The following is a 56391-nucleotide window of genomic DNA, read 5'->3' as shown; positions in this document are numbered from 1 at the left end:
AACGCGTCCGGCGGCGAACTGACCGCGCTGCGCGGCACCGCGCGGCAGCCCTACCGCCCGGACGGCTCGCTGCGCCTGTACGGCCTGTTCTCCGAGCCGGTGCTCACCGCGAGCGGCTACGCGGGCGCGGTGACCTGGACCGCCGACGCGGCGGGCCGGCTGTACCAGGTGTCCGACGTGACCCCGGGCGGCGCCGGGCGTGCGGTGGGCGCGGCCGACCGTGCCGTGCGCGTCGGCGACACGGCGCTGACCCATCGTGAGCTGGCCCGTGCCGGACTCGCGGTGTCGGGCGCCACCGTCTCCCCGACGGGCCGCCTCGGTGCGGGCGCGGGGGTACGGGCCGTACGGGCGCCCGGCGCCGGCTGGCACGAGGAGCCGGTGGCCCGGCTCTGGGCGGAGCCGGTGCCCGACCAGATCGCCCGCGCCCTGACCGGCGGCCATGACCTGCTGTTCCTGGACATCACCCTCACCGGCACCGCGGCGGAGGCGGCGGGCGACTGCCTCCTCGCCGACTGCGCCGGCGTACCCCTGCGGCTGACGGCGGCGTACGACGACCCCGCGCTCCCCCACCGCGACAACCTGCGCCTGCTGTCCGCCGCCCGTGGCACCCGGCTCCGGGTCGTGGCCCGGCTCACCCCGGCCCCGCACCCCCGGGCCCACCTGCTCGCCACCGAGCATCCGACGCGGGCCGACACCCGTCTCGACCTCGGCCTGGACCGGCTCCAGGGCGCCGACCTGCCCACCACCGCAACCGCCCCGTCCGCAGCCGCACTCGTACCCGTACCCGTATCCGCCTGCGACGAGGCGCCGATCCACCTGCTGCGCCGCCGCGTCCACCAGACCGTCTCGGGCGGCCGCCCGGTCCTCGCCCTTCCCGGCGACACCGGCGCCGACGCCCGGCGGCTGCGCCGGTGCGGGCTCGCCACGGCGGCCGAACTCCTCACGGACCTGCGCTCCGCCGCCGCGGACCGCGCCCATGACGTCTTCGGCCGCCTGCGCCCCACCGACCCCGACCGCTTCGCCCGCGCCTGGCTGGCCGCGGCCCACTACACGACCGAACTTGACCGTGCCCTGTGCCTGGCCGCGTGGACGTCCTGACCACGCCACGCGGCCGGCCCGAGCCTCAGGGCCTCAGGGCCTCAGGGCCTCAGGGCCTCAGGGCCTCAGGGCCTCAGGGCCTCAACTGCACTGGAGCAGGCCCGCGTTGTGCTTGGCGTCGAGTATCCGGCGCACACTGTCGTCGATCTTCGCCCGGTAGGAGGCGTCCTGCCCCATCCGGGTCTGGATGGCCTGCGCCATCGCGGGTATGACGTCCGGCCGCACCGTGAGGATCATGTCCCCGCCCGCCGAGGTGAAGTTCAGCGCCCGCTGGGCGGGGGTGAAGGACCGTACGGCGACCGCGTTCCCGATGTCGTCGGAGATGACCACACCCTTGAAGCCCATCTGGCCGCGCAGCAGTTGGCCGATGACCGTCGGTGAGAAGGCCGCGATGTGCTTGGCGTCGATCTTGTTGTAGGTAGCCGACGAGACCATCACGAACGGCGATCCGGCCTGGATCCCGGACTTGAACGGGTCGAGGCTGGCACTGGTGCTGGTCGTCACCGAGTCCACGACGTCGGCGGTGGTGTCGGTGTTGCCGATCACCTGACCCAGCCCGGGGAAGTGCTTGAGCGTGGTCATCACGCCCGACTGCCTGAAGCCCGCGGCGAAGGCACCGGTGTGGGAAATCACGGGGCCCGGGGTGTTGCCGTACTCGCGCTGGAAGGAGCCGATGGGGACGTTGCGGGTGCCCAGCGAGGCGGGGACCACGTCGGCGACCGGCGCCAGGTTCAGGTCGACCCCGGCGCGCTTGAGCTGCTGGGCCCACATGGCGGCCTCGGTGCGCAGCATCACGGTCGACTTCTGGCCCTGGGTCACTCCGTTGGGCATGGCCGAGAAGCCGGGGCCGTTGAGCACCTGTACCTTGCCGCCCTCCTGGTCCGTCGCCACCAGCAGGCCGACCTGCTTGCCGCCGACCCGGTCCGCCTGGCCCCGGAACCCGTCGACGATCTTCCGGGTCGCCGCCGTACCGGCGGAGCTGCGGCCGGTCAGCATGACGGAGCCCACGTGGTTGTCCCGCAGGATGCGCAGCTGGGCCTGGTCCGGGCCGGCCGCGTTGAGGCCGCCCATGAAGAGCTGTCCGACTCGCTGAGCCGTGGTCATACCGGCCAGGGTCTGGTCCGTGCAGGAGGCGGTCGCCGTCGGGGCGGTGTGCGCGGTGCCGGTGGCCGTGGCGGTGCCGGTGTCGGTGTCGGTGGGGCTCGGCGTCGGGCTCGTGGCGCCCGGAGTCGGTGTGCCCCGGGTGGCGGCGGTGTCCCGCAGGGAGGTCGTGGTCGTCCCGGGCGTGACCGATGCGCCGCAACCGGCGACGGCGAGCGCCAGAGTGGTCAGCGGAACCCCGGCACGCAGGGCTGTGCGGCGGCTCCTGGGCCGCTGCCGGACGCGTATTCTCATGCTTCCTCTCCCGGCCTGGACGGACCGGGGCTGCCGCGTACTGCGCAACCACATCTGTCGCGGCGAGCCCGGCTTGCTGCGTCCACCACACCGTACGTGATTGAGCATTTGTTCGCCCTGCGGCGGAATCGGCGACGGAATCACCCGAGGAAGGACAGCCGCACCTGCCGGTCGGGGTTGTCCTTGTTCGTGTCCACCAGGCACACCGACTGCCAGGTGCCGAGTTCCAGGTGGCCGGCGATCACCGGCAGGGTCGCGTGCGGTGGGACCAGCGCCGGGAGGACATGGTCGCGGCCGTGGCCGGGGCTGCCGTGGCGGTGCTGCCAGCGGTCGTCGGCGGGGAGCAGGGTGTGCAGGAGGGCGAGGAGGTCGTCGTCGCTGCCGGCTCCGGTCTCGATGACGGCGATCCCGGCGGTGGCGTGCGGGACGAAGATGTTCAGCAGGCCGTCGCGACCGCCCGCCGCCTCGCGCAGGAAGTCCTCGCAGTCCCCGGTGAGGTCGACCACGCGCTCCCGGGTACCGGTGGACACGTTCAGCATTCGGGTGGTGAAGGCATCTGACATGGCTCCCATCCTGACGCATGGGTACGACAGCGGGCGGGAAGAGCCGCGCACGGCACGCTGTTGGTAGAAGCGTGAACGAATTGCGTGAGGTCGAGGTGGTCGTCGTCGGCGCCGGTCAGGCAGGACTGTCCGGCGCCTATCACCTGCGCCGCGCCGGATTCGAGCCGGACCGCGACTTCGTGGTCCTCGACCACTCCCCCGCACCGGGCGGCGCCTGGCAGTTCCGCTGGCCCTCGCTGACGTACGGCAAGGTGCACGGGATGCACGCGCTGCCCGGCATGGAGTTGGCCGACGCCGACCCCGGGCGCCCCTCGGCCGAGGTGATCGGCGCGTACTTCGACCGGTACGAACGCGCCTTCGACCTGCGGGTACGGCGCCCGGTGGAGGTGCGGGCGGTGCGCGAGGGGGACGCCGGGCGGCTGCTCGTGGAGACCTCCGACGGCACCTGGTCGACCCGCGCGCTGATCAACGCGACCGGCACCTGGGAGCATCCGTTCTGGCCGCGTTATCCGGGCCAGGAGACCTTCCGCGGGCGGCAGTTGCACACCGCGCGGTACGCCGGGCCCGAGGAGTTCACCGGGAAGCGGGTGGTGGTCGTGGGCGGTGGCGCCTCCGGCACCCAGCATCTGCTGGAACTCGCCCCGTACGCCGCCGCGACCACCTGGGTCACCCGGCGGCCACCGGTCTTCCGCGAGGGCCCGTTCGACGCGGACGCCGGCCGGGCCGCCGTCGCGCTGGTGGAAGAACGGGTGCGCGAGGGACTGCCGCCGCACAGCGTGGTCTCGGTCACCGGGCTGCCCCTGAACGACGCGATCCGCCGCGGACTCGCGGACGGGGTCCTGGACCGGCGGCCGATGTTCGACCGGATCACCCCCGACGGCGTGGAATGGCGGGACCGCAACCGTGTGGACGCCGATGTGATCCTGTGGGCGACCGGGTTCCGGGCGGCGCTCGGGCATCTCGCCCCGCTGCGGCTGCGCGCGCCGGGCGGCGGGATCCGGCTGGAGGGGACGCGCGCGGTGGCCGACCCCCGGATCCACCTCGTCGGCTACGGTCCCTCGGCCAGCACCATCGGCGCCAACCGGGCCGGCCGCGCGGCCGTACGGGGCATCAGGCGACTGCTCGCGGAGGACCGGTCGGCCGCCGCGTGACGAACCGCCGCGCCGCCGCGCCCCGTTGAACCGGTCCGCTTTGAATCGGTCGGCCTGAATCGGTCGGCCTTGTATCGGTCGGTCGCGCATCGGTCGCCCCTGCCTCGGCCGGCCTTGAACCGGCCGATCTCTCAGCCGGTCTTGCCGGACCGTGTCGCGGACGGGGAGGCGGACCGGCTCGGGGACGGACTCTGGCCCTGGCTCTGCCCCGTCTGCTGTTCGACCCTCTGCTGCTCGGCCTTCTGCTGCTCGGAGTTGAAGTCCGCCACATTGCGCATGTGTGTGTCGTAGTCGGCGGTGAAGCGGGTGTCCCCGGGCTTGACCGTCACGAAGTACAGCCAGTCGCCCGGCGTCGGATTGATGGCGGCGCGCATCGCGTCCTCGCCGGGATTGCCGATCGGCGTCGGCGGCAGGCCCATGCGCTGATAGGTGTTGTAGGGGCTGTCGCTCCTGGTGTCCGCCTCGGTGGTGCGCGCGCGGCCCAGCGCGTAGCTGAGGGTGGAGTCCAGTTGCAGCGGCATCCCGCGCTCCAGCCGGTTGAGGATGACCCGGGCGACCTTGCCCATGTCCTCCTTCTTCACCGCTTGGGCCTGGACGATGCTGGCGATGGTGAGCGCCTGGTAGACGTTCGTCGAGTTGCGCTGCGCTCCGGCGGCGACCGGTGCGCCGTCGAACTTCTCGTGCGCGGTGTCCACCATGGAGCGCAGTACGGACTCCGGGGTCGCGCCCTTGCGCAGGGGGTAGGCGGCCGGGAAGAGATAGCCCTCCGGGTTGCCCCCGGCGTCCTTGGGCAGCGTCAGCCGGGCCTTGCCGAGCGAGGTGCGGGTGCTGCCCGAGGGCAGGGCGAGCGCCTTGTCGATCGCGTCGTAGACCTGGCTCGCACGCCAGCCCTCAGGGACGACGAGCGCGGCGGGCCTCGGCTCCTCATGGTGGTCGGCCACTGTCAGCAGCGGCACCGTCACGGCGGTACCGGCCACGACGGCGCCGGCCGCGACGAGGGCGAGTCTGCCCCGGCGTGTCAGTCGGGTCCTTCTCCGTGGCGGAATGTGCGTCAGCATGCGGGAACCGTAATACGCGAATCACCGCAACCCCGACATATATTCAGCTTGTCGGCCCAATTACCCGCCCCCGACAGTGGCTCCGGTGGCCGGTCCGAGCCCCTTGACCCCCGGTCACCGCTTTCACCCGGCCGGCTCCAGTTGCGCGTCCCTGCGCACCAGGGCCGCGTACCGCCCGTCGCGCTCCAGCAGTTCCTCGTGCGTGCCGCGCTCGGCGACCTGCCCGGAGTCCAGCACCACGATCTGGTCGGCGCCCCGGACGGTGGACAGCCGGTGGGCGATGGTGATCGTCGTACGGTTCGCCGAGAGGGCGTCGATGGCCTCCTGCACGGCGGCCTCGGTCCGGGTGTCCAGGGCGCTGGTCGCCTCGTCCAGAATGAGGACCGGGGGGTCGCGCAGGATGGTGCGGGCGATGGCGAGGCGCTGCTTCTCGCCGCCGGAGAAGCGGTGGCCGCGCTCGCCCACGACCGTGTCGTAGCCGTCGGGCAGCGCCGCTATGTGCTCGTGGATCTGCGCCGCCCGGGCCGCCGCGTGCAGTTCCTCGTCGGTGGCGTCCGGCTTGGCGAAGCGCAGGTTCTCGGCGACGGAGGCGTGGAAGAGGTACGTCTCCTGCGAGACCACGCCGACCGCGCGGGCGAGGGTGTCGAAGTCCAGGTCGCGGACGTCGACCCCGTCGAGGGTGACCCGGCCGCCGGTGACGTCGTAGAGCCGCGGCACCAGGTAGCCCAGGGTGGACTTGCCCGCGCCGGTGGGTCCGACGACCGCGAGGCTGTTGCCGGCGGGGACGGTGACGTCGATGCCGTCGAGGACGGGGCCGCCCTTGTCGTCGTAGCGGAACTCGACCTCCTCGAAGCGGACTTCGCCCTTGACCCGGTCGAGGTGGACCGGCCGGGGGCGCTCGGTGATGTCGATCGGCAGGTCCAGGTACTCGAATATGCGCTGGAAGAGCGCGAGGGAGGTCTGGATCTGGACGCCGGTGGCCAGCAGGCTCACGGCCGGGCGGAACAGGCCCTGCTGGAGCGAGACGAAGGCGACGATGGTGCCGAGCGAGACCTGGGGGCCGCCGAACCGGAGGGCCAGCCCTGCCGTCCAGTAGATGACGGCGGGCATCGCGGCCATCACGATGGTGATCACGGCCATCCGCCAGCGCCCGGCCATGTTCGAGCGGACCTCCAGGTCGACCAGCCGCTCGGACTCCTCGGCGAAGGAGCCGGTGAGCGAGCCGGTGCGGCCCATGGTGCGGCCGAGCAGGATGCCGCTGACCGAGAGGGACTCGGTGACCGTGGCGGCCATGGCGGCCATCTGCTTCTGGCGCTCGGTGGTGATCCGCTTGCGCTCATTGCCGACGCGGCGGCTGATCCAGACGAAGGCCGGCAGCAGGAGCAGCGAGACGATGGTGAGCCGCCAGTCGAGGGCGACCATCGCGACGATGGTGGCGACCACGCTGGTGGCGTTGGAGACCAGGGAGGTGGCGGTGGAGGTGACCGTCGCCTGCATGCCGCCGATGTCGTTGGCTATGCGGGACTGCACCTCGCCGGTGCGAGTGCGGGTGAAGAAGGCCAGCGACATGCGCTGGAGCCGGCCGTAGACGGCGGTGCGCAGGTCGTGCATGACGCGCTGGCCGACGGTGGTCGAGATCAGCGTCTGGAGCACGCCGAAGACGCTGGAGAGGACCGCGCTGAGGATCATGCCGAGCGCGAGCAGGCTCAGCAGGCCGGTGCGGCCGCGCGGGATGGCGACGTCGAGGATCTCCTTGAGCAGGAACGGTGTGGCCACCGAGACCAGCGAGGAGGCGCCGACCAGCAGGCCGACGACGGCGAGCCGCCCGCGGTAGGGACGGAACAGCTTGAGGATCCGCCGCCACTGCCGGGGCCTGTCCTCGGCGTCGGCGGGCGGGGTCCAGGAGGACTCACGGTCGGGGTGCATGGGCTCCTACGGAGGTGGGCGGTCGCCGGCCGGGGTCGGCCGGCGATGACGGAACGGATCGTAGCTCATTGTTACCTATACTCACAATGAACTGCATCCTGATATTGTTCCCGCATGACCACCCCCGATCCCGAGGGACTGCTCGCCGAGCAGTTGCTGCGGCTCACCCGCCGGGTGCACCGCATCCAGAAGCGCCATCTGGAACAGCGTGAGCTGGGCATCACCCCCGCCCAGTCCCGGTTGCTGCGCACGCTCGCGCACTACCCCTCCCCGCCGCGCATGGCCGACCTCGCCGAGCGCCTGGAGGTGGTGCCGCGCGCGGTGACGACGCTGGTCGACGGGCTGGAGGCGAGTGGCAAGGTGCGCCGGGCGGCGGATCCGGCGAACCGGCGCGTGACCCGGATCGAGCTGACCGACGAGGGGCGCGCGACCCTGCGCGAACTGCGCGGCGCGCGCCGCTCGGCGGCCGAGGAGATACTCGCCCCGCTCACCGAGAAGGAGCGCGAGGTCCTCGGCGTACTGCTGGACACCCTGGTCGACGGGGACGCCGTCAAGCCCTGCTGACCCCCGGCGCGGCGGGCGGACCCGCCGCACCGAAGGGCTCCTGCCGGGGCTAGCAGCCCCTGCGGTCCATGGTCAGCGCACCCTGGGCGGTGGCCAGCGTGTGGTCGTAGCAGCCGCCCGAGCCGTACGACCGGTAGCGCTCGGACGAGGTGCCGACCGCGTGCCGCTGCTCGCGCGGGGCGTCGAGGGTGTACGAGGCGTCACCGCGGTAGGTGTCGTCCAGCCGCGACCACGCGGTGCGCCGGCCGCCGCGCAGATCGGTCACCGAGGCGCGGTCGCCGAGCGTCAGCACGGTGCGCAGCCGGTTGTCGGAGCCGATGGTGGTGACGCCGTCGAGGGCGTACGTCCGCAGCGTGTGCGCCGACCGGGCGGGGCCGGTTCCGGCGGTGGTGACGGACTGGTCGTCGGTCCAGGTCGCGTCCAGCCCGTCGGTGTTCTCGTCGTCGGTCCAGCGGTGGACGGAGGTGTCGGCGAGGGTCCGGGTGACGGTGGTGGTCACTCGTCCGTGGGAGGTGTCGAGGTATCCGCTGACGGTGAGCCGGTGGCCGGCCTTCGTGTCCACCCGCTTCTCCGAACCCGGTGTGTACGTCGAGGAGTTGACCAGGTCGGTCGCCGTGTCCTGGGTGACCGCCCCGGTGAGGTGGTCGCGGTGCGCGTCCTGCCAGACCAGCACGTTCACCGGAGTGCTCCAGCCGGCCTGGCCCGCCGGCACGCCCACGACGGAGACCTCGACGCGGTGCGGACGGCCGTCGTCCAGCAGCCCGGCGAAGGGTGTGAGGTCGTAGTCGATGGGCCGGACGTCGAAGGCGCCCGGGGCCGGAACGACGTACCAGAGGAACGGATCGGACCAGCCGCCGGTCCATACGTTCGGATAGGGCGCGGCGATGCCCGCCGTCCGGCCGTCGACCTTGATCTGCACCTCGCGGTAGGGGCCGTGATCGGCCTTGCAGGAGTACGACGCCGGGTCGGCCACGGTCAGGTACCAGAACTCCTCGCAGCCGCCGCCGGATCCGGTCGCGTAGACCTCGGCGACGATCCGTTCGCTGTTGCGCGGCGTGGTGAGCGTCGTGCCGTCGGGCGTGTCGGCGAGGGTGAGCACGCGGTCGGGAGTCCGTTCGGCGGGGCTGCCCGCGTAGAACGTCAGGGTGACGTGGACGTCGATGACGCCGGTGTAGGTGTCGTCGACCACGTTGCCGATCAGCATCTCGACGTCCCGCGGGCTCCGGAAGGTGTCGCTGTAGCGGGTGACGTCCTTCTCGACGTGCCAGGCGATGCCGTCCGGCGAGGGCTCGGGGGTGGAGGTGCGCAGGATCTCGACCCCGCCGACGTGCAGATAGCCGAGCCGGTCGTACTGACGGCCCTTCACGGTGCCGTCCAGGCGGAGTACGACCTTGCTCCAGTGGTCGCCGCAGCCCTCGGGCGGCACGTACGCGCCCCGGTAGGGCGTGAAGTCGCGGAACTGCGTGTCGGCCAGAGTGACCTGGCAGGACTTGGTGTGCGGCCGGGCGACGGGCGGGGCGGCCGTCACCGGGTCGTGCCAGTCGGTGCCGAACTCCGCGGGGACGTCGGCGGCGCGTGCGGTCGCGGTCCCGGCGCCGAGGAGCGCGCCGACCAGGAGCACCGCGGTCGCAAGCATGGACATGACTATCCGTTGTCTCATGGGCGGTGTTCTACGGGGAGTTGGGGCCGGCCGCAATGAGGCGTCGAGGAGGGGAGCCCGCCACACGGTGCGCATCTGGCGCATCGTCACCCTGACGAGCATTTAGTGCTATAAGCGGATCATGCTGGCATAGTGCGTTCATGGAGATCATGTCCGCAGGCAGCCCGGCGGGATCCCCGAGTCAGGGGCCGGGGAAGGCGCGCGGCACGAGACGCCCCCGCCGCACGGCTCTCGCCCTCACCGGCGCCCTCACCCTCACCGGCGCCGTTCTCTGCTACGACCTGCTCCCGCGCGGGGGCCACGGCCCGGCCGCGCCCGGCCCGGCAGCCGCACCGGGGCGCACCGCCGCCTCGGGCCCGGCGGGAGGCGCACCCCCGTCCCCCGGTGCCCCCGGCATCGGCGACCCCCTGATGCCGCTGGCCGGAAACGGCGGCTACACGGTCCGCCGTTACACGCTGGACTTCGACTGGCGAGCGCCCCGGACGCCGTTCGAGGCGGGCGCCACCATCAGCGCCGCCGCCACCCAGGCCCTGTCCCGCTTCGACCTCGACTTCGCGGGCAACGCACTGCACCGGGTCACGGTCGACGGCGTCCCGGCCGGGTTCGTCCGCGACGGCGACGAACTCGTCGTCACCCCGGTTCGGCCGATCCCGCGCGGCCGTGCCTTCACCGTCCAGGTCGCCTACACCGCCGACCCCACCCAGCAGCGCCACCGCGACGACGCGATCCGGGACTACGGCTGGGTGCCCACACCCGACGGCACCGTGGTCTGCGCCCAGCCCGACGGCGCCAAGATGATCTTCCCGGCGGACGACCATCCGAGCCTGCGCGCACCGGTCACCTTTCATGTCACCACCCCCGCGGACATCGGCGCGGTGGCCAACGGACGCCTCGTCAGCACGACGGCGCGGCCCGGCGGCCGTGTCGAACGGACCTACGACTCCGAGCAGCCGATCGCGGCGCAGCTGGTCCAGCTGGCGATCGGCAGGTTCCGCGTCGTCAACAGCAGCGGGCCGCGCGGGCTGCCGGTGCGCGACGTGGTCCCGGACGACCTGGTCGGCGACACCGAGGAGTACCGCTCGCTCACCCCGGAGCATCTGGCCTGGCTCGAACAGCGGCTCGGACCGTATCCGTTCCGCCGCTACGGCGTGCTGGTCGGGGACACCGAGCTGCCGGTGGCACTGGAGACCCAGTCGCTGTCCGTCGTACCGAAGGACGATCTGCTCGGCGACCGGGTCGACGCCGAACGTAATCTCGTGCACGAGCTGACACACCATTGGACCGGCGACAGCGTCGCCATCAGGCGCTGGTCCGACCTGTGGCTGAGCGAGGGTCACGCCCGTTTCTACGAGCGGCTGTACTCCGACTCGCACGGCGGCGTCAGCCTGGACGACGCGATGCGCGACGCCTACGCGCAGCACGACCAGTGGCGCCACGACGACGGCGCGCCAGCAGAACCCGGCGCCGACACGCTGTTCAAGGTGATGCGCTACGACGGCTCCGCCCTGGTGCTGTACGCCCTGCGGGAGAAGGTCGGCGCCACGGTCTTCGAGCGGATCGAGAAGTCCTGGGTGAGCACCTACCGGGGCCGCGCGGCCGGCACCCGGGACTTCATCGACCTCGCCTCCCTGGTCGCGGAACAGGACCTGAGACCCTTTCTGACCGCCTGGCTCTACGGGCCGCACACCCCGCCCATGCCGGGCCACCCCGACTGGCGGGTCGACCCGGTCGAGGACTGACCCCGGATGCCCTGCGTCACCGTCCCGTACGGGCGGCCGCGCTGACGGGCCGTCGGAGCACAGCCGCTGCCGCCGACCGGGTGGCCTCTGCCGGGCCGCTGGTCCACCCCGGTGACGGTTGGCGCGACGGGACACGCGGGGCACGGAAACGTACAAGGGGTGGTTGTCAGGGGCAACTCCTTTGTCCTGGCTGCGAAGAGCGCGATGAACATGTTTGGAGACCCGTGCCATGAAAAGACCCACCGCCCCACGTGTCCCCAACGGCCGCGTGTGCCGCCGGACCGCTTGCGCCATCGGAGCGGCGGCCCTGCTGGCGCCCCTGCTGCTCACCCCGCTGACCGACGACGACGCGCCCGAACAGCGCCTCCAGGTCGCCTTCACCGATGCCGCCCACGACTTCCATGTGCCGCGCAGTGTGCTGATGAGCGTCTCCTATGTACAGACCCGCTGGGACGCCCACCCGGGCTCCCCGAGCGTCGCGGGCGGCTACGGTCCGATGCATCTGGTGGACACCAGCCGGTTCCCGGCCGCCTCGCCCACCCCGGGCGTCCAGGGCGGTGGCGCGCTCCAGCCCAGCGCGGGCGCGGCGGGGGCGCCCGCCGCGCGGCCGGACGGTGTCCTGGCCGGCCGGTCCGTGAAGCCGGCGGACCTCCAGCGGGCCGCCCGCTTGACCGACGCCCCGGCCGGGCGGCTGCGCACGGACGCCACCGCCAATGTGCGCGGTGGCGCCGCCCTGCTGGCGGCCACCCAGCAGCAGCTGGGCAAGCCCTTGAGCAACGATCCCGCGGACTGGTGGGAGACGGTGGAACGTTTCCCCGGCACTCCTGACGTCACCTCGGCCGCGACCTACGCGAACGACGTCTTCTCGGTGATCCGCAAGGGCGCCCACCGCACCACCGCCGAGGGCCAGGAGGTCTCCCTGCCCGCAAGCCCCTCCGTACGCCCCCACACCGTCCGCACGGAGAAGCCCCAGCACGCCAAGGGGACGGAGTGCCCGGCCGAGGTGTCCTGCGACTGGCTCGCGGCGCCGTACGTGGAGATCGACGACGACGGCGACTACGGCAACCACGACCTCGCCGACCGGCCCCGCGACCAGAAGATCGAGTACATCGTCATCCACGACACCGAGGCCAAGCTGTCGAGCATGTTCCAGACGGTCCAGGACCCCACCGAGGCGTCCTGGCACTACTCGATCCGCTCCAGCGACGGCCACGTCACCCAGCACGTCCAGACCAAGGACGAGGCGTGGCACTCCGGCAACCAGTACGTCAACGCCCGCTCCATCGGCATCGAGCACGAGGGCTTCCTCCGGCAGCCCGGCACCTGGTTCACCGAACAGATGTACAGGACCTCGGCCCGCCTGGTGCGCTACCTGGCCAAGAAGTACGACATCCCGCTCGACCGGCAGCACATCTTCGGCCATGACAACGTGCCCTCACCGACCGGCGACTCCATCCCCGACATGCACGACGACCCGGGCCCCTTCTGGGACTGGCGCCACTACTTCGACCTCCTCGGCGCGCCCCTGAAGGCCACCGCCGGGCCGAACAGCGACATGGTGACGATCCTGCCGGACTACGCCACCCACTCGCCCAGGTTCACGGGCTGCCTCAAGCCCGGGGCGCCGTGCCCGAAGCACGGCTCCAGCGCCGTCCGCATGTACACCCGTCCGGACGAGAAGGCGCCGCTGATCCAGGACCCGGGCCGCCACCCGGACGGCGGGGACTCCACGCTGGACGTCGACGACCTGGGGGCGCGCGCCTCGGCCGGGCAGACCTTCGCCGTCGCGGAGCGCCGGGGCGACTGGACGGCGGTCTGGTACCAGGGCCGCAAGGCCTGGTTCAAGAACCCGAAGCTGCAGGCGACGGCGGTCGGCGCGGCCGGCAGGATGGTGACGCCCAAGGAGGGTCTGGAGGAGATCCCGGTCTTCGGCCGCGCCCTGCCCGAGGAGGACGCCTACCCGGAGGGCATGGAGGGGGAGCCCGAGGCGCCGCTCCCCTACCACTTCCGCGCGGGCCAGCGGTACGTCACCGAGGGCACCATCGACAGTTCCTTCGTGCCGCGCTCGGCCTTCGTCGACAGCCCCGAGCCGGTGGTCAGGGGCGACGAGACCTACTACCAGATCCAGTTCGACCACCGGATCGCCTACGTCCGCTCCAGCGATGTGGACGTGATCGGCTCGGCCGTCACGGCGGGGCCGTCGTCGGCGCCCCAGGGCGGCCCGACGGGCAACTGACCTTCCGGCGGCCGTCAGGCGCCGAGATCCGCCCGGTCCCCCATCACCACGACGGGGTGCCGGGCCGGGTCGAGCGTGCGCAGCAGCGTCTCCATGGCGCTCTTCGGCATGCTCACACAGGCCGAGGTGCCGCTCCCGTGGTCCAGGTGCAGCCAGATCCCGCCGCCCTTGGCCGCGCCCAAGGGGCGTGCGGTATCGCGGGGCGGGGTGCCCGGTACGCGGTTGTAGTCGATGGCGATGACGTAACCGAAGTCGTGCTGGTACGCCTTGGGCCACTCTTTCGGGGACGCGTAGGCGTAGGTGTTGTGGTCGTACGGCAGCTTGGTCCCCGGGTCGGCGAACGTACCGCCCGCGGCGGACAGCGTGAACACACCCACCGGGCTGCGCTTGTCGTCCTCGTGGTGGTCGAGGGTCCAGCCGCGCCGCCCGTTGTGCGCCGCCCAGCTGCCCTCCCGGTGCCAGCCGCCGCCCCGCCGCGCATAGAGCACCACTTCGGACTCGGCGGAGTTGCGGCCCTTGCCGTAGACGGCCACGATCTGGCGGGACTGTGCGGGTATCCGTGCGTACAGACGTCTGCCGACGCCCGGGACGCGGGCCGGGTCGGGGGCGGGCGCGGAGCCGGAGGCGGTCGACGCGGCCGGGCCGTGGTGGCCGGGCGCGGTGCCGGACGAGGCGGTGCCGCAGGCCGAAAGGGTCGTCAGGAGCAGGGTGGCGAGGGCTGCCGCCCAGCGCGTCGAGCGCCGCACACTGTCTATATGCACCCGGCCATGCTGACACGACGCCCGATCGACGCGAAAACCGTTTGAAATTCCCGAGTCCGCGAAGCGACCCTTTCACGGCTTGTCCCGGGCCGCCGCCACCCCAGGCAGCCGCCGTTCCCTGACACGCTGTCACGAGCCATCTGGACATCATGCAGATTCACGACCTTCCCTATCCCGACCCCGGCGTGCCCGACGCGCGCTCGGGGCCCCGATTCCTGTGGTGGCTCTGGCGCAACCAGCTGGGTGGCCAGCTCAAGGCGCTGGCCTGGGGCCTGCTCCACTTCGTCGCCGTGTCCGCGCTGCCCTTCTGCGTCGGCTTCGCCGTACAGGCCGTCGTGGACCGGTCCGGCACCCGGCTGACCCTGACGGGCGCTCTGATTCTGCTGTGCGGCACGGCCATGGCGGTGGGCGACACCTTTCTGCACCGCGCCGCCGTCACCAACTGGATCACCGCCGCCGCCCGTGTCCAGCAGCTCCTCGCCCGCAAGGCCGCCGAACTCGGCTCGGCGCTCACCCGGCGGGTGGCGGCCGGCGAGGTGGTCGCCGTGTCCACGGGAGACGTGGAGAAGATCGGCTGGTTCGTGGAGGCGGTGTCCCGCTTCACCGCCGCCGCGGTGACGGTGGTCGTCGTCTGTGCCGGCCTCCTCGTCTACCAGCCCGCGCTCGGCACGGTCGTCGCCGCCGGTCTCCCCGTCGTGGCCCTCGCCGTGCTGCCGCTGCTGCCGCGCGCCACCCGCCGCGCCGACGTACAGCGCGAGAAGGCGGGCCGCGCCACCGAGCTGGCCTCGGACACCGTCGCCGGACTGCGGGTGCTGCGCGGCATCGGCGGCGAGGAACTCTTCCTCGACCGCTACCGCCACGCCTCCCAGGAGGTGCGGCACGCGGCCGTGCGCAGCGCCCGTATGTGGTCGCTGATCTCGGCCGTACAGGTGCTGCTGCCGGGCCTGCTGCTGATCGCGGTCGTCTGGTACGGCGTCCATCTGGTCCGCGAGGGCCGTATCGCCGTCGGTGAACTGGTCACCGTCTACAGCTCGGTGATGGTCCTCAGCTACCCCCTGCAGCACTTCGAAGAGATCGCGATGTCCTACTCCTTCTCCCGCCCGTCGGCCAAGCGCGCCGCGCGGGTGCTGTCGTTGCAACGGTCGGCTGCGGACGAACCCGCGCGCGACACGGCGGGCGGCGACCGGGCGGAGGTGCCCCGGGGCGATCTGTACGACCCCGCCACCGGGCTGACCGCTGCGTCCGGGCGGCTCACCGCGGTGGTGTGCGGCGACCCGGACGCGGCCGGGCGGCTCGCGGAACGGCTCGGCGGCCACCCCACGAAACCGGGCCGCTCGGTGCTGCTCGGCGGGACACCCCTGGACGAACTCCCCCTGGACCTCGCCCGGACCGCCGTCCTCGTCCAGGACAAGGACCCGGTGCTGCTCTCCGGCACCCTGCGCGAACTCCTCGACGTGCCCGCGTCCGGCGCCGTCACGGCCGCCGACGCGCTCGCGGCCGCGCGATGCGAGGACGTCCTGGACGCCCTGGTGCAGGGCTCCCTGGACGCCACCGACCCGATGGACGCCCGGATCACCGAGCGCGGACGGTCCCTGTCCGGCGGCCAGCGCCAACGGCTCGCCCTGGCCCGGTCGCTGGTCACCGACCCGGAGGTGCTGGTGCTGGACGAGCCGACCTCCGCGGTCGACTCGCACACCGAGGCCCGCGTCGCGGACGGCCTGCGCCGGCTGCGCTCGGGGCGCACGACGGTGGTGTTCACCTCCTCGCCGCTGCTCCTGGACCGCGCCGACAGGGTGGTGCTGGTCCACGCGGACGAGGTCATGGCGACCGGCACACACCGGGAGCTGTTCGAGGGCGAGCCCCGGTACCGGGCCGTGGTGACACGGGAGACGGACGACGAACCGGCCGGCGCCGCCGAGGGCGCTCTGCTGGACGCCCTCGGGGAGCTGGCAGAGATCGAGGAGAGCGCATGATCGGCGTCGCACCACCGGCCGACGACCCGGCGGCCCCGACGACCGCCACCACCCTGCCCGTCGGCACCGCCGCGACCGTACGGGCCTACGTCGCCGAGCTGTTTCGCCGGCACCGCACCGCCTTCCTGCTGCTGATCACCGTGAACACAGTGGCCGTGATCGCCTCCATGGCCGGTCCGTACCTGCTCGGCGACCTGGTCCAGCGGCTGTCGGACGGCGAACGGGAGCTTCATCTCGGCCTCACCACCGGCCTGTTCCTGCTGGCGCTCGCCGTACAGGCGGTGTTCGTCCGGCAGGTGCGGCTGCGCGGCGCCATGCTCGGCGAACGGATGCTCGCCGACCTGCGCGAGGACTTCCTCGTCCGCTCGGTCGGGCTGCCGCCCGGCGTGCTGGAACGGGCGGGCACCGGCGACCTGCTCTCCCGTATCACCACCGACATCGACCGGCTGGCCAACGCCATGCGCGAGGCCGTACCGCAGCTCGCGATCGGTGTCGTATGGGCCCTGCTGCTGCTCGGCGGGCTGGTGGTGACGGCCCCGCCGCTCGCGGCCGCCGTGCTGCTCGCCGTGCCGGTGCTGGTGGCCGGGTGCCGCTGGTACTTCAAGCGGGCACCCGCCGGCTACCGCTCGGAGGCCGCCGGGTACGCGGCCGTCGCCGCCGCGCTCGCCGAGACCGTGGACGCGGGCCACACCATCGAGGCGCACCGTCTGGGCGCCCGCCGCGTCGCCCTGTCCGAGCAGCGGATCAGATCCTGGACCGCGTGGGAGAGGTACACCCTCTGGCTGCGGTCCGTGCTGTTCCCGACTGTCAACGCCACCCATGTCATCGTGCTCGCCTCGGTCCTGATGGTGGGCGGCACGCTCGTCCTGCACGGCTGGCTCGGGGTGGGCCGGCTGATCACGGGCGCGCTCGTGGCCCAGATGCTCGTCGACCCGGTGAACCTGATCCTGCGCTGGTACGACGAGGTGCAGGTGGCCCAGGTGTCGCTCGCCCGCCTCGTCGGGGTCCGGGAGATCGAACCGGGCGCCGGGGACGCGTCGGTGGCGCCCGAGGGGCGGGATGTGCACGCCGACGGGGTGCGCTTCGGCTACCGGGAGGGCGTCGACGTGCTGCGCGAGGTGTCCCTCAAGGTCGCGCCGGGCACCCGGCTCGCCCTGGTCGGCCCCTCGGGTGCTGGCAAGTCCACCCTGGGCCGGCTGATCGCCGGGATCTACACGCCCCGGGGCGGCCGGGTCACCCTCGGCGGGGCCGAGCTGTCCCGGATGCCCGCGGAACGCGTCCGCTCGCACGTCGCCCTGGTCAACCAGGAGCATCACGTCTTCGTCGGCTCCCTGAGGGACAACCTCCTGCTGGCCCGCGTCGGTGCCGACGACGCGGAGCTGTGGGCGGCCCTGGGTGCCGTGGACGCCGACGGCTGGGCCCGGGCGCTGGACGAGGGCCTGGACACCGAGGTCGGATCCGGCGGGCTGACGCTGACCCCGGCGCAGGCCCAGCAGATCGCGCTGGCCCGGCTGGTGCTGGCCGATCCGCACACGCTGGTCCTGGACGAGGCGACCTCGCTCCTGGACCCGCGCGCGGCCCGTCATCTGGAGCGGTCCCTGGCCCGGGTCCTGGACGGCCGCACGGTCGTCGCCATCGCCCACCGGCTGCACACCGCCCACGACGCCGATGTGATCGCCGTGGTGGAGAGCGGCCGGATCAGCGAGCTGGGCAGTCATGACGACCTGGTCGCTGCGGGCGGCGCGTACGCGGCCCTGTGGCGGTCCTGGCACGGCTGAGCGTCCGCCCCGGGCGGCTCCCTCGGGGGCTGCCCGGGCGCCGTGCCGTTGCGCGGTGCCGAGCAGCAGTGGAAGGCTGGAGAACGGCACCGGCTCGGGTTTCGCCCGGGAACCTCCCGGTCCGCGCCGTGCGACATCCGTGCCGCGTGTGCCGACGGCCCGCCGCCCGCTTGGGCGGTATCCGGCCGTCCTCACCACCTGGAGGTAGTCGTGGACAGCGCCGACAGCTGGGGGGACGACGTCTACCAGCCCGATCCCGATCCCTCGGAGGTCCGGGAGGACTCGGGGGTGCTCGACGTCGAGGACACTCTGGACTTCGACGGTGTCGACGATCCCCTCGACCGCGGCTGGTCCCCTCCGGAGCGCCCCTGGGCGGTGGAACACGACGGCGTGACCGCGGCGGAGCGCGCGGCGGGCGAGACCCTCGATCAGCGCCTCGCCGAGGAGATGCCCGACCGGGAGGTCCCCGACGGCGACGGCATCGGTGATTGCGAGGGCACCGACGGGGAACTCCTCGACAACGAGGTCGGCGATCTGCGCTCCGGCCGCCTGGTGGCACCCGACGAGGGGGCGCACGAGGACGAGGAGGCCGCACTTGTGGCCAGCGACGTCGGCATCGACGGCGCCGCCGCCTCCGCCGAGGAGGCCGCGATGCACATCGTGGACGAGGACTCCGTCTCCGGTTGACTCCCGGGCCCCGGCCGTCCCGTCCGCGCCCTGCCCGACCGCCCCGCACAAGGAGCCGCCATGCAGCAGGACAAGCACCCCGACTACCACGCCGTGGTCTTCCGCGACCGCGCCGCCGGCTACGCGTTCCTGACCCGGTCCACCGCGCGGAGCGAGCAGACCATCGACTGGGACGACGGTGAGTCCTACCCGGTGATCGACGTGGAGATCTCCTCGGAGAGCCACCCCTTCTACACGGGCAAGGCCCGTCAGGTCGACACGGAGGGTCGCATCGCCCGTTTCGAGCGCCGCTACGGCGAGGCGGGCGGCGACGCCACCTGATCCGGCGGGCGGCCTCAGATCACGTTGAGGGCCGCCGCACAGCCCACGCCGCCGAGCACCATGAACAGGGGCATGAGCACCTTCAGCTCGACCCAGCTGCCCGCCCGGAACCGGATCGCCTTCGGCGGGCCCACCGGGTACCAGCGCTTGCGGCCCAGCGGGATCGGCCACAGGATCGGGCAGCCCGAGACGGTCAGCGCGTCCCCGATGTCGTGCACCAGCGCGCCCAGCACGATCGGCAGCCCCAGCCACAGGTACTGCTGACCGGGCTCGGTGAACAGCCAGTCCGAGCCGTTGCCGGGCTTGTCGAGTATGCCCGCCAGGATCCACGCCGAGGCCGCCGCCAGCAGCCAGACCAGTATGTCGCTGCTGGAGCCCCGGGCCGCCCGCCACAGCAGGCCCTCGATCGCCAGCACCATGTGCACGAACAGGATCGCCAGCACCGCCCAGCGGCCCCCGGTGATCGCCGCCGCCGAGGCGCCCGCGCCGATCAGGACCGCCCACACCCAGGTGTGCGTCAGCGTGCGGTGGCCGCCGGAGCGGCGCGGGTCGCCCTTCATCCTGGTCGCCTTGTAGACGGCGTAGGACAGCTTGTCCACGATCTCGCAGAGCCAGCGCGATATCGGCCCGAAGGCGTGCGAGATGGTGGCGGCCTTGTGGTCGAGGTCGGGTGCGAGCGCGGCGCCCGCGCAGATCAGGGCGCCGACCAGCAGGACCGGCCAGGGCATCGGGTGCCCGGCCGCGGCGGCGGCCGCCCCGACGCCGAGCCAGGCCGCGGCCCCCGACAGTGAGTGTGCTGGTCCCATCATGGCCGCTTCCCGCCCCATTCCTCATATACCGCTGTCCAGTTGACACGGTGCGTTGACGCTCCGTCGGCGACACAGCGTAGCTGCCATGATCTTCCCGGCCCCAGCCGATTCCCCGATCGGGGAGGAGGGCAGGCAAGATGGGAGGGTGACCCTCATCGATCAGCTGCCGCCGACCGCCGACCCCGACGCCCTGTACGAAGCCTTCGAGTCGTGGGCCCAGGAGCGCGGCCTCACCCTCTACCCCCACCAGGAAGAGGCGCTGATCGAAGCGGTGTCCGGGGCGAACGTGATCGTCTCCACGCCCACCGGCTCCGGCAAGAGCATGATCGCCGCGGGCGCGCACTTCGCGGCGCTGGCCCGGGACGAGGTCACCTTCTACACGGCGCCGATCAAGGCCCTGGTGTCGGAGAAGTTCTTCGAGCTGTGCAAGCTGTTCGGCACCGAGAACGTCGGCATGCTCACCGGCGACGCCTCCGTGAACGCCGACGCCCCCGTGATCTGCTGCACCGCCGAGGTGCTGGCCTCGATCGCGTTGCGTGACGGCAAGGACGCGGACGTGGGCCAGGTCGTCATGGACGAGTTCCACTTCTACGCGGAGGGCGACCGCGGCTGGGCCTGGCAGATTCCGCTGCTCGAACTGCCCCAGGCGCAGTTCATCCTGATGTCGGCCACTTTGGGCGATGTGTCGTTCTTCGAGAAGGACCTCGCCCGCCGCACCGGCCGCCCGACCGCGGTGGTCCGCTCGGCGACCCGTCCGGTGCCGCTCTCCTACGAGTACAAGCTGACCCCGCTCACCGAGACGCTCACCGAGCTGCTGGAGACCAAGCAGGCGCCGGTGTACATCGTCCACTTCACCCAAGCGCAGGCCGTGGAGCGGGCCCAGGCGCTGATGAGCATCAACATGTGCTCGCGCGAGGAGAAGGACCAGATCGCCGAGCTGATCGGCAACTTCCGCTTCACCACCAAGTTCGGCCGCAACCTCTCCCGCTACGTCCGGCACGGCATCGGCGTGCACCACGCCGGCATGCTGCCCAAGTACCGGCGGCTGGTGGAGAAGCTCGCCCAGGCCGGTCTGCTGAAGGTCATCTGCGGCACGGACACCCTCGGCGTCGGTGTCAATGTTCCCATCCGCACCGTGCTGTTCACCGCGCTGACCAAGTACGACGGCAGCCGGGTGCGGACCCTGCGGGCGCGCGAGTTCCATCAGATCGCGGGCCGGGCCGGGCGGGCCGGGTTCGACACGGCGGGCCTCGTCGTCGCCCAGGCGCCGGAGCACGTCATCGAGAACGAGAAGGCGCTGGCGAAGGCGGGCGACGACCCGAAGAAGCGGCGCAAGGTGGTGCGCAAGAAGGCGCCGGAGGGCTTCGTCGCCTGGACGGAGAACACCTTCCAGAAGCTGATCGACTCGGATCCGGAGCCGCTGACGTCCCGTTTCCGGGTGACGCACACCATGCTGCTGTCGGTGATCGCCCGGCCGGGCAACGCCTTCGAGGCGATGCGCCATCTCCTGGAGGACAACCACGAGCCGCGCAAGCAGCAGCTGCGGCACATCCGCCGGGCGATCGCGATCTACCGGTCGCTGCTCGACGGCGGCATCGTGGAGAAGCTCGACAAGCCCGACGCCGAGGGGCGCATCGTGCGGCTCACGGTCGACCTCCAGCAGGACTTCGCGCTCAACCAGCCGCTGTCCACCTTCGCCCTCGCCTCCTTCGAACTCCTCGACCCCGAGTCGCCGTCCTACGCTCTCGACATGGTCTCCGTGGTCGAGTCCACGCTGGACGACCCGCGGCAGATCCTCGTCGCCCAGCAGAACAAGGCGCGCGGCGAGGCGGTGGCCGCGATGAAGGCCGACGGCGTCGAGTACGAGGAGCGCATGGAGCGCCTCCAGGACGTCACCTACCCGAAGCCGCTGGAAGAGCTGCTCTTCCACGCCTACAACACCTACCGCAAGAGCCACCCCTGGGTCGGCGACCACCCGCTGTCGCCGAAGTCGGTCGTCCGCGACATGTACGAGCGGGCGCTGTCCTTCACCGAGCTGGTGTCCTTCTACGAGCTGGCCCGCACCGAGGGCATCGTGCTGCGCTACCTCGCCAGCGCCTACAAGACCCTCGACCACACCATCCCGGACGACCTGAAGTCCGAGGACCTCCAGGACCTGATCGAGTGGCTCGGCGAGATGGTGCGCCAGGTGGACTCCAGTCTTCTGGACGAGTGGGAGCAGCTGGCGAACCCCGAGGTGATGACCGCCGAGCAGGCCCAGGAGAAGGCCGACGAGGTCAAGCCCGTCACCACCAACGCGCGCGCCTTCCGGGTACTGGTCCGCAACGCGCTGTTCCGCCGTGTGGAGCTGGCCGCGCTGGACCAGGTCGAGGAACTGGGCGAGATGGACGCCGAGTCCGGCTGGGACGCCGATGCCTGGGGCGAGGCGATGGACAAGTACTGGGACGAGTACGAGGATCTCGGCACCGGCCCCGACGCACGCGGTCCCAAGCTGCTCGTCATCAAGGAGGAGCCGCAGAACGGCCTGTGGCGGGTCCGCCAGATCTTCGACGACCCGAACGACGACCACGACTGGGGCATCAGTGCGGAGGTCGACCTCGCGGCCTCGGACGCCGAGGGCCGTGCGGTCGTCCGCGTCACCGACGTCGGCCAGCTGTGAGCACAGGAGAATCCCACCCATGACGACGAACCCGGCCGAGAGACTGGTCGATCTGCTCGATCTGGAGCAGATCGAGGTCAACATCTTCCGTGGCCGAAGCCCGCAGGAGTCCCTCCAGCGGGTCTTCGGCGGCCAGGTCGCGGGCCAGGCCCTGGTCGCCGCCGGCCGCACCACGGACGGCGACCGCCCGGTGCACTCGCTGCACGCGTATTTCCTGCGCCCGGGCCGTCCGGGCGGGCCGATCGTGTACCAGGTGGAGCGGATCCGCGACGGGCGCTCCTTCACCACGCGCCGCGTCACCGCGGTGCAGCAGGGCCGCACGATCTTCAATCTGACCGCCTCCTTTCACAAGCCTGAGGAAGGACCGTTCGAACACCAGCTGCCGCCCGCCCGCGAGCTGACGCACCCCGAGTCGCTGCCGACGGTGGCCGAGGAGATACGCAAGCATCTGGGCACGCTGCCAGAGCAGTTGGAGCGGATGGCGCGCCGTCAGCCCTTCGACCTCCGGTACGCCGACCCGCTGCGCTGGACCGACGACGAGGTCAAGGGCGCCGAGCCGCGCAGCGCGGTGTGGATGCGCGCGGTCGGTCCCCTGGGCGACGACCCGCTGGTCCACACCTGCGCGCTGACCTACGCCAGCGACATGACGCTCCTGGACGCGGTGCGCATCCCCATCGAACCGCTGTGGGGCCGCCGGAGCTTCGACATGGCCTCGCTGGACCACGCCATGTGGTTCCACCGGCCGTTCCGCGCCGACGAGTGGTTCCTGTACGACCAGGAGTCGCCGATCGCCACCGGCGGACGTGGTCTTGCCCGCGGGCGGATCTACGACATCGAGGGTCGGCTGCTCGTCTCGGTCGTCCAGGAGGGACTGTTCAGGTCCCTGTAGCGGACCGCCGGGCGGCTCGACCGCGGGCGCTCAGACCTCTGCGGGCCGAGAGGTTCCGCGTCGCAGCAAGGCGCGCAGACGGCGGGTGGAGCGTGGCGGCGTGGACCCGGTTCCGGGGAAGCGGGGCACGGGGGCCGGAGCGGGCCGTACCCGCGACGCGTGCCGCCGCTCGGGCGCCCGTCCGCCGGGGATTCGGCGCGGCTCGACGGCCCGCACCAGCGGCTTAGCCGCTCGCGTCGTCGGTTCGGTCGTGTCCGCCGTCGATTCGTCCGTGGTCTTGTTCGGCCCCACGGACGTCGGCATCGGTTCCACCGGTGCCGTGACCGTGCGCGCCATCGGCGGGATCGGCCGTGCCGTCGGAGGCGCCGCCGGCCCGGTGCGCCGGACGGCCGGGCGCGGCGCCGGTGACAGGGCCCGTGCCTCCTCGACCGAGTGCGCGAGGTCGCTGCGCAGCCACTCGATCTCGTCCGCGTCCTGCGCAGTCGTGATCCGCTCGGCGACATGGGCGAACGACGTCCCGGCCAGGGCCTGGCCGGGCAGCGCGGGCCGCAACCGGTTCACCCAGGCGCGCTCGTACGGATCCTCGACGACGTCGGCGACCTCGACGGGCGCGAGCAGGGCGGCGAGGGCCCCGGCTCGGGCCCATGGGTCCTCGGCCTGTCGTAGCAGACTTCCCAGTTGCCGCATGCGCCAGTTGCGGGCACGCAGGTCCACGCCCTCCGCGAGCTGGCCGCGCAGCGTCTCGGGGGTGCGGCCCTTGAGGAGCCGCGTGTTCTCGGTGGCGGCCGCGAAGTGCTTCAGTTCCTCGGTGAGGTAGAGCCAGACCACGGCGCCGTACCGGTTGACGTAGACCTTCGCGGGGACGAGCAGGCCCAGGCGGGCGAGCCGGGTGAAGCGTCCGGCGGAGATGTCCATCAGCTCGGCGCCGTCGGTGGTGCCCACGACGCGCACCCGGTCGCGGAGCGTGTCCGGGAAGCCGTCCTGCGCCCGGAGCCGGTCGATCTCCGCGCGCTCCACCAGTCGGCCCCCTCCCCCGCCCTCGTCGGGCACGGTCCGCACATGGCCGAGCTGGACGGCGAGGTCGAACTCGCCCCGCAGGATGCCCAGTTCACGAGCGGCTCGGCTCGGCGTGCAGGTGTCGGGGCGGACTGGTTCGACGGTGTGTGCCGACATGGTCGTAACTCCTCGTGGAGTCGGTGGCTCACGCCTCGTGCGATCGCCGTGCACACACCGTAGCCGGATCGGCGCATCGCGTGGCCGGCCTGTGGATAACTTCGTGGAGCTTCGAGAATTCGCAGGTCAGAGGTCTGGTCAGAGGTCTGTGTTCGGTGATCGCTCGGGTTTACGGGCGTCGACTCCGAGATGTTCGCCGACCCGGTTCACGAGCAGGGTCATCTCGTACGCTATCTGCCCGATGTCGGCCTCCGCCCCGCTGAGCACGCACAGGCAGCTGCCGGCGCCGGCCGCGGTCACGAACAGCACGGCGTCGTCGTACTCGATCATCGTCTGGCGCACCGCGCCCGCGCCGAAGTGGCGTCCCGAGCCCTTCGCCAGGCTGTGCAGTCCGGATGCCACGGCTGCGAGGTGTTCGGCGTCCTCGCGGCGCAGCCCGGTGCTCGCGCCGGTGACCAGTCCGTCGTTGGACAGGATCAGCGCGTGCCGTACATCGTCCACACGTTCCGTCAGATCGTCCAGGAGCCAGCCGAGTCCCTGGTTCTGCGCCATCTCCGTCTCCCCGTGTGATCTCTCCCCCCTGGCCGGAGGAACCCTCCGCAAGCCTTCCCCACGTGCGGCGTGCGGGCAAGCAGGATGGGCGCATGGCACAGAAGATGACCGACGAGGAATGGCGGGCGTTCGTCTCAAAAGGCACCCGCACCGGCAAACTGTCCACCGTTCGCGCCGATGGGAGCCCGCATGTGGCTCCGGTCTGGTTCCTGCTGGACGGGGACGAACTGGTCCTTCTCACCGGCCGGGACACCGTGAAAGGGCGCAATCTCGTCCGTGACGGGCGTGTCGCCCTGTGTGTGGACGACGAGCGGCCGCCGTTCCATTTCGTGGTGCTCAGCGGTCGCGTCCGGCTGTCCGAGGATCCGGCGGAACTGCGTCACTGGGCGGCGCGGGTCGCCGCCCGGTACATGGGCGAGGACCGCGCCGAGGAGTTCGGCGCCCGCAACGGCGTTCCCGGTGAGCTGCTGGTACGCGTCCCCGTCGAAGAGGTGGTGGCGATCCGGGATCTGGCGTCCTGAGCGTCGGCCCGGACCGGCCGAGATCCGCGGTGCGCCCGCCACCGCACGGAACACGAGAGGCGCCGGGACGCAAGAGGCACTGGGACGCGGGAAGCACCGGGCCGCGGAATCAGGGCATCATGCGGGTCATGAGCGACGACCACGCACATGTCCGGGAGTTCTTCACCGCGCGGGCCGCCGGCTGGGACAGCAAGTTTCCCGGCGACGGCCCCGCCTACGAAGCCGCCGTGACCGACCTCGGGCTGCGGGCGGGCGACCGCGTGCTGGACGCGGGCTGCGGAACGGGGCGTGCGCTGCCCCCGCTGCGGGCGGCCGTGGGCCCCACCGGCGTGGTGCTCGGCGCCGATCTGACCCCGGCGATGCTCGCGGCCGCCGCAGCGGCGGGCCGGAACCGGGAGGGGGCGCTGCTGCTCTCGGACGTGGCCGCCCTGCCGCTGCGCTCGGCGTGCCTGGACGCGGTGTTCGCGGCGGGGCTGATCGCCCATCTGCCGCGCCCGGTGGAGAACCTGCGGGAGCTCGCCCGGGTGGTACGGCCCGGCGGGCGGCTCGCCCTGTTCCATCCCATCGGCCGCGCGGCCCTGGCGGCGCGGCAGGGCCGGCAGATCACGCCGGAGGATCTGCGGGCCGAGCGCAACCTCCGCCCTCTGCTGTCCCGTTCGGGGTGGCGCATGACGTCGTACGTCGATGAGGACACCCGTTTCCTCGCCCTCGCCGTGCGCGAGGGCTGAAAGATCAGATGTTTGCGGCGACGGCGGCCGCGAAGGCGTCGGGGTTGTCGAACATGACGTTGTGCCCGGCGCCGGGCACCGTCAGCACCCGTACGCCGGCCGCCTCCAGCCGCTCCCGGTCGTCGAGCTCACCGCTCTTCTCCCCCTGGAGGTAGACCCGGTCGATGTCCAGGCCCTCCAGGATCGTGCGCATCACGGGGTCGGAGCCGCGTCGCAGGCCGACGGCGCTGCGGTGCAGGGCACGCGGATCCGCCAGCCGCATGGTGGCCGCCCACAGCGGACCGACGGCCGCCAGGACGCGCGCGTACGCGTCCTCGACGAACTCGTCCTCCTCGTAGGCGGCGATCGCGCTGCTGCCCGCCGTCAGCGGTGGGAACGCGTCCAGGTTGGCCTCGGAGAGCACCAGCCGGGAGACGAGTTCGGGCCGCCGGTGCGCGAGCACGATGGCGACGGCACCGCCCATGCTGTGCGCGATCAGTTCGGCGCCGCCGGCCCCGGCCGCATCCAGCGCGGCCGCGACCGCGTCGGCGTGCTCCTCCAGCGTGTACCCGAAGCTCCGGGGCCGGTCGCTGAGGCCATGACCGGGCAAATCCATGAACAGGCTGCGCCTGCCAGCGAGTTCGGGGCGGGCCGCGATGTGGGCGTGATAGGGCGCGGACATCGACCCCAGCCCGTGGAGGTAGACCCGGGCGGGCTCCGCCCCCGACACCTCGGTCCAGCGGATCCGGCTTCCCTCGCCATCGAATACGGCCTGCTGCACAGCACCCTCCCTATGGGCCTCGATCATCACCTCGAACATACATCGGTAACGAGGTATTACGTCAACGCAGTATCGACGGATCGCTGTACAGCGTCGCCGTACGGAAGAATGCGGGCATGCTCGAACTCGCCATCCTGGGATTCCTGTACGAGGCCCCGCTGCACGGATACGTCCTGCGCCGTCACATCGCGGCGCTCACCGGGCATGTGAGGCCCGTCGCGGAGAGCACGCTGTACCCGGCGATCAAGCGTCTGGAGAAGGCCGGGCTGCTGGTGCGGGCCACCGAGCCGGGTGCCGTGGCCGCACCGCGTCATGTGCTGCGGCTGACCGAGGAGGGGCGGCGGGAGCTGAGGCGCCGGCTCGCCGAACCCGGGCAGCGCGAGATCACCGACGAGAACCAGTGGTTCGTCCTGCTCGCCTTTCTGCGCCACCTCGCGGACCCCGCCGCCCAGGCGGCTGTGCTGAACAGGCGGCTCGCCTTCCTGGAGAAGCCGACGAGCTTCTTCTACGACGGCGACCGGCCGGTCCGGGCCGAGGAAGTGGACGACCCCTTCCGGCAGGGGATCCTCACCATCGCGCGTGCCACGAGCCGGGCCGAACTCGGCTGGCTGCGCGACACCCTCGCATCACTCGACGGCGTCTGAGGTGTCCAGGTGCCGCACCGGGCAGCCGCCCAGTCCCGGGACCGGGCGGGTGCCGAGGTCGGCCACGCGGTAGCCGTTCGGGTAGCCCTTGATCTCCCGGTTCTGGCGCGCGAAGTGGGGTGCGCGGCGCGGCGGCAGCAGCCGTACCACCCGGCCGCGCGCCCGGACGGCGCGGCGCACCAGGGCGACGGCGGTCGCACCGGGCCGCTCGTAGCGGAACGCGTTCAGCAGCGGCTCGTCGAGCAGCGCGAGCACACCGGTGCGCAGCAGGGGTGCCAGGGGGCGTGGGTACCAGGACGCCATCAGGTCGAGGGTGGCGTCCGAGACCTGTCGGCCCCCTTCGTCCCAGCCGAAGTTCGCCTCCTCGTAGGTGTCGAGGAGGGTTTCGAACTCTTCGTAGGTCCTGGGGAGATCGGGGATGCCCAGGTGCCGGCCGAGGGTGCGGTAGTACTCGGTGGCGGCGACGATCTCGTGCCGGGACAGCCGGCGCCAGCCGTAGGTGTCGATCCAGCGCTTGGGCACCACGACGAAGGTGCTGAGCACATACCGCATGTCGTCGTCGCTGATGTCGTAGCTGCGGTGCATCTGGTTGATGCGGCGGATCGCCGTGCGCCCCTGTTCGGCGGCGAAGCCGTGCTCCACGACGGTGTCGAGGAGCAGCGCGGTGTCGTCGTACCGCTTCTGGGTGCGGTCGGTCAGCTCGGCGGTGCGCGCGAGGAGACGGCCGATGCTCGGGACGGCGTAGGTGCGGTACAGGGCCAGTTCGAGGGCGCGTGTGTAGTCCCAGGGGAATTCGTAGACGGCGCTGAGCCGGTAGATCTCCGGGGCGTCCGCCACCGGGTCCAGCCGACGGATCCGCTCCAGCCGTTCGAAGCGCTTCACCGCGTCGTCCCCCTTCTGTCGTCGGAGGCCAACTCTATGTGGAGTACGGGGAGATGAACCATCACCGATCTCCCCATTTCGGAAGAAGGGCGGGCGCCCTTGTCCGGTGGGTTCCGCGTCTTCCGTGGCCCCGGGTGGGGGGGCGGTCTGGGGAAGTCCCGTGGAGGCCGTGGTCGTTTCGCCCCTGTCCAGGGGGAAAGTTGCAGGTCCGCGTGGTGTGCGGAGTCGTGACAAGGGCCTTCCGTCCGCATTAGGGTGCGCGCGATTGGACAAGCCACTGGGAGGCAGGGATGGCCGGGACGGACGATGGGGCCGTCGCCGCCGCGGACGATGCGCTGTATGTGCTGACGGCGGTGCTGCTGACGCCGGCGCAGTTCCCGAGCGTGCTGGGCGACGACTATCCGGAGGCGTGCGCGACGCTGGGGCTCGCGCCCCGCGCCGACGGGTACGGCCTGGTGCTCGGGCAGGACGGCGACGGGGCCCGCTGGACGGTCGTGATCGACGATGTCTCGCTGGTCGCGGTGGCGATCGCGTCCTGGGACTGCGGCCTGGAGTACGAACTGTCGCCGGAGGAGCATGCGATCGTGACCGCGCTGCCGGGTTGGCCGCTGGCGGTCGCCGTGGCGGCTCCCGGTGTTCCCGCGCCGCACGATCCCGCTCCCGAGACGGGCGAGCGGCCGCCGCTGTGTCCGCCGGACACCGGCATCTGGGGCCCGGCTCAGCGGCGCCTGGGTGCCGACGAGATAGCGGCACAGTGGGCGGCCTGGCGGCAGCAGATCAGCGACGACGAGTTCGCCGTACCCGGTGGCCGGGCCCCCGCCGCCGGGCCCCCGGCGCGGCCCGAGGAGAGCGACAAGGGATCCGAGAGCGCCGCCGAACCGCCGAAGGGCGGGCACCAGGGGATCCGGCGGGTGCTCGCGGAGGCCCGCGCCTACGTCGACTCACCGCCGCCGCTGGGACGGGTGCGCTCCACCTTCGCCCCCGGTGACGCCCGCACGCTGCGTGCGGACGGCCCCGGCTGGTCGATGGTGGCACGCACCGACGACATCGCCTTCGTCCTGCTCGACGAAGAGCCCGGTGAGGTCCTGCCGGTCGGCCGCGGCCCGGAACTGCCCGGACTGCTGGACGCCCTCGACAGGATGGCCGTACGACCCCTGTGATCAGCGGCGGCGCGGTGTCCGTCTCAGCGGCCGATTTCCTTGCGGCTGAGCCTGCGGAGCCTGCGCCGCTGGGACGGATCCAGCGCCAGGTAGCCGGCGACCGGGATTCCGATCACGACCAGGAGCACCACCCACAGGGGCAGCCCCAGGAGCAGCAGTACCAGGCCGACCGCCACACCCCCTACGGCGATCTTCGCGTTTCTCGACATGAGCGTCGCCTCCTTCAACGGCCACTGCCGTTCTCTGCTGTGAGAACGGCCGCCCGCTTCCTGCGGTTCCGGGCCTTGCCCCTGAGACATCCCTGATGTGTACCCCTAGTGGGCCGCTTCCGCCGACCGGGTGGCGGCCACGGAGCGTGGCGGAGCGATCCAGGTCACGGCGTCAGCATAAGGGGGCCACCGCGACGACGTCCGTGCCGTGCGCGACGGAGGGGCCGGGGCCCACGGCTTGCCTACGCGCCGCGCTCCCCGGCCCTCTTCCGTCAGCGCCTCGCGCTCGTGACCGTCAGCCGCGCGCACCCAGCAGGTGGTCCATCGCCAGCTGGTCGAGGTGCTCGAACGCCATGCCGCGCGCGGCGGCGGCCTCGACGTCGAACTCCTCGAACGCGGTGCGGTCGGCGAGCAGGGCGTCCAGGCCGTCGGCGGCGGTCGGGTGCGCCAGCTGGTCCAGGCGTGCGGCGCGCAGCGCCTCCCGCACCTCCGGGTCGGCGCGGAAGGCGGCCGCGCGGTCCTTGAGGATCAGGTAGTTGCGCATGCAGCCGGCGGCCGAGGCCCATACGCCGTCGAAGTTTTCGGTGCGCGGCGGCTTGAAGTCGAAGTGCCGCGGGCCCTCGTAACCGGCGCTCTCCAGGAGGTCGACCAGCCAGAACGCCGCCCGTAGGTCGCCGGCGCCGAACCGCAGGTCCTGGTCGTACTTGATGCCGGACTGCCCGTTGAGATCGATGTGGAAGAGCTTGCCCGCCCACAGGGCCTGCGCGATGCCGTGCGGGAAGTTCAGGCCGGCCATCTGCTCGTGGCCGACCTCCGGGTTGACGCCGTACAGCTCCGGGCGCTCCAGGCGCTCGATGAAGGCCAGGGCGTGGCCGACGGTGGGCAGCAGGATGTCGCCGCGGGGCTCGTTGGGCTTGGGCTCGATGGCGAAGCGGAGGTCGTAGCCCTGGGCGGTGACGTACTCACCGAGGAGGTCGAACGCCTCCTTCATGCGGTCGAGGGCGTCCCGCACGTCCTTGGCGCCACCGGACTCGGCGCCCTCACGGCCGCCCCAGGCGACATACGTCCTGGCGCCCAGCTCGGCCGCCAGGTCGATGTTGCGGATCGTCTTGCGCAGCGCGTACCGGCGTACGTCGCGGTCGTTGGCGGTGAAGCCGCCGTCCTTGAAGACGGGGTGGGTGAAGAGGTTCGTGGTGGCCATGGGCACCGTCATGCCGGTGGCGTCCAGGGCCTGGCGGAACCGCTTGATGTGCGACTCGCGCTCGGTGTCGGAGGACCCGAAGGGGATCAGGTCGTCGTCGTGGAAGGTCACTCCGTAGGCGCCCAGCTCGGCCAGGCGCCGCACCGTGTCGACCGGGTCGAGGGCGGGACGGGTGGCGTCGCCGAACGGGTCCCTTCCCTGCCAGCCGACGGTCCACAGACCGAAGGTGAACCTGTCCTCGGGGGTGGGCTGGAAGCTCATGGCGCGGCTCCTTGTTCCATACGACTATTTCGTCATGGCCGTTTACAAATTAGTATGCGACCACGTCTCTGGGAAGAGACAAGGTGTCCTGGACCACAAGGTGTCTTCGGCAGATGTCCACGGGCGCCCTCGGGGGGTGTCCCCGGGAGCGCCCCACAGCACATCCCGCTGAGCCGCGGAAGAGGGAGAGCCCCATGTCAGCAGCGGAGGGTCCGCTCGTCGTCGGCGTGGACACGTCCACCCAGTCCACGAAGGCCCTGGTCGTCGACGCGGCCACCGGAGAGGTGGTGGCGAGCGGCCAGGCGCCGCACACCGTCACCACCGGCGCGGGCCGGGAGAGCGATCCGCGCCAGTGGTGGGACGCCCTGTGCGAGGCGCTGCGCCAGTGCGGTGACGCGGCCCGCGAGGCGGCCGCGATCTCCGTCGGCGGTCAGCAGCACGGCCTGGTCACGCTGGACGAGCACGGTGAGCCGGTGCGTCCGGCGCTGCTCTGGAACGACGTCCGCTCCGCGCCGCAGGCCCGTCGGCTGGTCGCGGAGCTGGGCGGCCCGAAGGCCTGGGCCGAGCGCACCGGGAGCGTGCCCGGGGCGTCGTTCACGGCGGCCAAGTGGGCCTGGCTCGCCGAGCACGAACCGGAGGCGGCGCGCGCGACCAGGGCGGTACGGCTCCCCCACGACTACCTCACCGAGCGGCTGACCGGGCGGGCCGTCACCGATCGCGGTGACGCTTCCGGCACCGGTTGGTGGGCGTCCGGCACGGAGCAGTACGACGAGGAGACCCTGGCACACCTCGGGCTGGATCCGGCGCTGCTGCCCCGGGTGGTGCGCCCGGGTGAGGTGGCCGGGACCGTACACGGCGGACACGGACTGCCGTTCTCCACGGGCACGTTGGTGGCCCCCGGCACCGGTGACAACGCGGCGGCCGCGCTGGGCCTCGGGCTGCCGCCCGGAACCCCGGTGCTGAGCCTCGGAACTTCCGGCACGGTGTACGCCGTCTCCCGGCACCGCCCGGCCGACCCCACCGGCACGGTGGCGGGCTTCGCCGACGCGCGCGGGGACTGGCTGCCGCTGGCCTGCACCCTGAACTGCACGCTCGCCGTCGACCGCGTCGCGACCCTGCTGGGTCTGGACCGCGAGGCCGTCGAACCCGGCGGAGCGGTGACGCTCCTGCCCTTCCTGGACGGCGAGCGCACCCCCGACCTGCCGCACGCCTCCGGGCTGCTGCACGGACTGCGCCACGACACCACCCCGGGCCAGCTGCTCCAGGCGGCCTACGACGGTGCGGTGCACTCGCTGCTCGGCGCGCTCGACCTGGTCCTCGACGAGGACGCGGACCGCGACAGCCCACTGCTGCTGATCGGCGGCGGCGCGCGGGGCCACGCCTGGCAGCAGACCGTACGCCGGCTGTCCGGGCGGCCGGTCCGGATCCCCGTGGCCAAGGAGCTGGTCGCCCTGGGTGCGGCGGCGCAGGCGGCCGGGCTGCTGACCGGTGAGGACCCGGCGGCGGTCGCCCGGCGCTGGAACACCGCGGCGGGACCGGTGTTGGAGCCCATGCCCCGGGACGAGGAGACGCTGGCCCGGATCGGCGGGGTACTCTCCGACGCGGCCCCGCTGTTCGAGCGGGGTACAGAGGGCCACTGAACCGGGCCGCCCGGCCCTGGAACGAGGATCGACGCAGGCATGACCGCACCGCTGCACGAGGCCCGACCCGCCGGGGCCGGCCGGGCGCTGCCGGACACTCAGCAGGGCATGCGCCGGCGCAATCTCGCGCGGGTGCTGCACGCGGTCGGCGCCGAGGGTTCGCTCTCCAGGGCCGCCGTGGCCTCGCGCATCGGTCTGACCCGGGCCGCGGTGTCGACCTTGGTGGACGAGTTGATCCGCTGGGGGCTGCTGGAGGAGCTGGGTCCCGAACGGCCGGGACGAGTGGGGCGGCCCGGGTCGGCGCTGGCGGTCAGCGGCCGGGGCCCGGCCGGGATCGGCGCCGAGATCGGTGTCGATCACCTCGCGGTGTGCGCGGTCGACCTGCGCGGCGCGGTCCGCGCGCGGGCCGCGCGCCGGGGCGCCAACCGCGGCCGGGCGCCCGAGCCGGTGATCGCGGAACTGACGGCGCTGGTCGGCCAGGTGGTCGCCGAGGCCGAACAGGAGGAGTTGTGGCCCGCCGGGCTCGCGGTCGCCGTGCCCGGACTGGTGGCGCGGGACGGTCGCACCGTCGTCCGCGCCCCCAACCTGGAGTGGCGTGACACGGACCTCGGTGCGCTGCTGCCCGGCGACTGGCCGCTCACCGTGGACAACGAGGCCAACTTCGGCGCGCTGGCCGAGCTGTGGCTCGGCGCCGGCACACCGCGCGAGTTCCTGCATGTGTCGGCCGAGATCGGCATCGGCGCGGCGATCGTCGTGGACGGGCGGCTGCTGCGCGGGACCCGGGGGTTCGCGGGCGAGCTGGGCCATGTGCCCGTACGACCGGACGGACCGGCCTGCGCGTGCGGCGGGCGCGGCTGTCTGGAGCAGTACGCGGGCCAGGAGGCCGTGCTGCGCGCGGCGGGGCTCCAGCCGCGCGAGGACCTCGTCGGTCTGCTCGCGGAGCACGCCGAGAAGGGCGAGGAGGGGGTGCGGGCGGCGCTGCGGGACGCGGGCACGGCGCTCGGTATCGCGCTGACCGGAGCGGTGAACCTGCTCGACCCCGAGACGGTGGTCCTGGGCGGCGCCCTGGCGGGGCTGTCGCCCTGGCTGCTGCCCTCGCTGGAGGCCGAGCTGACGGGCCGTACGGCGGGCCCGGTCTGCCCGGTGGCGGTCTCGCCGCTCGGGTCCGAGGGTCCGCTGCTGGGCGCGGCGCACTCCGTCGTCCGCGCTGTGCTGGACGATCCGGCCTCGGTGGCCAAGCGCTCCTGACGTCTCGTCGAGCGCCTGCGGACAGCGACGGCGACGATGACGGCGACGGCAGGCCGACGGGCCCGGCTGTCCACCGGAGGCTCCGGCGTGGTCGCGCGGTCCCCGGCGCACTGTCCTCGCCCGAATGAGTGGCGGAGTTATCCACAGGCTTCCGCTTGTCCACGGAACCGTGGCGGACCCTTCTGCCGGGCCTGCCCGCGCCGTACCGTGAATCGCACGAGGCACGCGCTGCCGGAACGTCAGAACCGGTGCGGACCTCGTGATTCGAGCGGCATTCACCCAGATCGGGCGGCAACGGACGGACAGATATCGGGGGACGCATGCGCGGGGAGAGCACCGGGACTTTGCGGCGCGACGCCATCGGGTTGCGCGAGGTCCTGTTCCAGAGCATCACGGCGATGGCGCCGGCCGCGGCGGTGGCCGCGTCCATCCCGGCCGGCGCGGCCTTCGCGGGCGGCAGCCTGCCGCTGGCCGTGCTGGTCGCCCTGGTGGCCTGTCTGTTCACCGCGTCCTGCGTCGCCGAGCTGGCACGGGAGCTGCCCGCCGCCGGCTCGGTCGCCACCTACGCGGCGCGGGGGCTGCATCCGGCCGTCGGCTTCCTCGTCGGCTGGGGCTATGTCTTCGTGGAGATGCTGGTCCCCCCGCTGCTGCTCCTGCAACTGGGCTTCACGGTGGCGGGGACGCTGCACGACGAGTGGTCCTCGTACCCGGCGGATCTGTGGTGGCCGTACTCCCTGGCGGGGGCCGCCGTGATCGCCGTCGCCGGATACCTGGGGGTGCGCGCCTCGGCCCGCTTCGGCACCGTCCTCGGAGCCTTCGAGATCCTTGTCTTCCTGGTGTTCGCCGCGTTGCTGATCGGGAGAGCGGGCGGCGCCAACACCCTTTCCGTCTTCGGCACTTCTCATACCGCCGCAGGTCATTCCGGGATCGGCGGGGTGTTCGCGGGATCCGTGTACACCGTGCTGGCCTTCGCCGGGTTCGAGGCGGCGGCACCGCTCGCGGAGGAGACGCGCGAACCCCGGCGGACGATGCATCGCGCGGTACTGGGCGCGGCCCTGGGCATCGGCCTGTTCTATGTCGTCACCACCTATGCGATGACCGTCTGCTTCGGACCGGACCGGTTCGCCGGGTTCGGTGCGTCGGGCAGCGCGTCCTGGGAGGGGGTGGCGCGTGCCTCGTTCGGTTTCTTCTGGGTGCTGTTGTTCCTCGCGGTGGTGAATTCCACGATCGCCAACGCCAACGCGTGCGCGAACGTGTCGACCCGTACGGCCTTCGCCCTGGCCCGCATCCGGGTCCTGCCCGGAGTGCTCGCCACGCTCCATCCCCGGCACCGCTCCCCCGTGGCGGGCATCGCGGTGCAGACCGTCGTGGCCGTCGCCGCCGTACTGGGTCTGGGCCTCGGCTACGGCCCCGGGACCGCGTTCCTGCTCCTGGCCACGGTGATCGTCACGGTCGTCATCGGCGTCTACATCGTGGTGAACCTGGCGTGCGCCGGCCACTTCATACGGGTGGGCGGCAGCGCCCTCAAGCCGGTACGGCATCTGCTGTTTCCGGTGCTGGGCATCGCCGCCTTCGTCCCGGCGCTGCTGACGGCGGCCGGCCTGCCGGTGTTCGACTTCGTGACCGAGCTGACGGCTCCGGTGTCCTACGCGGGACCGGTCGTCGGCGTCTGGATGGCGGCGGGCGTGGTGGTGCTGCTGGTCCTGACGCGGCGTCACCCCGAGCGCATAGCCGAGACCGCGCGGGTGCACATCGAGGAGGACGCCCGGGCCGACCCGCGGCAGGACGGCAGCGCGATCCGCTGACCGGCCCGCTCCCCGGCGCCGTGCCGTACGACTGCCTGATGCCCGGTGGTCGCAAGCCAGTCCACCGAACACCACTCCACACGGCACCACGCCGCACGACTCCGCATCACATGACACCACGCCGCACGACACCGCACCACGCCGCGTCCACTGCCCGGCGGCCCGCAACCTCCCCCGCTCTCCCCGACGACCCGCCCACCAGAAGGGACCCACGGCACGATGACCGACCCCCGGATCCTCACCGTGCGACCGCAGCCGGACGAGTACGCCTGGACGTTCGGCGGCGCGGCACCCGTGGCCCGCATCGCGCCGGGCACGGTGCTCGACCTGTTCACGGAGGACTGCTTCGCCGGCCGGGTCCGCTCCGAGAAGGACCTTGTGTCCGAGGTCTGCGAATTCCCGTTCCTCAACCCCCAGACCGGCCCGTTCCACATCGAGGGCGCGGAACCCGGCGACACGGTGGCCGTGCACTTCGTGTCGATCGAACCGGCCCGCGACTGGGCGGCGTCCACGACGGTCCCCCTCTTCGGGGCGCTCACCTCGACCCACGCCACCGCCTCGCTCCAACCGCCGCTGCCGGAGCGAGTCTGGATCTGGGAGCTGGACCGTGCCCGGCGTACCGCCCTCTTCCGGGCGCGGGACAGCGACTTCGAGAGGGAACTGCCTCTGGAGCCGATGCACGGCACGGTGGGCGTGGCGCCGGCCAACCTGGAGGTCCGCTCGGCGCTGGTGCCGGACGCGCACGGCGGCAACATGGACACGCCCGAGATGCGTGCCGGGGTCACCTGCTACCTCGGGGTCAATGTGGAGGGCGCCCTGCTCAGCCTCGGCGACGGACACGCCCGCCAGGGTGAGGGCGAGACCTGCGGGGTGGCGGTGGAGTGCGCGATGAACACCGTGGTGATCGTGGACCTCCTCAAGGGCGTCGCGACCCCGTGGCCCCGGCTGGAGTCGGACACGCACATCGTCTCGACCGGCTCGGCGCGCCCGCTGGAGGACGCGTTCCGGATATCGCAGGCGGACCTGGTGCGCTGGCTGGTGAGCGACTACGGGTTCAGCGAGCTGGACGCGTACCAGTTCGCCACCCAGACGGTCGAGTCGCCGCTGGCGAACGTGTGCGACACGAACTACACATGCGTGGCCAAGCTCCGCAAGGAGTGGCTGCCCGTGCGGGAGACCTACCGGGGTGTGCACGCGCGGCTCCGGGAGACCGCACGGGCCCTGCGCGACTGACGGCCGGCCACGGGGCACCAGGCACACCCGCAGCACCCGCAGCACCCGCAGCACCCGCAATATCCGAACACCCGTGATGCCCGTAACACCCGGGACACCCGACGCCCCCACACCCCGGCGTACGAACGCCGCGCCCTCCCGCCCTGCCCCCGAGCCCCCTACTCGAACACACAGGAAGCACCACCGCCCGTACTCCCATCACTCCCCGACCCCCACTCCCCCATCCCCCACTCCAGAGAGGCATCCCACGATGGACATGGACCGGGAAAGGCCGCGTCTGAGCAGACGATGGATTCTGAAGGGCGCGGCGCTCGCCGCCGTACCGTACGCGCTGCTTCCCGAAGCGCATGCCGGTGCGAGTGGTTCCGTCGACTACCCGCCCGCCGAGTGGGCGCCCGCCAGCACCTCCAACTACACGGACTCCGACCGGCCGGGCACCTACGCGATCGACCGGGTCATCATCCATGTGACCCAGGAGACGTACGCCAACACCCTGGCCATCTTCCAGAACCCGGAGAAGCAGGTGACCGCGCACTACCTGGTGCGGTCGGCGGACGGACACGTCGCCCAGTGCGTGCGCGAGAGCGACGTCGCCTGGCACGCGGGCAACTGGAGCTACAACACCCGCAGTGTCGGCATCGAGCACGAGGGCTGGGTGGACCAGCCCTCGTACTTCACCAACGCCCTCTACGAGCAGTCGGCGAAGCTCACCGCGTCCATCTGCGACAGATACGGCATCCCCAAGGACAGGGAGCACATCATCGGCCACTACCAGGTGCCGGGCACCGACCACACCGACCCCGGCCCCAACTGGGACTGGGTCCGCTACATCAGACTCGTCAACTTCGCCTAGCACAGATCCCGAACCGGCGTCACACCAGTTGTCTGCGCGGACACGGCACATGACGATGGTCCCAGCCGGATCATCGCCGTACCACCGTCCGGGGAGGCCGAGTTGACCGATTCGTGGGTGGCCCTGGAACCGGGGGCCGATCCCGCCGAGCGGGTCAGGGTGCTGCGCCGTGCGCACGAGACGTTCACCACGGTGGGCGCGGTGCCACGCCCGGTGCGGTCGGTGGTGGCGGAGTCATGGCGGCGCAGCGCGCGGGCCGGTGTCGTACCGGACGGCACGGCGTGCGTGGAGTTGTCCGACGGGGATCTCGGTGCCTACCGGGCGGAGCATCCGCTGGCCCGGGTGATGCCGCTGTTCCGGGAGCTGCTGGGCACGTTCGCCGCCGAGGACGAGCAGTTGCTCGCGGTGTGCGACGCGCAGGGCAGGCTGCTGTGGGTCGAGGGGCATCCGGCGGCGCGGCGGCGGGCGGACGCGATGAACTTCGTGCCGGGGGCGCGCTGGTCGGAGGCCGCGGTGGGCACCAACGCGCCGGGGACCGCCGTGGCGCTGGACCGGCCGGTGCAGGTGTTCGCGGCGGAGCACTTCACCCGGCGGGTGCAGCCCTGGACGTGCGTGGCCGCTCCGGTGCACGATCCGCGCACCGGGCGGGTGCTGGGCGCCGTGGACGTCACCGGTGGGGACGGGCTGGCGCATCCGCACAGTCTGGGGTTCGTGCGGGCCGTGGCGCGGGCGGCGGAGGCCCAGTTGGCGCTGCTCGCTCCGGCGCGGGGTGCCGCGGACGCGCCGATGCTGCGCGTGCTGGGCCGGGACGAGGCCGAACTGACGGTCCAGGGGCGGCGGATGAGGCTGAGCCGTCGGCACAGCGAGATCGTGCTGCTGTTGTCGCGGCATCCCGAGGGGCTGACGGGTGACGCGTTGCTGTGCGCGCTGTACGCGGACGAGTCGGTGACCCCGGTGACGCTGCGGGCGGAACTGGCGCGGCTGCGGCGGTCGTTGGGGCCGGGGCTGCTGGCCTCGCGGCCGTACCGGCTGACGACGGCGGTCGACACGGACGCGACCGTGGTGGAACGGCGGCTGGGGTCGGGGGCGCTCGCCCAGGCCGTGGAGGCGTACGCCGGTCCGCTGCTGCCCGGTTCGCAGGCCCCGGCGATCGCCCGGCTGCGGGAGCGGCTCGCGCGGGGGCTGCGGGCGGCGCTGGTCGCGCACCGCGATCCCGATCTGCTGGCCGACTGGGCGCACGCGCCGTGGGGCGAGGACGACATCGAGGTGTGGCGGGCGCTCGCGACGGTGCGGCCGACGGCGTCGGTGCGGTCCCGACTGGATTCGCTGGAGGCGGAGTTGGCGGTGCCGGCCGTTCGGGTAGGGGGGTGGGCCCGGGGCGCAACGTACTTGCAACGTCCGCCCGCCTAGCCTCGCGCCGGGAGCTGCCCAAGGGCGGGCAGCGCTGCACCGGGAGGCACACCAGGATGACTCGTTACGCGGCGCCGGGCACCGAGGGCGCGATCGTCTCCTACCAGTCGCGCTACGACCACTTCATCGGGGGCGAGTACGTGCCGCCGGCGCGCGGGCAGTACTTCGAGAACCCGTCGCCGGTCAACGGAGCGCCGTTCACCGAGATCGCGCGCGGCACCGCGGAGGACGTGGAGCGAGCGCTGGACGCGGCGCACGCTGCCGCACCCGGGTGGGGCCGTACGTCGGTGACGGAGCGCTCGGACGTCCTGCGGAAGATCGCCGACCGTATGGAGGCCAACCTCGAAGCCCTCGCGGTGGCGGAGAGCTGGGAGAACGGCAAGCCGGTGCGGGAGACGCTGGCGGCGGACATCCCGCTGGCGATCGACCACTTCCGGTACTTCGCCGGGGCGATCCGGGCGCAGGAGGGGTCGCTGGGCGAGATCGACGACGACACGGTGGCGTACCACTTCCATGAGCCGCTCGGGGTCGTCGCGCAGATCATTCCGTGGAACTTCCCGATCCTGATGGCCACATGGAAGCTCGCGCCGGCGCTCGCCGCGGGCAACGCGGTGGTGCTCAAGCCGGCCGAGCAGACCCCGGCGTCCATCCACTACTGGGTGAGCCTGATCGCGGATCTGCTGCCGCCGGGCGTGCTGAACATCGTCAACGGCTTCGGTGTCGAGGCGGGCAAGCCGCTGGCGTCGAGTCCGCGGGTGGCGAAGGTGGCGTTCACCGGGGAGACCACGACGGGGCGGCTGATCATGCAGTACGCCTCGGAGAACATCAAGCCGGTCACGCTGGAACTGGGCGGCAAGTCGCCGAACATCTTCTTCGACGACGTGTGGGCGCACGACGACGACTTCCGCGACAAGGCGCTGGAAGGCTTCGCGATGTTCGCGCTCAACCAGGGCGAGGTGTGCACCTGCCCGTCGCGGGCGCTCGTCCAGCGCGGCCACTACGCGGAGTTCCTGGCGGCCGCGGTCGAGCGCACCCGGCAGATCAAGCCGGGGCACCCGCTCGACACCGACACGATGATCGGCGCCCAGGCGTCCAACGACCAGCTGGAGAAGATCCTCTCCTACCTGGACATCGGCCGGCAGGAGGGCGCGAAGGTCCTCACGGGTGGCGAACGCATCGAGCACGAGGGCGAGTTGAAGGGCGGCTACTACGTACAGCCGACCATCTTCGAGGGCGACAACCGGATGCGGGTCTTCCAGGAGGAGATCTTCGGCCCGGTCGTCTCGGTGGCCTCCTTCGACGACTTCGACGACGCCATCAAGATCGCCAACGACACACTGTACGGTCTCGGCGCGGGCGTGTGGACCCGGGACGCCAACACCGCCTACCGCGCGGGCCGCGCGATCCAGGCGGGCCGTGTCTGGACCAACTGCTACCACGCCTACCCGGCGCACGCGGCGTTCGGCGGCTACAAGCAGTCCGGCATCGGCCGCGAGACGCACAAGATGATGCTGGAGCATTACCAGCAGACCAAGAATCTTCTGGTGTCGTACTCGCCGAAGAGGCTCGGCTTCTTCTAGACACATGCGAAAGGGCGCCTGGCCTGGGTTCTCACCCGTCAGGTGCCCTTCGTGCAACCTGCTCTCGACCGGGCCCGGCTTGCGCGCTAACTCCCGATTCCTCCCACAACTGCACCCCGCCTGACCAGTACTTCCGGACCCGTCACGGACCAAACCCCCGGTTCAGCCCCCGGGTACGTCACCTTGACTGACACGCTGCCACTCGTTCATGGACTGCTCGATGAGACGGTTCGCCTGCTCTCGAAGGCCGTCAAGGAACTTGGCGTAGTGGCGAAGGAGAACCTCGATGCTCTGGCCGGCACGGCGGGCGCCCTCGGCCGGGTCCACTCCGAAGTAGAGCCAGAACGAGATCCCGGCGTGACGCGGATCGTAAAGCCGCTTGGCCAGGCGAGAAGTGCGCTCAGTACGGGTCAGGGCGTATTCCCGGGCCCGCGCCCATGTGAGGCCGTAGGCGGCAGCGTCCACGTAGTTGCCAGCCTGGTTCCGGAGAAGTCGACCGTCAGGTGCCACGTCGAACCGATTCACATGGGCACGCAGCATGCGTACGAACTGCGGCGGGATGGGAGCAGGCCGCGTCGCACCTACCGCGCGACACTTGAGCGAGTGCACCTCGTGCACCTCACCGTCGTCGGTCCACTCCCTGCCAGACGTGACGACCCCGCCCGAGAGGTTCAGCATCCCCCATCCCGTCTTTGGCAAGTGGCATTGCTCGATCCGAAGGTGGATGACCTCAGCTGGCCGCATAGCCGCGAAGTACATGCAACCGAAGAATGCTTCAAGATGAGGACCCCGCCCCCGCTGGCGAGCAACGGCCTCGAGCAGCCGAAGCACCTGGGCCGGATGAGGAACGGCGGCTGGATCCACCTCCTCATTGACTGCTGGCGCTTGCCACCGGAGCCCCTTGAGGGAGTTCTCTGCGAAGTACCCCTTCTCCACCGCAATGTTGAGAGCTTCGTTGAACGCAGCCCTCTTGCGTCGGGCTGTTTGAGCCGCAGCCACCTTGCCGTCCAGCTTGCGGCACATCGCATCGAGGGCCCGCCTCAGAACGTCGGATTCCGCGAGGGAGCTGACCGGCAGCGAGTTGCGCTTCATCCAGTCCAGCGCATGGAGCCACTCCTCGGCGGGCTCGCACTCCAGGCTTTCTTGTTGAACACCCACGAGTACAGGGCACGCCGCAGTACCCGCGGATCGGAATACACTGCGCCGGGGCGTATCAGGGCGGGCGTGACCGTAGCGAAGGCATCAGCCAGGGTGCGGCGGGCGTTCCCCGGCGTGCGCTCCCATCTTTGCTCGATGTATTCGTGCACCAGGTCGTACCACGTAGTGCGCTGCTTGATGGTCCGCAACTCGGATGCCGGCAGACCTGTGTGCTCGTCAAACGGCTCACCCGCGCGCGCAGCTGTCATCAGCTTCGCACGCCGGCTGTCAGCAAGCGCGAACGCGATGAAGGACTCAGACTTCTCACGCCCGTTAACCGTCCACCGAATCTGGAAAGGCTTGCGCCGGTCAGGGCGCTCACGTATCTCCCAGAATCGGACGTTATAACTCATCGCCATCCAGGCGTATCCCTTTCACACACATCCCACCACGCATCCAGCGCCGACCGGCCACAGGCCCAGGCGGTCGAGAGCGAACCGGCAGAACGTGACGCTGAGGAGCGTCGCTGCGGCGCCGGCCGACCAGACCAGGCCGACAGCGGTGGTGGACTGCCCGAAGTGCTGGACGACGATCACGGGCCCGGAGGCCTGGAGCAAGCCCGTGGCCAGGTTGGCCAGGGTTAGTCCGGTCACGAGCCAGCCGAGCGTGGGCAGCGAGCGGATGGTGCGCCACCCGGCGGGCAGTCCGGCACCGCACTGCCTCCTGGGCGCACGGGCCGGTGCGACGGGCGAGGGCGGGGTGCGCAGGGCGAGCAGCGCGGCGAGCAGCGAGAGCACGGTGATCATCGCGAGCATCGACGGCGGCCCGGCGAGCAACAGCATTCCGGCGAGCGCGGGACCGGCCAGGGCCGCCGTCTGGTCGATGCCGAGCAGGACGGCCTGGACACGGTGTGCTTGTCGCCCTGCTCGGCGTCCGTCTGCGGCGCCCGCGGTCTCGGCCGCGATGTAGCTGAACTCGGTGAGCACGCCGGTCGTCGCGGCCAGCACCATCACGGTCGCGCTCGCCACGGTGCCCGCCGGGTGGAGGTGGAGCAGGACCGCGCCGGCGGCCAGGGCCAGCGCCCGGCCCAGGGAGGCCAGGTGGAACACCACCGAGGCACCGCGCCGGTCGACAACCGAGCCGACCCATCTCGCCGCAGCCGGCCGCGGGATCCATTCCAGGGCGAAGGCCGCGCCCGTCAGCGCGGCGGAGCGTGTCGTGGCCAGGACGAGCAGCGGGATGCCGTAGGTGGACGTCGCGAACGCCAGCGCGTCCGCCGTACGGGGCAGGTAGATGCTCCGCATCAGGCCGCCGCTGTGATGTGCGTGCCGGGGTGCGACCGCTACGCTCACGCGGCCGGCTCGCGCTCGGACACCCTGACCGTCTGGAAGTGGTCGGCCAGCCACTGGAGCAGGAGCGTGCGGATACGGGCCAGCCCCGCCTCGGATCCGCCGCCGACCAGCGAGGGGGGACCGTCGGCGCGGGTGGTGGCCATGACGTGGAAGACGTGCGCCCGTTCCAGCTCGGTCCGCCAGCTCTTGGAATAGCCGTAACCGGCGTCCGCGGTCACCCACCCGAACGGGATCTTCCTTTGGATCGCCCGGCGGACCATCGCCCGGGCCATCGCCACCTTCGTCTCGAAGACGACCTCGTCGTCGATGCCGGGCCGTCTGCACCGTTCCCGGTCGTCCGTCCAGGACGCCGGCAGATAAAGGCTCCGGTCGATGAGGGTGCGGCCGCGGTCGGCGGCATAGGCGAGGAAGATTCCGACCTGGCAGTTCTCCGTCCGTCCCGCGGTTCCGGAGTGCTGCCGCTGGACGCCGGCCGAACGGTCCCCCTTCTTCAGGAAACCGGTGTCGTCGACGATCAGTACCGCATCCCGGTCCCCGAGATGTTCCACGACGTACTCACGCACGTCGTCCAGGACCTCGTCCGCATCCCAGTCGATCCTGTTCAGCAGCCGGTGGATCCGGTCGGGGCCCGCATGACCCGCCTCCTCCGCCAGCGTCCAGCCGTTCTTCCGCTCCAGCGGTGCGATGAGTCCCTGCATATACGCCAACACCGATCACGTGGCTCCGACCTGGCAAAACGATGCACGAACCACTCGTGCAGAGCCCTCAGTTCACCCGCCCACGACCGGGCACCAGACTGTTCCCCACCCATGAACAGACCAACGAACCACCTGCCCAACCGTCACGACAAACACCGTTGCAGTACTAGGCCGCTACGCACCGATCATCTGATGCAGATGCTCTTTCAGCAGGTTCCCGAGGGCAAGGCCGCCAAGTACTGCCCACTTGGACGTACCCGTCGCAAGCGGCCTGCACGGCGACAAGCGGGTGGTCGCCCTCGACCGGAGTGGGTGCGCCTCGTGGGACTTGGCGCAGCCCGCTTGGATTGCGGGGTCTGCGCCTGCTACCAGCGCGGGCTACAGAGTGGTGGCCGATCCGGAGTGAAACGGGCTCTGCTTGGACTCAGCGATGGGGAACTGCACCCTGGTGAGGTCTTCGGAGACGGCCCACAGCCGCTGCTGGACGGCTGCCTCGTACGACTCCGGGCTGGAGGTGACCAGCCGGGGGTGGCCCATGACCTCGTTGCGTCCGCCGGGACCGTAGTACTGGCCGCCGAGCGCGGCGGGGTCGGTGGCGGCACGCAGGGTCGGCAGCGCGCCCATCGCCGGCTTCTGGGTGATCAGCGGCGCGAGCCAGGTGAGCGGAAGCCGGAGGGCCGCGGGGGTGTTGCGGGCGAGCTCGGTGCTGGACATGCCGGGGTGCGCGGCCACCGCGACGGTCGTGCCGTGCGTGGCGAGCCGGCGCTGCAGCTCGTACGTGAACATCAGGTTGGCCAGCTTGGACTGACCATAGGCGCCGACCCGGCTGTACGACCGCTCCCACTGCAGGTCGTCGAAGTGGATCGCGGCCCGGATGCGGTGGCCGGTGCTGCTGACCGTCACCACGCGCGAGCCGGGCACCGGCAGCATCAGGTCCAGCAGCAGCCCGGTGAGCGCGAAGTGGCCGAGGTGGTTGGTGCCGAACTGCAGCTCGAAGCCGTCCCGGGTGGTCTGCTTCGGGGTGTACATCACGCCGGCGTTGTTGATCAGCAGGTCGAGCCGGTCGAGGCGGGACCGCAGCGCCGCCGCCGCGGTCCGGACGGAGTCGAGCGAGGTCAGGTCCAGCGCCTGCACGGTCACGTCGCCGGTCATGCGGGCCGCAGCTTGCTCGCCCTTCTTGACGTTGCGCACGGCGAGCACCACGGAAGCCCCGCGCTCGGCGAGCGCCCTGGCGGTCTCGTACCCCAGTCCGGTGTTGGCCCCGGTCACCACGGCCACTCGCCCGCGCTGGTCCGGAATATTCGCCGTCGTCCACTTTTCACTCATGGTCGGACTCCCGTCTAATTACGTACCGAAGGTATCTTGTGCCGGTGACACTAAAGTACTCCCGGTACATTGTCAACGTACCGGGGGTACTTAAGCTAGGCTGGTGATCGTGACTTTCCAGCGGGCGCGAACCGAAGAGCAGCGGGAGATGCGCCGACGGGCGATCCTCGACACGGCGTCGGCCATGCTCGACGAGATGCCTGTGGCCGCGGTCACCCTGAACGAGCTCAGCCGCCGGGTAGGGCTGGCGAAGCCGAACGTGCTGCGCTACTTCGAGTCTCGCGAGGCGGTGCTGCTAGAACTGCTGGACCACTTCCTGCAGGAGTGGCTGAAGGAACTGGCAGGCGAGTTGGCGGCCGGCATCGACGGGAATCTGCCCATGTCCGAGCGAGCGGCAGCGGTGGCCGAGATCCTTAGCCGCTCACTCTCCGGCCGAGTGGTGCTGTGCGACCTCTTCGGCGCACAGGGCAGTGTCCTGGAACACAACGTCTCCGTCGAGGTCGTAGCACGCTACAAGCGCGCCTCCCTGGACCGCCTGACAACCATGACCGCCCTGATCCAGAAGTACCTGCCGGAGCTGGGCGAGAACGCAACACTGTTCAGCCTGCAAACCATGGTCATGGCCGGCGCGCTGTCGGCGTACAGCACACCCCCACCCAGCCTGCAGGCGGCCTACCGGGCCGAGCCCGACCTGGCCCGCTTCCACTTGGAGTTGAAGGACTCCTTGAAGCTGGCCCTGACAGCAACCCTCCTGGGCGCGCTACCCCGCAGCTGACGCGCGTCGCACGGTCCGGCGATCTTCGCTCCGATCGCGCCCATATACCGCTCGAGGTCACCGAATCCGACGCCCTCCGGCGTCAGCCCTTCGTGCTCCAGCCACCGAAGGTGATCGACGAGCAGGTAGGCGTACGTCCGGTCCGACTGCGTACAGGCGTAGCCAGCCAAGTACCGGTCCGCACCGCCGTGCACTCCTCGCACCGAGTCGAAGATCGCGTACGCCTCACGGCCATCGCCGTGCCGCCCGGTCTGGACTCTGAGCTGCCCAACCGACAGCGTCCGCACCACAGTTCCTCCGAGCCGACCCGTCCACCGACATGGCGAACATCACGGCTATAGTCGGCAAACGAGCACGTGACGTACACGGTCACTGGCTCGGCGAACATCCCGAACAACCCTCGCCCCGGCCGGAAGACCGACGGGTCGACCACCTTGTGGCGCTGCCCCACGCCGCCCGGCCGGCACGAGGCCGGTCACGTGTGGACGTACTGGAAGTCGCCGGCGGACACCATCCCTATCGGGCCGACCACGATCCTCGCCCGCACCGACGTCGTGCGCGCCGCCCCGATGGGCGGCCTCCTCCAGGGCGAGGACTACTGCGCGGCCCTCGGCGTCACCGCTCTCGCCCCCGGGATCCTGCTGCCGGTCCCCGTGCAGGTACCGCAAGTGGGCCGGGCAGATGACGGCCCAGGTCGGATACGACCAGCTGGAGGCGGCATCCCGCGAGCACGCCCGGGCGTACGGGCGCAGCCTGCGGGCCGTCCTGCGCGGCGAGGACCCGGTCCATGGCTGAGGCGCAGATCCTCCTGTCGCACAGCCGGGAGTCCGGGATCGTGGCCGTCGCATAGGGCGAGCAGTACCGGTGGGCGCACACCGCCCTCGCGGCGAGCGGCTTCCAACGGGACGACGACGGCGTCCGGCACCTGCCCGCGGACGCCACCCAGACCACGGTGGTCAGCCTGCTCAAGCGCGCGAAGCGGCACCGCACCAGTGTGAACATGAGCAGCCGCCGGTTCATCGGCGACGCCGCCCGCGATCTCGCGCGTCTCCTGCCCGGCCAGTGGCACACTTCGGTCGAGGTCTAAGCGCACCCCACCTGCCAGGAGGACCTGGTCCCCTGGATCTGGGACAGCGGCGAACTCGGCCGCGCCGTCCGCAGTGAGCGGATCCCCTGCGCCGCGCTCCCTTGAGGACGTCCGTCAGCCCCCCCTCCCCCCCGGCCTGCGGCGGCAGATCCTCGGCCGCAGGCGTGGGGCTTCCCGTCATCCTGCCGACGGCTTCGTGGGCGGTGCGGAGGCAGGTGTAGTCACCGATCACCCGGTACCAATGAGGTCGCCGTCCGGGCCGCCGACCTTCAGGGCCGTACCGACGAGGTCCTTCACACCGGACTCCTCGATCGGCTTCGTCGACTCTACGGTGAACTTGATCTTCGCCCCGCTGAGCAGTTCGGCGGCCTCGTCCGGCATCTCCATCTCCTCGCCGGGCTCGGGCCGGGACCCGGCGTCCAGGGCCTTCAGGGACGCGGCGTCGGTGTTCAGGTCGAGTTCGAAGGAGACCGACTTCTCCTCGCCGAGCTTGTCGAAGGCTCGGTCGAGCTTCTTGCCGGCGGAGAGCTGCTCGACCGTGCCGCAGGCCGTGGCCCCCGCGAGGACGACACCGGTGACGGCGACGGCGACGGCGACGGCGACGACGGACAGGGTCCTGTGTTTGGCGCTGATGATGTTCTCCTCGGGGTCCGATCACGACGTGATCGAACAGGGAACTCACATCCTGTTAATTCACATCCTGTTCACAAGGTTGTCCCGTCTCGCGAACCAGGCGGACGGTATGCCAAGCTGCCGATCACACGGGAGGGGTGCAGCGGTGGGGCGGGAGCATACGGCGGGGGCGGGCGGGCGACGGCGGTACGGCACGATCGGCGCCGCACAGGTCGCGTTGATGGTGCTGGTGGTGGGCGGAACGGTCCTGGCAGCGCTGCTGCTGCGCCCTGACACGGACCTGTCGGCCAAGGGGCGCGGGCCGCTCGGCGGAAACGCCGTCCTGGTGGGCGGCCTCGCCCTGCTGGCGTTCCTCGGCGGCCTGGCGCTGCGCGAGAAGTACCGGGGGCAGGTGCGCACCGCCCGGAATCTCAGCCCGGTGGAGCAGCGGCTGTCCGACGGAGTGAGCCGGGTGCTGCCGGCCGCGTCGCTGGTCGTACCGCTGCTCGTCCTGGCCCTGCACCGCTTCGGTCTCTCCGGCAGCGGCCCCGCGACCGACCACGGAAGCAGCCACGAGCCGTCAGCGACCCCCAGCCCGGGGCAAGTCCCGGTAGCCACCCTGCCGACCGTGGAGCGCGCCGACCACGGCACGCGCTTCGGGCTCACGCCCCTCCTGCTCGGCCTCGGCATCACCCTGTTCGTCGTGGTCGCCGTGCTCGCCGGGCTGTACCTGCGACGGCATCTGACCCGGCCGCCGGTGCTCGAACCCCCCGCGCCGTCCGGTGACGAGCGGGAACGCCTGACGAGGGCCGTGGACTCCGGGCGCCGTGCGCTGCTGGGCGGAACCGGCGCCCGCGCGGCCGTCATCGCCTGCTACGCCTCCATGGAGGAGTCGCTCGCCGCCTCCGGAGTCGCCCGGCGTGCCTCGGACAGCCCGCAGGACCTGCTGGAGCGGGCCGTCGCGGGCGGCCTGCCCGCGCGGGAGGCCGTCGTCGAGCTCACCGCCCTGTTCCGCGAGGCGCGTTACTCCACGCACCCGATGGACGACGGCCACCGCGACCGGGCCGCCGCGGCGCTCGCCGAGATCGCCGACGGTCTGCGCTCGCGGGCGTCCGGGCCCGAGGCCGTGGCGGGTGACTCGTGAAGGTGCCCGCGCGGATACGGGCCTTCGTCGGCTCCATGGCCGGGAGGCCCGGGTCAATGCGGCACTCGCTCGTCGTCCTGAGCGGCGTCGCGGTCGCGGCCGAGGTGCTGCTCGCCCTGGCCGACGGCGCCGCGGCGGCCGTCACCGGCTTCGCCCTCATCGTCGCGGCGGCGCTGGTCCTGGTGCGCCATGCCGCGGGCGGCGGCGCCCAGGACAGCGACCACCGCAAGCGGGTACGCCTGCTCGGCAGCCACGCCCCGGCGCTCGGCGGGTGGCGGCGCATCGTGGCCAAGACCCTCGCGGACGACAGCGAGGTTCATCTGCGCACCGTCATGAGGCCGCAGTTGCAGCGGCTGTTTGCCGCCCGGCTGGCCGAGCGGCACGGCGTGCTGATGCACCGGAACCCGCAGCGGGCCCGGGCGCTGGTCGGCGCCGAGCTGTGGCCGTGGATCGACCCCGGGGCGAGCGCTCCGCAGCCCACGCTCCCCGAGCCCGTCCTGCGCTCCCTGCTGGACCGTCTGGAAGCCCTGTGACCCGTGGCGCCGCGGCCGACCCCGCGCCCCGCGCGCCCTCTCCCGCCTCGTCCCTGTCCCTGTCCCTGTCCCCGTTCCCGTCCCGTCCCGTCCCGTCCCGTGAGGATCCGACCGTGACCAGCACGCAGCCCATCCCGGACCACGACACCCTGACTCCTCGGCAGGCGGGTGAAACGGCCGCGGCCGTGCTCGACGAGATCGGCACCGCCGTGGTCGGCAAGCCGGAGCCCCTGGCGCTGGTGATGCTCGGCGTCCTCGCCGGCGGTCACGTCCTCATCGAGGACCTGCCGGGACTCGGGAAGACGCTGCTGGCCCGCTCCTTCGCCACCGCTCTCGGCCTGGACTTCCGCCGTATCCAGTTCACCCCCGACCTGCTGCCCTCCGATGTCACCGGCGCTCCGTTCTACGACCAGCGGACCGCCGACATGGTCTTCCGGCCCGGCCCGGTCTTCACCCATCTGCTGCTCGCCGACGAGATCAACCGCACCCCGCCCAAGACCCAGGCCGCGCTGCTGGAGGCGATGGCCGAGTCCCAGGTGTCCGTCGACGGGAGCACCCGGCCGCTGCCGGATCCCTTCGTGGTCGTCGCCACCGCGAACCCCATCGAGTACGAGGGCACGTACACCCTGCCCGAGGCGCAGCTCGACCGGTTTCTGCTGCGGGTGCGGATGGGTTACCTGACGGCGGCCCAGGAGACCGGGATGCTGCGCGCGCGTGTCGACCGGGCGGCGCCCGAGGCGGTGGTGCGCCGGCTCAGCGGGCCGGGCGGGGTGCTGGCCATGCGGGCCGCCGTCGAACGCGTCGAGGTGGACGACGATCTGCTGGAGTACGTCGTCGCGCTGGTCGGCGCCACCCGGGACCACCCGCACATCCAGGTCGGTGCCTCGCCGCGCGGCGGCCTGGCCCTGGTGCAGCTCGCCCGCGCCCGTGCCGTCCTGGACCTGCGCGACTACGCGACCCCGGAGGACGTCAAGTCCGTGGCGGTACCGGCCCTCGCGCACCGCGTCACCCTCAAACCGGAGCTGTGGGTACGGCAGATCGACGGCGACGACGTGATCCGGGAGATCGTGCAGTCCGTGCCCGCCCCGCAGACCCTGCCGCGCACGCCGGTCGGGTCATGACGGAGCCGGAGGACAACGGCAGGGGGGCCGCCGCCGTCCAGCGGGCCCTGGACGGCCGCCCGGACATGACCGCCGAGCCCCCGCCACCGCCCCCGCCCGGCTGGCGTGCCGGTGAACGCGCGCTGCGGTTCGGCACGTTGGCCGTCGTCGCGCTGGTCGCCGCGCTGGTCACCGGGCGCCCGTGGGTGCTCGCGCTCGCGGCCGCGCCCCTGGTGCTGCTCGTCCTCGCCCTGCCGAGCGGGCCGCGCCCGGACACGGTGACCGCCGAGGCCGAGGTGGCGCCGCGGCGGTGCTTCGAGGGAGAGCGGGTGACGGTGCGGATCGCGGTGGCCTGCGACGGCGAGACCGGCCGCCTCGACCCCGGCGTCACCCTCGGCCACGGGGTACGGCTCGACCGTCTGGCGGTCGGCCCGCGCCACATCGATCTCGTGCTGACCGCGCGGCGCTGGGGCCGCTGGACGCTCGGCACGGTCGATGTCGATGTCTACGACCGCGGTGGGCTGGCCCGGCGCACCGTCCGGGTCGGACTCGGCGAGGTCGCCGTCTTCCCGCTGCCCGGGCACGCCTCTCTGACGCCCATCCCGGTCCGGCTGCCGCAGCGGCTCGGTGAGCACACCGCCGCGCAGCGCGGCGAGGGCATCGAGGTCACCGGCGTACACCCGTATGCGCGCGGCGAGCGGCAGCGGCGGATCCACTGGCCGGCCACCACCCGGCGCGGCACCTTGCAGGTCCACCAGTTCGCGGCGGAGCGCACCGCCGACACCGTGGTGCTGCTGGACGTGCTCGCCGACGTGGTCGACCCGGTGACCGGCGCGTCCTCGCTCGACGAGACCTTCCGGGCCGCCGCCGGGCTGGTCCGCGCCTATCTGGGCGCCCACGACCGGGTCGGCGTCGTATCGGTCGGCGGCGCGACCCGCTGGCTGCAACCGGGCGGCGGCCAGGGGCACTTCTACCGCATCGTGGAGAGTGTGCTGGACGTCCGCAAGGACGCCGCGTACCGCACGGAGGGGATCGGTCTGCTCCCGCCGCCCGCGTTGCCGCGCGGAGCGCTGGTGTACGTCATCACGCCGCTGACCGACCAGCGGATCCTCGACGTCCTGCACCAGGTGCGCGGCCGAACCAACCCGATGGTCGTGGTCGAGATCCCGACCGGCGAACCGGCCCCGGAACCCGGCGACACCGAGGGCGAGCTCGCGCTGCGGCTGTGGCGGGCCGACCGCGACGCGATGCGGTTCGCGCTGGTGGAACGCGGCATCGCGGTCGTCGCCCACCGGCCCGGCGAGAGCCTCGATCTGGCCCTCGCGCCGCTGCTGCGCACCCGCATCCACGGGGGGACCCGATGACCACCACCGCCCCCACCCGCGCCACCCGCGCCACCCGCCGCGCCGCCCTGCCCATGGCGCGTCTCACCTCCCGGATCACCGACCGCCTGCTCGGCACGGCCCTTGTCGTCGCCGCCTGCGATCCGCCGGCCGTCCTGCACGCGTCATGGCTGGTCGTGGCGCTGGTCCTGGGGGCGGCGGGGGCCGCGTGGTGGGCCGCTCCGATGGTCGACGCGCGCCCCGTCCTGACCTCCATGCGCTGGCGCGCCGTCGCGGCCCGCCGCAGGACGACCGTGCTGCCGGCCGTGACGATCGCGGTCGCGGCGGCCACCGGCCCCGCGGTCTGGCTGGTCGTCTGCGTCGCCGCCCTGCTGATCGCCTATCTGCTGGTCACCGACGCGTGGACGGTCGGTGTCACCGCCCCGCCCGGCCGGCCCCGGGCGACGCCCGCGCTGACCGCGGCCGCCGCGACCGCGGTGGTGCTGCTCGCCGCGCAGGCTCCGGTCGCGGGCACCGTGTGGGCGCGTCTGCTCGCCTCACTCGCCGTCGCCGCGACCGCGGTCTGCCTGGTGCTGGCGCTGCGCACCCGCCGACGCCCGTCCGGCTGACCGCCGCGGCCGGTCGGCTCGGCGGTCAGCCGGACGGGCGCCCAGGGCCTCGCGCTCCCCTGACTCGGCGTCAGGCGCTCAGGTGATCCCGGTCCCCCATCACCACGACGGGGTGCAGGCGGGGATTCAGGGTGCGCAGCAGGGTCTTCATCCCGGACTCGGGAACGGTGACACAGGCGGACGTGCCGTCACCGTGGTCCAGGTGCAGCCATATGCCGCCGCCCTTCTCCACTCCCTCGGGGCGGCTCCAGTCGAACGGCGCGACGCCCTTGAGCCGGTTGTAGTCGATGGCGATGACGTAGTCGAAGTCGTGGGCGTGTTCGTCGCCCTCCTCCGTCATGGCCGCGTAGGCGTTGTCGTCGTACCAGTAGGGCAGGCGGCTGCCGGGGTCCTGGAGCGAACCTCCCGCGTCCGTCAGGGAGAACGCGCCGATGGGGCTGCGCTCGTCGTCCAGGTGGTGGTCGGTGGTCCAGCCCTCCCTGCCGTTGTGCGCGGGCCAGGTACCCCTGAGTTTCCAGGCGGTGCCCTGCCTCTCGTAGAGCACGACGGTGCTCTCGGCGGAGTCGTGGTCGTCGCCGTAGACGACCACCGCCTGGCGGCTGCCGGCCGGGACACGCTTCGACATGCGACTTCCGACGCCCGGAAGGCGGGGCGCCGCTTCGGGGTTGAGGGAACCGGACGCCACCGGGTCGTTGCGGCCCGGCGCTCCGGCGTGGCTCCAGTGGCCGCCCTCTCCGGCGCACGCCGCGGTGCCGGCCAGCAGCACACCGCAGGCGAGGGCCACGGGTATGACACGACGGGTTCCTCGGCGTCGCGCCGGCACAGGACGGGTCCGTACGACAGTAGATATCCGCATGATCAGGATGCTGCGGCGCACGACCGGGGCGTGCATCCGCAGACGGCATCCGGCCTAACAGACGCCGAAGGTCCGACAGACCCTAGTCCCACTCCCAGGCGATGCCGAGCACGCCGGGGCGTATCTCCTGTTCCACGAGGTGGACCGAGCCGTGGGCGTTGAGGGTCAGGTCGGTGAGCGACGTGCGGGGGGCGGTCGCCGAGGGGCGGGTGAAGCGGCGGCAGTGGACGGGGAGGGCGGCGCGGTCGAAGCCGATCTGCAGGGTGTACTGGCCGCCGCCGTAGGTGAAGCCGCGCACGTACTCCTCGCTGGGCGCGCCGGTTCCGTCCTCGAAGCGGTACCCGAGGACGGCCGTCTCGCCGGTTCTCAGCCGTGCGTCGAAGAGCAGCTCGACGACGACCATCCCCGAGGCGTCGTCGCGCCGGGTCCGCCCGACCCGGCAGTTGCCGAGGCCGCGCACCCGGACCCGCTCCGTGTCGCAGCCCGGGTCGCCGAGGTGGATGGCGAGATAGCGGTCGACGCCGTCGCGGTGGGCCCGTACGACATGGTGCGAGTCCCGCGCGAGCAGTTCCCGGCTCGCGCCGATGTGCACGTGTTCGTAGTGGATGACGGTGTGCAGCCCGCCGTCCTGCGGTGCGGCGAGGCTCGCCAGCAGCGATTCGAGGGCGGCGGCGGATTCGATGAGGGCGCGGTACGGGCGGGCCGGGGGGCGGTCGCCGTTGGCCGGCGGGCCTATCAGGCGGGTGAGCGCGTGGGGGGGCAGCTCCAGGACCTCTTCGAGCACGGTGACGGCGCGCAGCGACTCGGGCCGGTCGGGCCGCCGTAATCCGCGCTGCCAGTAGCTGAGGCTGGTCACCCCGACCCGGATGCCCCGCTGGGCGAGCCGGTGCTGCACCCGGTGCAGGGCCAGGCCGCGCGCGGCGAGCGCGGCCCGGAGCGCGACGGCGAACGGGCCGGTGCGCAGGGCCTCGGCAAGCTCGGACTCGGGGGTGGAGCGCGGGGCGGGGCGGCGGGCCGGGCCGAGGGCCGGCTCACCGGAGCGGGGGGTGACATGGCGATCGGCGCCGCGTGCTGTCATCGGGGCTCTTCCCTCTCCCGCCCCGTGACCGTCTCGCGGTGAACGTTCACTTCCCCCTACCGGCACGGGGTGTTGCCTGCGGGCCGCCACCTGCCGAAACCGCGGGGGCGTTCACAACCGTACGCGCGGAGTTTACTTCACGGCCGGGCCGCGGCGGAGGGCGTTGACCGGGGCCCGGCAGGTGATCAAAGCTGCTGTCGCAGCGTCCGGACGCGCACCGCCCCTCCCCCACCTCGACCGGGAGCACCGCCATGTCCAACTCCGACCGGGGCCGTATACGGCTGGCGTCATGGGCCTTCACGGCCGTCGCCTTCCTGACGCCCGTACTCCTGCCGGCGGCCACCGCGCACGCCGTGCCCGACTCCGTTCAGCAGGCGGCTCCTCGGGCCGCCGCCCGTCCCACGGCCGCCGCCGCGAAGCGTCTGAACATCACCATGCAGGCGCAGCAGAACAGCAATTGGTGCTGGGCGGCGAGCGGCAACACCATCGCCTCGTGGTTCGGGCGCGACTACAACCAGAACCAGTTCTGCGACGCCGCGTTCGGCCGCCCCCAGGGCAGCGTCTGCGGCAACTGGCAGGCCGCGCTGAACAATGTGCAGAACGCCCTCGACTGGATGGGCATCAACCCCGGTACGTACGTGCGGGGTTATCTGCGCTACGCCACCGTGCAGAAGGAGATCGACGCCGGCCGCCCCGTCGAGACACGCATCGAGTGGAGCTCCGGGGGCGGGCACATGCATGTGCTCTACGGCTACGACGCCTCCAGCGGACTGGTCTACTGGGGCGATCCCTGGCCCTCCAACTCCCGCTACAACTGGGCGGATTACGACTACTACGCGGACAACAACTCGTTCACGTGGACGCATTCGCTCTACGGGATCGGAGCGTGACCCCCATGACCTCGACCCGCACGAGGACGGCCGCCGCCGCACTGCTCGCCGCCACGGCCCTCGGCGCACTCGCCCCCGCCGCCGCCCACGCGGCCTCCGGCCCGGCCGCCTTCCCCGCGCCCTTCACCACCGCGGCCACCGCCCAGGCGCGCGAGGCGGCGTCCAGCCCCGCCACCCTCCACACGCTCTCGCGCTTCTTCGCCCGCAGCGGCGCCCTCAAGGCGGACGCGGCCCGCCCGCGCCTGGCCGGGCCCTCGGTGACCGTCTACTCCCTCACCCCCGGGTTCGTCGCCGGCACCCCGGGCGCTCCCGTCGCCGCCCCGCGGTTCGTCGCGAGCAAGGCGGTCTCCGCCGACGGCCAGGTCGCCTCCCTGTGGACCGTACGGACGACGCAGGGCTGGAAGGTCGTCAACATCGCGACCGGCGGTGACGAGACCGACTACGTCGGCAAGGCGCACGGCCGTGGCACCGTCTTCCAGGAACCGCAGATCGACGCCTGGTACGTGGTGCGCGACGGCCGCGTGCTGCCGCTCGACCCCGACGCGCGCCGCGCCGTGGGCAAGGGCGGTGTCTCCCTCGCCGCATATCAGCGCCTGGTCCACAAGAAGTACGGCGACAAGCTGCCCGGCTCCGCCTACGACCGCGCGGGCAAGGGCGGCGGTTACGACGGCACCCCCGCGCCCCCGTCCGCCTCCTCGGCCCACGCGGCCACCGCCACCACGTCG

At 72.0% G+C, this 56391-nt stretch carries 50 protein-coding genes and 3 pseudogenes (2 of these 53 cut by a window edge); 32 read left to right on the top strand and 21 right to left on the bottom strand.

Going from position 1 to position 56391, the window contains the following annotated elements; translation table 11 throughout:
• On the top strand, nt 1–1098 hold the 3' portion of the coding sequence (locus QHG49_RS30640; protein WP_301492053.1) for a hypothetical protein. Its footprint begins 630 nt before the window's first position; the window shows 1098 of its 1728 coding nt (coding positions 631–1728); its start codon lies beyond the left edge, outside the window; its stop codon occupies nt 1096–1098.
• 81 nt (nt 1099–1179) lie between these two features.
• Here the strand turns inward: QHG49_RS30640 and QHG49_RS30635 are convergent, their stop codons facing one another.
• A complete protein-coding gene (locus tag QHG49_RS30635; RefSeq protein WP_301492052.1) occupies nt 1180–2493 on the bottom strand; it encodes a glycoside hydrolase family 3 N-terminal domain-containing protein in 1314 nt (437 codons plus the stop codon).
• A 140-nt stretch (nt 2494–2633) separates the two neighbouring features.
• Nucleotides 2634–3056 (bottom strand): secondary thiamine-phosphate synthase enzyme YjbQ, encoded by a 423-nt coding sequence (locus tag QHG49_RS30630; protein WP_145486024.1) that lies wholly within the window; start codon nt 3054–3056, stop codon nt 2634–2636.
• A gap of 71 nt (nt 3057–3127) precedes the next feature.
• On the opposite strand from QHG49_RS30630, the gene QHG49_RS30625 reads away from it, so the two are divergent.
• Complete coding sequence (locus tag QHG49_RS30625) at nt 3128–4207, top strand: NAD(P)-binding domain-containing protein (RefSeq protein WP_301492051.1); 1080 nt, start codon at nt 3128–3130, stop codon at nt 4205–4207.
• 131 nt (nt 4208–4338) lie between these two features.
• Here the strand turns inward: QHG49_RS30625 and mltG are convergent, their stop codons facing one another.
• Nucleotides 4339–5265: an endolytic transglycosylase MltG gene (gene mltG / locus QHG49_RS30620; RefSeq protein WP_301492050.1), complete on the bottom strand. Its 927-nt coding sequence runs from the start codon at nt 5263–5265 to the stop codon at nt 4339–4341.
• A 123-nt stretch (nt 5266–5388) separates the two neighbouring features.
• Nucleotides 5389–7191 carry an ABC transporter ATP-binding protein gene (locus QHG49_RS30615; protein WP_145486027.1) on the bottom strand — a complete coding sequence of 601 codons (1803 nt, stop codon included), beginning with the start codon at nt 7189–7191 and terminating at the stop codon, nt 5389–5391.
• A gap of 114 nt (nt 7192–7305) precedes the next feature.
• On the opposite strand from QHG49_RS30615, the gene QHG49_RS30610 reads away from it, so the two are divergent.
• The gene (locus tag QHG49_RS30610) at nt 7306–7755 is read left to right on the top strand and encodes a MarR family winged helix-turn-helix transcriptional regulator (protein WP_145486028.1); all 450 of its coding nucleotides are present in this window, start codon (nt 7306–7308) and stop codon (nt 7753–7755) included.
• Between the two features lie 49 nt (nt 7756–7804).
• Here QHG49_RS30610 and QHG49_RS30605 read toward each other — a convergent pair whose 3' ends face one another.
• Nucleotides 7805–9415, bottom strand: a complete 1611-nt coding sequence (locus QHG49_RS30605; RefSeq protein ID WP_304960748.1) for a peptide-N4-asparagine amidase — start codon at nt 9413–9415, stop codon at nt 7805–7807.
• A 140-nt stretch (nt 9416–9555) separates the two neighbouring features.
• Here QHG49_RS30605 and QHG49_RS30600 point away from each other — a divergent pair, with 140 nt between their 5' ends.
• Together QHG49_RS30600 and QHG49_RS30595 are read left to right on the top strand one after the other, a co-directional pair.
• A complete protein-coding gene (locus tag QHG49_RS30600; RefSeq protein ID WP_301492047.1) occupies nt 9556–11154 on the top strand; it encodes a M1 family metallopeptidase in 1599 nt (532 codons plus the stop codon).
• Between the two features lie 229 nt (nt 11155–11383).
• Complete coding sequence (locus QHG49_RS30595) at nt 11384–13390, top strand: N-acetylmuramoyl-L-alanine amidase (protein WP_159699030.1); 2007 nt, start codon at nt 11384–11386, stop codon at nt 13388–13390.
• Between the two features lie 14 nt (nt 13391–13404).
• On the opposite strand, the gene QHG49_RS30590 is transcribed toward QHG49_RS30595, so the two are convergent.
• Nucleotides 13405–14151, bottom strand: coding sequence for a L,D-transpeptidase family protein (locus tag QHG49_RS30590; RefSeq protein ID WP_159699033.1), 747 nt, complete (start codon nt 14149–14151; stop codon nt 13405–13407).
• Nucleotides 14152–14300: 149 nt separating this feature from the next.
• On the opposite strand from QHG49_RS30590, the gene QHG49_RS30585 reads away from it, so the two are divergent.
• The 4 genes from QHG49_RS30585 to QHG49_RS30570 all read left to right on the top strand — a co-directional run bounded on the left by QHG49_RS30585 (nt 14301) and on the right by QHG49_RS30570 (nt 18910).
• Nucleotides 14301–16124: an ABC transporter ATP-binding protein gene (locus tag QHG49_RS30585; protein ID WP_301492045.1), complete on the top strand. Its 1824-nt coding sequence runs from the start codon at nt 14301–14303 to the stop codon at nt 16122–16124.
• Nucleotides 16121–17902 (top strand): ABC transporter ATP-binding protein, encoded by a 1782-nt coding sequence (locus QHG49_RS30580; RefSeq protein WP_301492043.1) that lies wholly within the window; start codon nt 16121–16123, stop codon nt 17900–17902. Before QHG49_RS30585 ends, QHG49_RS30580 begins: the two co-directional genes overlap by 4 nt.
• Nucleotides 17903–18112: 210 nt before the next feature.
• A complete protein-coding gene (locus QHG49_RS30575) occupies nt 18113–18589 on the top strand; it encodes a DUF5709 domain-containing protein (RefSeq protein WP_145486034.1) in 477 nt (158 codons plus the stop codon).
• A gap of 60 nt (nt 18590–18649) precedes the next feature.
• Complete coding sequence (locus tag QHG49_RS30570; RefSeq protein WP_145486035.1) at nt 18650–18910, top strand: type B 50S ribosomal protein L31; 261 nt, start codon at nt 18650–18652, stop codon at nt 18908–18910.
• A gap of 14 nt (nt 18911–18924) precedes the next feature.
• Here the strand turns inward: QHG49_RS30570 and QHG49_RS30565 are convergent, their stop codons facing one another.
• Nucleotides 18925–19719: a metal-dependent hydrolase gene (locus tag QHG49_RS30565; RefSeq protein ID WP_145486036.1), complete on the bottom strand. Its 795-nt coding sequence runs from the start codon at nt 19717–19719 to the stop codon at nt 18925–18927.
• Nucleotides 19720–19864: 145 nt separating this feature from the next.
• On the opposite strand from QHG49_RS30565, the gene QHG49_RS30560 reads away from it, so the two are divergent.
• Nucleotides 19865–22378 (top strand): DEAD/DEAH box helicase, encoded by a 2514-nt coding sequence (locus QHG49_RS30560; protein ID WP_167532428.1) that lies wholly within the window; start codon nt 19865–19867, stop codon nt 22376–22378.
• A gap of 19 nt (nt 22379–22397) precedes the next feature.
• Complete coding sequence (locus QHG49_RS30555) at nt 22398–23267, top strand: acyl-CoA thioesterase II (protein ID WP_301492040.1); 870 nt, start codon at nt 22398–22400, stop codon at nt 23265–23267.
• Nucleotides 23268–23297: 30 nt separating this feature from the next.
• Here the strand turns inward: QHG49_RS30555 and QHG49_RS30550 are convergent, their stop codons facing one another.
• Both QHG49_RS30550 and QHG49_RS30545 read right to left on the bottom strand, forming a co-directional pair.
• Nucleotides 23298–24440 (bottom strand): DUF6397 family protein, encoded by a 1143-nt coding sequence (locus QHG49_RS30550; RefSeq protein ID WP_370530523.1) that lies wholly within the window; start codon nt 24438–24440, stop codon nt 23298–23300.
• Nucleotides 24441–24578: 138 nt separating this feature from the next.
• Complete coding sequence (locus tag QHG49_RS30545) at nt 24579–24992, bottom strand: roadblock/LC7 domain-containing protein (RefSeq protein ID WP_145486039.1); 414 nt, start codon at nt 24990–24992, stop codon at nt 24579–24581.
• 92 nt (nt 24993–25084) lie between these two features.
• Here QHG49_RS30545 and QHG49_RS30540 point away from each other — a divergent pair, with 92 nt between their 5' ends.
• Together QHG49_RS30540 and QHG49_RS30535 are read left to right on the top strand one after the other, a co-directional pair.
• Entirely contained in the window at nt 25085–25513 is a 429-nt protein-coding gene (locus QHG49_RS30540; RefSeq protein WP_301492039.1) for a PPOX class F420-dependent oxidoreductase, read from the top strand.
• Between the two features lie 128 nt (nt 25514–25641).
• On the top strand, nt 25642–26241 hold the full coding sequence (locus tag QHG49_RS30535) for a class I SAM-dependent methyltransferase (RefSeq protein WP_301492038.1): 600 nt from the start codon (nt 25642–25644) through the stop codon (nt 26239–26241).
• A 4-nt stretch (nt 26242–26245) separates the two neighbouring features.
• Here QHG49_RS30535 and QHG49_RS30530 read toward each other — a convergent pair whose 3' ends face one another.
• Complete coding sequence (locus QHG49_RS30530) at nt 26246–27001, bottom strand: alpha/beta fold hydrolase (protein WP_301492037.1); 756 nt, start codon at nt 26999–27001, stop codon at nt 26246–26248.
• Between the two features lie 116 nt (nt 27002–27117).
• On the opposite strand from QHG49_RS30530, the gene QHG49_RS30525 reads away from it, so the two are divergent.
• A complete protein-coding gene (locus QHG49_RS30525; protein WP_159699054.1) occupies nt 27118–27645 on the top strand; it encodes a PadR family transcriptional regulator in 528 nt (175 codons plus the stop codon).
• Here QHG49_RS30525 and QHG49_RS30520 read toward each other — a convergent pair.
• Nucleotides 27628–28527, bottom strand: coding sequence for an oxygenase MpaB family protein (locus QHG49_RS30520; RefSeq protein WP_301492035.1), 900 nt, complete (start codon nt 28525–28527; stop codon nt 27628–27630). The two genes, QHG49_RS30525 and QHG49_RS30520, sit on opposite strands and share 18 nt — an antisense overlap.
• 290 nt (nt 28528–28817) lie before the next feature.
• Between QHG49_RS30520 and QHG49_RS30515 the strand changes: the two genes are divergently transcribed.
• On the top strand, nt 28818–29687 hold the full coding sequence (locus QHG49_RS30515) for a hypothetical protein (protein ID WP_145486045.1): 870 nt from the start codon (nt 28818–28820) through the stop codon (nt 29685–29687).
• A gap of 23 nt (nt 29688–29710) precedes the next feature.
• On the opposite strand, the gene QHG49_RS30510 is transcribed toward QHG49_RS30515, so the two are convergent.
• Together QHG49_RS30510 and xylA are read right to left on the bottom strand one after the other, a co-directional pair.
• A complete protein-coding gene (locus QHG49_RS30510; RefSeq protein WP_145486046.1) occupies nt 29711–29896 on the bottom strand; it encodes a hypothetical protein in 186 nt (61 codons plus the stop codon).
• 295 nt (nt 29897–30191) lie between these two features.
• Nucleotides 30192–31358: a xylose isomerase gene (gene xylA, locus QHG49_RS30505; RefSeq protein ID WP_301492033.1), complete on the bottom strand. Its 1167-nt coding sequence runs from the start codon at nt 31356–31358 to the stop codon at nt 30192–30194.
• 194 nt (nt 31359–31552) lie between these two features.
• Here xylA and xylB point away from each other — a divergent pair, with 194 nt between their 5' ends.
• The 7 genes from xylB (at nt 31553) to QHG49_RS30470 (ending at nt 41127) form a co-directional block, all read left to right on the top strand.
• Nucleotides 31553–32998 carry a xylulokinase gene (gene xylB / locus QHG49_RS30500; RefSeq protein WP_301492032.1) on the top strand — a complete coding sequence of 482 codons (1446 nt, stop codon included), beginning with the start codon at nt 31553–31555 and terminating at the stop codon, nt 32996–32998.
• A 39-nt stretch (nt 32999–33037) separates the two neighbouring features.
• Nucleotides 33038–34246 (top strand): ROK family transcriptional regulator, encoded by a 1209-nt coding sequence (locus tag QHG49_RS30495; protein ID WP_301492031.1) that lies wholly within the window; start codon nt 33038–33040, stop codon nt 34244–34246.
• 320 nt (nt 34247–34566) lie between these two features.
• On the top strand, nt 34567–36051 hold the full coding sequence (locus tag QHG49_RS30490; protein ID WP_159699072.1) for an APC family permease: 1485 nt from the start codon (nt 34567–34569) through the stop codon (nt 36049–36051).
• 219 nt (nt 36052–36270) lie between these two features.
• Nucleotides 36271–37284, top strand: coding sequence for an acetamidase/formamidase family protein (locus tag QHG49_RS30485; protein ID WP_301492029.1), 1014 nt, complete (start codon nt 36271–36273; stop codon nt 37282–37284).
• Between the two features lie 256 nt (nt 37285–37540).
• A complete protein-coding gene (locus tag QHG49_RS30480) occupies nt 37541–38137 on the top strand; it encodes an N-acetylmuramoyl-L-alanine amidase (RefSeq protein WP_301492028.1) in 597 nt (198 codons plus the stop codon).
• A 102-nt stretch (nt 38138–38239) separates the two neighbouring features.
• Nucleotides 38240–39547, top strand: a complete 1308-nt coding sequence (locus tag QHG49_RS30475; protein WP_301492027.1) for a GAF domain-containing protein — start codon at nt 38240–38242, stop codon at nt 39545–39547.
• Nucleotides 39548–39603: 56 nt separating this feature from the next.
• Entirely contained in the window at nt 39604–41127 is a 1524-nt protein-coding gene (locus tag QHG49_RS30470) for an aldehyde dehydrogenase family protein (RefSeq protein WP_301492025.1), read from the top strand.
• Nucleotides 41128–41289: 162 nt separating this feature from the next.
• Here the strand turns inward: QHG49_RS30470 and QHG49_RS30465 are convergent, their stop codons facing one another.
• From QHG49_RS30465 to QHG49_RS30450, 5 genes and pseudogenes are all read right to left on the bottom strand, one after another.
• Nucleotides 41290–42285 carry a hypothetical protein gene (locus tag QHG49_RS30465; protein WP_370530522.1) on the bottom strand — a complete coding sequence of 332 codons (996 nt, stop codon included), beginning with the start codon at nt 42283–42285 and terminating at the stop codon, nt 41290–41292.
• A complete protein-coding gene (locus QHG49_RS34205) occupies nt 42216–42683 on the bottom strand; it encodes a hypothetical protein (RefSeq protein ID WP_370530521.1) in 468 nt (155 codons plus the stop codon). The genes QHG49_RS30465 and QHG49_RS34205 overlap by 70 nt, the downstream gene beginning before the upstream one ends.
• Before the next feature lie 33 nt (nt 42684–42716).
• Nucleotides 42717–43616, bottom strand: a pseudogene (locus QHG49_RS30460) (MFS transporter); the annotation flags it as partial.
• Nucleotides 43567–44427 (bottom strand): annotated as a pseudogene (locus tag QHG49_RS30455) (IS701 family transposase); the annotation flags it as partial. The pseudogenes QHG49_RS30455 and QHG49_RS30460, both read right to left, overlap by 50 nt.
• A gap of 265 nt (nt 44428–44692) precedes the next feature.
• Entirely contained in the window at nt 44693–45640 is a 948-nt protein-coding gene (locus QHG49_RS30450; RefSeq protein ID WP_301492023.1) for an SDR family NAD(P)-dependent oxidoreductase, read from the bottom strand.
• 109 nt (nt 45641–45749) lie between these two features.
• Here QHG49_RS30450 and QHG49_RS30445 point away from each other — a divergent pair, with 109 nt between their 5' ends.
• From QHG49_RS30445 to QHG49_RS30435, 3 genes and pseudogenes are all read left to right on the top strand, one after another.
• Complete coding sequence (locus QHG49_RS30445; protein WP_301492966.1) at nt 45750–46415, top strand: TetR/AcrR family transcriptional regulator; 666 nt, start codon at nt 45750–45752, stop codon at nt 46413–46415.
• A 419-nt stretch (nt 46416–46834) separates the two neighbouring features.
• A pseudogene (locus QHG49_RS30440) lies at nt 46835–47210 on the top strand (glycosyltransferase); the annotation flags it as partial.
• Between the two features lie 157 nt (nt 47211–47367).
• Complete coding sequence (locus tag QHG49_RS30435) at nt 47368–47502, top strand: hypothetical protein (protein ID WP_301492022.1); 135 nt, start codon at nt 47368–47370, stop codon at nt 47500–47502.
• 228 nt (nt 47503–47730) lie between these two features.
• Here QHG49_RS30435 and QHG49_RS30430 read toward each other — a convergent pair whose 3' ends face one another.
• Nucleotides 47731–47883 carry a hypothetical protein gene (locus QHG49_RS30430; protein WP_301492021.1) on the bottom strand — a complete coding sequence of 51 codons (153 nt, stop codon included), beginning with the start codon at nt 47881–47883 and terminating at the stop codon, nt 47731–47733.
• A gap of 397 nt (nt 47884–48280) precedes the next feature.
• On the opposite strand from QHG49_RS30430, the gene QHG49_RS30425 reads away from it, so the two are divergent.
• The 5 genes from QHG49_RS30425 to QHG49_RS30405 all read left to right on the top strand — a co-directional run bounded on the left by QHG49_RS30425 (nt 48281) and on the right by QHG49_RS30405 (nt 52842).
• On the top strand, nt 48281–49258 hold the full coding sequence (locus QHG49_RS30425; protein ID WP_236576219.1) for a DUF4129 domain-containing protein: 978 nt from the start codon (nt 48281–48283) through the stop codon (nt 49256–49258).
• 56 nt (nt 49259–49314) lie between these two features.
• Complete coding sequence (locus tag QHG49_RS30420; protein WP_244320399.1) at nt 49315–49791, top strand: hypothetical protein; 477 nt, start codon at nt 49315–49317, stop codon at nt 49789–49791.
• Between the two features lie 113 nt (nt 49792–49904).
• On the top strand, nt 49905–50912 hold the full coding sequence (locus QHG49_RS30415) for a MoxR family ATPase (RefSeq protein ID WP_208764920.1): 1008 nt from the start codon (nt 49905–49907) through the stop codon (nt 50910–50912).
• On the top strand, nt 50909–52255 hold the full coding sequence (locus tag QHG49_RS30410) for a DUF58 domain-containing protein (RefSeq protein WP_301492017.1): 1347 nt from the start codon (nt 50909–50911) through the stop codon (nt 52253–52255). The genes QHG49_RS30415 and QHG49_RS30410 overlap by 4 nt, the downstream gene beginning before the upstream one ends.
• Nucleotides 52252–52842 (top strand): hypothetical protein, encoded by a 591-nt coding sequence (locus tag QHG49_RS30405; protein ID WP_301492016.1) that lies wholly within the window; start codon nt 52252–52254, stop codon nt 52840–52842. Before QHG49_RS30410 ends, QHG49_RS30405 begins: the two co-directional genes overlap by 4 nt.
• A 70-nt stretch (nt 52843–52912) precedes the next feature.
• On the opposite strand, the gene QHG49_RS30400 is transcribed toward QHG49_RS30405, so the two are convergent.
• Together QHG49_RS30400 and QHG49_RS30395 are read right to left on the bottom strand one after the other, a co-directional pair.
• The gene (locus QHG49_RS30400; RefSeq protein ID WP_328707404.1) at nt 52913–53467 is read right to left on the bottom strand and encodes a hypothetical protein; all 555 of its coding nucleotides are present in this window, start codon (nt 53465–53467) and stop codon (nt 52913–52915) included.
• 313 nt (nt 53468–53780) lie between these two features.
• Nucleotides 53781–54776 (bottom strand): hypothetical protein, encoded by a 996-nt coding sequence (locus tag QHG49_RS30395; RefSeq protein ID WP_244320397.1) that lies wholly within the window; start codon nt 54774–54776, stop codon nt 53781–53783.
• 251 nt (nt 54777–55027) lie between these two features.
• Between QHG49_RS30395 and QHG49_RS30390 the strand changes: the two genes are divergently transcribed.
• Entirely contained in the window at nt 55028–55666 is a 639-nt protein-coding gene (locus QHG49_RS30390; RefSeq protein WP_301492013.1) for a papain-like cysteine protease family protein, read from the top strand.
• 5 nt (nt 55667–55671) lie between these two features.
• Nucleotides 55672–56391, top strand: partial view of a hypothetical protein gene (locus QHG49_RS30385; RefSeq protein ID WP_301492011.1) — the 5' portion only. It continues 102 nt past the right edge of the window; the window shows 720 of its 822 coding nt (coding positions 1–720); its start codon is at nt 55672–55674; its stop codon lies beyond the right edge, outside the window.

Origin of the sequence: Streptomyces sp. WP-1, assembly GCF_030450125.1 — a bacterium.
Lineage (GTDB): Bacteria > Actinomycetota > Actinomycetes > Streptomycetales > Streptomycetaceae > Streptomyces > Streptomyces incarnatus.
Note: the sequence above shows the minus strand (reverse complement) of the source record. Positions and strands in the feature narration are given on the sequence as shown.

Excerpts from the sequence above, each read along its gene's own strand:
- QHG49_RS30615 (WP_145486027.1), bottom strand. The coding sequence starts at position 7,191 with ATGCACCCCGACCGTGAGTCCTCCTGGACCCCGCCCGCCGACGCCGAG.
- QHG49_RS30400 (WP_328707404.1), bottom strand. The coding sequence starts at position 53,467 with ATGTCGAAGCGTGTCCCGGCCGGCAGCCGCCAGGCGGTGGTCGTCTAC.
- QHG49_RS30605 (WP_304960748.1), bottom strand. The coding sequence starts at position 9,415 with ATGAGACAACGGATAGTCATGTCCATGCTTGCGACCGCGGTGCTCCTG.
- QHG49_RS30510 (WP_145486046.1), bottom strand. The coding sequence starts at position 29,896 with ATGTCGAGAAACGCGAAGATCGCCGTAGGGGGTGTGGCGGTCGGCCTG.
- QHG49_RS30480 (WP_301492028.1), top strand. The coding sequence starts at position 37,541 with ATGGACCGGGAAAGGCCGCGTCTGAGCAGACGATGGATTCTGAAGGGC.
- QHG49_RS30600 (WP_301492047.1), top strand. The coding sequence starts at position 9,556 with ATGGAGATCATGTCCGCAGGCAGCCCGGCGGGATCCCCGAGTCAGGGG.
- QHG49_RS30525 (WP_159699054.1), top strand. The coding sequence starts at position 27,118 with ATGCTCGAACTCGCCATCCTGGGATTCCTGTACGAGGCCCCGCTGCAC.
- QHG49_RS30410 (WP_301492017.1), top strand. The coding sequence starts at position 50,909 with ATGACGGAGCCGGAGGACAACGGCAGGGGGGCCGCCGCCGTCCAGCGG.
- QHG49_RS30390 (WP_301492013.1), top strand. The coding sequence starts at position 55,028 with ATGTCCAACTCCGACCGGGGCCGTATACGGCTGGCGTCATGGGCCTTC.
- QHG49_RS30420 (WP_244320399.1), top strand. The coding sequence starts at position 49,315 with ATGCGGCACTCGCTCGTCGTCCTGAGCGGCGTCGCGGTCGCGGCCGAG.
- xylB (WP_301492032.1), top strand. The coding sequence starts at position 31,553 with ATGTCAGCAGCGGAGGGTCCGCTCGTCGTCGGCGTGGACACGTCCACC.
- xylA (WP_301492033.1), bottom strand. The coding sequence starts at position 31,358 with ATGAGCTTCCAGCCCACCCCCGAGGACAGGTTCACCTTCGGTCTGTGG.
- QHG49_RS30515 (WP_145486045.1), top strand. The coding sequence starts at position 28,818 with ATGGCCGGGACGGACGATGGGGCCGTCGCCGCCGCGGACGATGCGCTG.
- QHG49_RS34205 (WP_370530521.1), bottom strand. The coding sequence starts at position 42,683 with ATGGCGATGAGTTATAACGTCCGATTCTGGGAGATACGTGAGCGCCCT.
- QHG49_RS30540 (WP_301492039.1), top strand. The coding sequence starts at position 25,085 with ATGGCACAGAAGATGACCGACGAGGAATGGCGGGCGTTCGTCTCAAAA.
- mltG (WP_301492050.1), bottom strand. The coding sequence starts at position 5,265 with ATGCTGACGCACATTCCGCCACGGAGAAGGACCCGACTGACACGCCGG.
- QHG49_RS30585 (WP_301492045.1), top strand. The coding sequence starts at position 14,301 with ATGCAGATTCACGACCTTCCCTATCCCGACCCCGGCGTGCCCGACGCG.
- QHG49_RS30470 (WP_301492025.1), top strand. The coding sequence starts at position 39,604 with ATGACTCGTTACGCGGCGCCGGGCACCGAGGGCGCGATCGTCTCCTAC.
- QHG49_RS30570 (WP_145486035.1), top strand. The coding sequence starts at position 18,650 with ATGCAGCAGGACAAGCACCCCGACTACCACGCCGTGGTCTTCCGCGAC.
- QHG49_RS30635 (WP_301492052.1), bottom strand. The coding sequence starts at position 2,493 with ATGAGAATACGCGTCCGGCAGCGGCCCAGGAGCCGCCGCACAGCCCTG.
- QHG49_RS30430 (WP_301492021.1), bottom strand. The coding sequence starts at position 47,883 with ATGCCGGACGAGGCCGCCGAACTGCTCAGCGGGGCGAAGATCAAGTTC.
- QHG49_RS30545 (WP_145486039.1), bottom strand. The coding sequence starts at position 24,992 with ATGGCGCAGAACCAGGGACTCGGCTGGCTCCTGGACGATCTGACGGAA.
- QHG49_RS30610 (WP_145486028.1), top strand. The coding sequence starts at position 7,306 with ATGACCACCCCCGATCCCGAGGGACTGCTCGCCGAGCAGTTGCTGCGG.
- QHG49_RS30580 (WP_301492043.1), top strand. The coding sequence starts at position 16,121 with ATGATCGGCGTCGCACCACCGGCCGACGACCCGGCGGCCCCGACGACC.
- QHG49_RS30555 (WP_301492040.1), top strand. The coding sequence starts at position 22,398 with ATGACGACGAACCCGGCCGAGAGACTGGTCGATCTGCTCGATCTGGAG.
- QHG49_RS30595 (WP_159699030.1), top strand. The coding sequence starts at position 11,384 with ATGAAAAGACCCACCGCCCCACGTGTCCCCAACGGCCGCGTGTGCCGC.
- QHG49_RS30395 (WP_244320397.1), bottom strand. The coding sequence starts at position 54,776 with ATGACAGCACGCGGCGCCGATCGCCATGTCACCCCCCGCTCCGGTGAG.
- QHG49_RS30535 (WP_301492038.1), top strand. The coding sequence starts at position 25,642 with ATGAGCGACGACCACGCACATGTCCGGGAGTTCTTCACCGCGCGGGCC.
- QHG49_RS30550 (WP_370530523.1), bottom strand. The coding sequence starts at position 24,440 with ATGTCGGCACACACCGTCGAACCAGTCCGCCCCGACACCTGCACGCCG.
- QHG49_RS30485 (WP_301492029.1), top strand. The coding sequence starts at position 36,271 with ATGACCGACCCCCGGATCCTCACCGTGCGACCGCAGCCGGACGAGTAC.
- QHG49_RS30490 (WP_159699072.1), top strand. The coding sequence starts at position 34,567 with ATGCGCGGGGAGAGCACCGGGACTTTGCGGCGCGACGCCATCGGGTTG.
- QHG49_RS30630 (WP_145486024.1), bottom strand. The coding sequence starts at position 3,056 with ATGTCAGATGCCTTCACCACCCGAATGCTGAACGTGTCCACCGGTACC.
- QHG49_RS30565 (WP_145486036.1), bottom strand. The coding sequence starts at position 19,719 with ATGATGGGACCAGCACACTCACTGTCGGGGGCCGCGGCCTGGCTCGGC.
- QHG49_RS30450 (WP_301492023.1), bottom strand. The coding sequence starts at position 45,640 with ATGAGTGAAAAGTGGACGACGGCGAATATTCCGGACCAGCGCGGGCGA.
- QHG49_RS30495 (WP_301492031.1), top strand. The coding sequence starts at position 33,038 with ATGACCGCACCGCTGCACGAGGCCCGACCCGCCGGGGCCGGCCGGGCG.
- QHG49_RS30405 (WP_301492016.1), top strand. The coding sequence starts at position 52,252 with ATGACCACCACCGCCCCCACCCGCGCCACCCGCGCCACCCGCCGCGCC.